Source organism: Tabrizicola sp. TH137, assembly GCF_002855575.1.
In the GTDB taxonomy this organism is placed as follows: Bacteria; Pseudomonadota; Alphaproteobacteria; order Rhodobacterales; family Rhodobacteraceae; genus Paragemmobacter.
Map to the genome: position 1 here is coordinate 220,439 of NZ_PKRQ01000001.1, position 54,307 is coordinate 274,745.

The 54,307-nt window shown below is 66.8% G+C and carries 59 protein-coding genes (1 of these 59 only partly in view); 29 read left to right on the top strand and 30 right to left on the bottom strand.

Annotated features, from left to right (window positions below; translation table 11 throughout):
- Positions 1–126: the 5' end (the start) of an Hsp20 family protein gene (locus C0V75_RS01105; protein WP_101919055.1), read on the bottom strand. Its footprint begins 297 nt before the window's first position; only the first 126 of its 423 coding nucleotides appear in the window; its start codon is at positions 124–126; the stop codon falls past the left edge of the window.
- A gap of 218 nt (positions 127–344) precedes the next feature.
- On the opposite strand from C0V75_RS01105, the gene C0V75_RS01110 reads away from it, so the two are divergent.
- The 3 genes from C0V75_RS01110 (at position 345) to C0V75_RS01120 (ending at position 2,248) form a co-directional block, all read left to right on the top strand.
- Positions 345–563 (top strand): YdcH family protein, encoded by a 219-nt coding sequence (locus C0V75_RS01110; RefSeq protein ID WP_101919056.1) that lies wholly within the window; start codon positions 345–347, stop codon positions 561–563.
- A gap of 139 nt (positions 564–702) precedes the next feature.
- On the top strand, positions 703–1,188 hold the full coding sequence (gene purE, locus C0V75_RS01115) for a 5-(carboxyamino)imidazole ribonucleotide mutase (protein WP_101919057.1): 486 nt from the start codon (positions 703–705) through the stop codon (positions 1,186–1,188).
- Positions 1,181–2,248 carry a 5-(carboxyamino)imidazole ribonucleotide synthase gene (locus tag C0V75_RS01120; RefSeq protein ID WP_101919058.1) on the top strand — a complete coding sequence of 356 codons (1,068 nt, stop codon included), beginning with the start codon at positions 1,181–1,183 and terminating at the stop codon, positions 2,246–2,248. Before purE ends, C0V75_RS01120 begins: the two co-directional genes overlap by 8 nt.
- 24 nt (positions 2,249–2,272) lie before the next feature.
- Here the strand turns inward: C0V75_RS01120 and C0V75_RS01125 are convergent, their stop codons facing one another.
- Entirely contained in the window at positions 2,273–2,680 is a 408-nt protein-coding gene (locus C0V75_RS01125) for a low affinity iron permease family protein (protein ID WP_101919059.1), read from the bottom strand.
- Positions 2,677–3,396 carry an acetyltransferase gene (locus C0V75_RS01130; protein ID WP_101919060.1) on the bottom strand — a complete coding sequence of 240 codons (720 nt, stop codon included), beginning with the start codon at positions 3,394–3,396 and terminating at the stop codon, positions 2,677–2,679. The genes C0V75_RS01125 and C0V75_RS01130 overlap by 4 nt, the downstream gene beginning before the upstream one ends.
- A 195-nt stretch (positions 3,397–3,591) precedes the next feature.
- On the opposite strand from C0V75_RS01130, the gene C0V75_RS01135 reads away from it, so the two are divergent.
- Genes C0V75_RS01135 through C0V75_RS01145 form a run of 3 tightly spaced genes read left to right on the top strand, consistent with a single transcriptional unit; the run spans position 3,592 to position 5,005 of the window.
- Complete coding sequence (locus C0V75_RS01135; protein ID WP_101919061.1) at positions 3,592–4,044, top strand: NUDIX domain-containing protein; 453 nt, start codon at positions 3,592–3,594, stop codon at positions 4,042–4,044.
- Positions 4,041–4,532 (top strand): GreA/GreB family elongation factor, encoded by a 492-nt coding sequence (locus tag C0V75_RS01140; RefSeq protein ID WP_101919062.1) that lies wholly within the window; start codon positions 4,041–4,043, stop codon positions 4,530–4,532. The genes C0V75_RS01135 and C0V75_RS01140 overlap by 4 nt, the downstream gene beginning before the upstream one ends.
- Entirely contained in the window at positions 4,529–5,005 is a 477-nt protein-coding gene (locus C0V75_RS01145) for a GNAT family N-acetyltransferase (RefSeq protein ID WP_101919063.1), read from the top strand. The genes C0V75_RS01140 and C0V75_RS01145 overlap by 4 nt, the downstream gene beginning before the upstream one ends.
- Here C0V75_RS01145 and C0V75_RS01150 read toward each other — a convergent pair.
- The 4 genes from C0V75_RS01150 to C0V75_RS01165 all read right to left on the bottom strand — a co-directional run bounded on the left by C0V75_RS01150 (position 4,977) and on the right by C0V75_RS01165 (position 8,923).
- Complete coding sequence (locus C0V75_RS01150; protein ID WP_101919064.1) at positions 4,977–5,816, bottom strand: DMT family transporter; 840 nt, start codon at positions 5,814–5,816, stop codon at positions 4,977–4,979. The two genes, C0V75_RS01145 and C0V75_RS01150, sit on opposite strands and share 29 nt — an antisense overlap.
- On the bottom strand, positions 5,813–6,718 hold the full coding sequence (locus C0V75_RS01155; RefSeq protein WP_101919065.1) for a DMT family transporter: 906 nt from the start codon (positions 6,716–6,718) through the stop codon (positions 5,813–5,815). The genes C0V75_RS01150 and C0V75_RS01155 overlap by 4 nt, the downstream gene beginning before the upstream one ends.
- A gap of 199 nt (positions 6,719–6,917) precedes the next feature.
- Entirely contained in the window at positions 6,918–8,552 is a 1,635-nt protein-coding gene (gene groL, locus C0V75_RS01160) for a chaperonin GroEL (protein ID WP_101919066.1), read from the bottom strand.
- An 83-nt stretch (positions 8,553–8,635) separates the two neighbouring features.
- On the bottom strand, positions 8,636–8,923 hold the full coding sequence (locus C0V75_RS01165) for a co-chaperone GroES (RefSeq protein ID WP_101919067.1): 288 nt from the start codon (positions 8,921–8,923) through the stop codon (positions 8,636–8,638).
- Between the two features lie 215 nt (positions 8,924–9,138).
- On the opposite strand from C0V75_RS01165, the gene C0V75_RS01170 reads away from it, so the two are divergent.
- A complete protein-coding gene (locus C0V75_RS01170; RefSeq protein WP_101919068.1) occupies positions 9,139–10,155 on the top strand; it encodes a TraB/GumN family protein in 1,017 nt (338 codons plus the stop codon).
- Between the two features lie 11 nt (positions 10,156–10,166).
- Here C0V75_RS01170 and C0V75_RS01175 read toward each other — a convergent pair whose 3' ends face one another.
- On the bottom strand, positions 10,167–10,967 hold the full coding sequence (locus C0V75_RS01175; RefSeq protein WP_101919069.1) for a sulfotransferase family 2 domain-containing protein: 801 nt from the start codon (positions 10,965–10,967) through the stop codon (positions 10,167–10,169).
- 337 nt (positions 10,968–11,304) lie between these two features.
- Here C0V75_RS01175 and C0V75_RS01185 point away from each other — a divergent pair, with 337 nt between their 5' ends.
- From C0V75_RS01185 to C0V75_RS01215, 7 genes are all read left to right on the top strand, one after another.
- Complete coding sequence (locus C0V75_RS01185) at positions 11,305–11,496, top strand: hypothetical protein (RefSeq protein WP_101919071.1); 192 nt, start codon at positions 11,305–11,307, stop codon at positions 11,494–11,496.
- A 146-nt stretch (positions 11,497–11,642) separates the two neighbouring features.
- Positions 11,643–12,563, top strand: a complete 921-nt coding sequence (locus C0V75_RS01190) for a manganese-dependent inorganic pyrophosphatase (RefSeq protein ID WP_101919072.1) — start codon at positions 11,643–11,645, stop codon at positions 12,561–12,563.
- Positions 12,564–12,655: 92 nt separating this feature from the next.
- Complete coding sequence (locus C0V75_RS01195) at positions 12,656–13,531, top strand: TIGR01459 family HAD-type hydrolase (RefSeq protein WP_101919073.1); 876 nt, start codon at positions 12,656–12,658, stop codon at positions 13,529–13,531.
- A gap of 126 nt (positions 13,532–13,657) precedes the next feature.
- A complete protein-coding gene (locus C0V75_RS01200) occupies positions 13,658–14,113 on the top strand; it encodes a MaoC family dehydratase (RefSeq protein ID WP_101919074.1) in 456 nt (151 codons plus the stop codon).
- A gap of 35 nt (positions 14,114–14,148) precedes the next feature.
- Complete coding sequence (locus tag C0V75_RS01205) at positions 14,149–15,075, top strand: bifunctional riboflavin kinase/FAD synthetase (RefSeq protein WP_101919075.1); 927 nt, start codon at positions 14,149–14,151, stop codon at positions 15,073–15,075.
- 92 nt (positions 15,076–15,167) lie between these two features.
- On the top strand, positions 15,168–15,623 hold the full coding sequence (locus C0V75_RS01210; protein WP_101919076.1) for a YcgN family cysteine cluster protein: 456 nt from the start codon (positions 15,168–15,170) through the stop codon (positions 15,621–15,623).
- Complete coding sequence (locus C0V75_RS01215; RefSeq protein ID WP_101919077.1) at positions 15,623–16,654, top strand: low specificity L-threonine aldolase; 1,032 nt, start codon at positions 15,623–15,625, stop codon at positions 16,652–16,654. The genes C0V75_RS01210 and C0V75_RS01215 overlap by 1 nt, the downstream gene beginning before the upstream one ends.
- Before the next feature lie 218 nt (positions 16,655–16,872).
- Here the strand turns inward: C0V75_RS01215 and C0V75_RS01220 are convergent, their stop codons facing one another.
- Complete coding sequence (locus C0V75_RS01220; protein ID WP_101919078.1) at positions 16,873–17,466, bottom strand: 2-hydroxychromene-2-carboxylate isomerase; 594 nt, start codon at positions 17,464–17,466, stop codon at positions 16,873–16,875.
- A 91-nt stretch (positions 17,467–17,557) separates the two neighbouring features.
- Between C0V75_RS01220 and C0V75_RS01225 the strand changes: the two genes are divergently transcribed.
- Entirely contained in the window at positions 17,558–18,577 is a 1,020-nt protein-coding gene (locus C0V75_RS01225; RefSeq protein WP_101919079.1) for a ribose-phosphate pyrophosphokinase, read from the top strand.
- 41 nt (positions 18,578–18,618) lie between these two features.
- Here the strand turns inward: C0V75_RS01225 and C0V75_RS01230 are convergent, their stop codons facing one another.
- The 5 genes from C0V75_RS01230 to C0V75_RS01250 all read right to left on the bottom strand — a co-directional run bounded on the left by C0V75_RS01230 (position 18,619) and on the right by C0V75_RS01250 (position 22,164).
- Positions 18,619–19,608, bottom strand: a complete 990-nt coding sequence (locus C0V75_RS01230) for a LacI family DNA-binding transcriptional regulator (protein ID WP_216821385.1) — start codon at positions 19,606–19,608, stop codon at positions 18,619–18,621.
- A 90-nt stretch (positions 19,609–19,698) separates the two neighbouring features.
- Positions 19,699–20,034: a hypothetical protein gene (locus C0V75_RS01235; protein ID WP_101919081.1), complete on the bottom strand. Its 336-nt coding sequence runs from the start codon at positions 20,032–20,034 to the stop codon at positions 19,699–19,701.
- Positions 20,031–20,918, bottom strand: a complete 888-nt coding sequence (locus C0V75_RS01240; protein ID WP_101919082.1) for an NAD(P)-dependent oxidoreductase — start codon at positions 20,916–20,918, stop codon at positions 20,031–20,033. The genes C0V75_RS01235 and C0V75_RS01240 overlap by 4 nt, the downstream gene beginning before the upstream one ends.
- Positions 20,915–21,412, bottom strand: a complete 498-nt coding sequence (locus C0V75_RS01245) for a gluconokinase (protein ID WP_101919083.1) — start codon at positions 21,410–21,412, stop codon at positions 20,915–20,917. The genes C0V75_RS01240 and C0V75_RS01245 overlap by 4 nt, the downstream gene beginning before the upstream one ends.
- Positions 21,409–22,164 carry an SDR family oxidoreductase gene (locus C0V75_RS01250; protein WP_101919084.1) on the bottom strand — a complete coding sequence of 252 codons (756 nt, stop codon included), beginning with the start codon at positions 22,162–22,164 and terminating at the stop codon, positions 21,409–21,411. The genes C0V75_RS01245 and C0V75_RS01250 overlap by 4 nt, the downstream gene beginning before the upstream one ends.
- Before the next feature lie 93 nt (positions 22,165–22,257).
- Between C0V75_RS01250 and C0V75_RS01255 the strand changes: the two genes are divergently transcribed.
- From C0V75_RS01255 to gndA, 4 genes are read left to right on the top strand one after another with little or no spacing between them, the layout of a single operon-like run.
- On the top strand, positions 22,258–23,205 hold the full coding sequence (locus C0V75_RS01255; RefSeq protein ID WP_101919085.1) for a 2-hydroxyacid dehydrogenase: 948 nt from the start codon (positions 22,258–22,260) through the stop codon (positions 23,203–23,205).
- Positions 23,205–24,239, top strand: a complete 1,035-nt coding sequence (locus tag C0V75_RS01260; protein ID WP_101919086.1) for an L-idonate 5-dehydrogenase — start codon at positions 23,205–23,207, stop codon at positions 24,237–24,239. The genes C0V75_RS01255 and C0V75_RS01260 overlap by 1 nt, the downstream gene beginning before the upstream one ends.
- Positions 24,240–24,297: 58 nt before the next feature.
- Positions 24,298–25,188 carry an SMP-30/gluconolactonase/LRE family protein gene (locus C0V75_RS01265; RefSeq protein ID WP_101919087.1) on the top strand — a complete coding sequence of 297 codons (891 nt, stop codon included), beginning with the start codon at positions 24,298–24,300 and terminating at the stop codon, positions 25,186–25,188.
- On the top strand, positions 25,185–26,582 hold the full coding sequence (gene gndA / locus C0V75_RS01270; RefSeq protein ID WP_101919088.1) for an NADP-dependent phosphogluconate dehydrogenase: 1,398 nt from the start codon (positions 25,185–25,187) through the stop codon (positions 26,580–26,582). The genes C0V75_RS01265 and gndA overlap by 4 nt, the downstream gene beginning before the upstream one ends.
- A gap of 3 nt (positions 26,583–26,585) precedes the next feature.
- On the opposite strand, the gene C0V75_RS01275 is transcribed toward gndA, so the two are convergent.
- Positions 26,586–27,581, bottom strand: coding sequence for a LacI family DNA-binding transcriptional regulator (locus C0V75_RS01275; protein ID WP_101919089.1), 996 nt, complete (start codon positions 27,579–27,581; stop codon positions 26,586–26,588).
- A 160-nt stretch (positions 27,582–27,741) separates the two neighbouring features.
- Between C0V75_RS01275 and C0V75_RS01280 the strand changes: the two genes are divergently transcribed.
- The 3 genes from C0V75_RS01280 to C0V75_RS01290 are packed head-to-tail and all read left to right on the top strand — an operon-like array spanning position 27,742 to position 31,338.
- Positions 27,742–29,235, top strand: a complete 1,494-nt coding sequence (locus C0V75_RS01280; protein ID WP_101919090.1) for a sugar ABC transporter ATP-binding protein — start codon at positions 27,742–27,744, stop codon at positions 29,233–29,235.
- Between the two features lie 7 nt (positions 29,236–29,242).
- Complete coding sequence (locus tag C0V75_RS01285; protein WP_101919091.1) at positions 29,243–30,265, top strand: ABC transporter permease; 1,023 nt, start codon at positions 29,243–29,245, stop codon at positions 30,263–30,265.
- Positions 30,266–30,291: 26 nt separating this feature from the next.
- Positions 30,292–31,338 carry a substrate-binding domain-containing protein gene (locus tag C0V75_RS01290; protein ID WP_101919092.1) on the top strand — a complete coding sequence of 349 codons (1,047 nt, stop codon included), beginning with the start codon at positions 30,292–30,294 and terminating at the stop codon, positions 31,336–31,338.
- Between the two features lie 93 nt (positions 31,339–31,431).
- Here the strand turns inward: C0V75_RS01290 and C0V75_RS01295 are convergent, their stop codons facing one another.
- The gene (locus tag C0V75_RS01295; protein WP_158241756.1) at positions 31,432–32,406 is read right to left on the bottom strand and encodes a LacI family DNA-binding transcriptional regulator; all 975 of its coding nucleotides are present in this window, start codon (positions 32,404–32,406) and stop codon (positions 31,432–31,434) included.
- A gap of 132 nt (positions 32,407–32,538) precedes the next feature.
- Here C0V75_RS01295 and C0V75_RS01300 point away from each other — a divergent pair, with 132 nt between their 5' ends.
- Genes C0V75_RS01300 through C0V75_RS01310 form a run of 3 tightly spaced genes read left to right on the top strand, consistent with a single transcriptional unit; the run spans position 32,539 to position 35,296 of the window.
- Positions 32,539–33,024, top strand: a complete 486-nt coding sequence (locus C0V75_RS01300) for a TRAP transporter small permease (protein WP_101919094.1) — start codon at positions 32,539–32,541, stop codon at positions 33,022–33,024.
- Positions 33,021–34,310 carry a TRAP transporter large permease subunit gene (locus C0V75_RS01305; protein WP_101919095.1) on the top strand — a complete coding sequence of 430 codons (1,290 nt, stop codon included), beginning with the start codon at positions 33,021–33,023 and terminating at the stop codon, positions 34,308–34,310. Before C0V75_RS01300 ends, C0V75_RS01305 begins: the two co-directional genes overlap by 4 nt.
- Positions 34,311–34,324: 14 nt before the next feature.
- Positions 34,325–35,296, top strand: coding sequence for a DctP family TRAP transporter solute-binding subunit (locus C0V75_RS01310; protein ID WP_101919096.1), 972 nt, complete (start codon positions 34,325–34,327; stop codon positions 35,294–35,296).
- Between the two features lie 66 nt (positions 35,297–35,362).
- On the opposite strand, the gene C0V75_RS01315 is transcribed toward C0V75_RS01310, so the two are convergent.
- The 7 genes from C0V75_RS01315 to C0V75_RS01345 all read right to left on the bottom strand — a co-directional run bounded on the left by C0V75_RS01315 (position 35,363) and on the right by C0V75_RS01345 (position 41,706).
- Positions 35,363–35,713 (bottom strand): H-type lectin domain-containing protein, encoded by a 351-nt coding sequence (locus C0V75_RS01315; RefSeq protein WP_101919097.1) that lies wholly within the window; start codon positions 35,711–35,713, stop codon positions 35,363–35,365.
- A gap of 118 nt (positions 35,714–35,831) precedes the next feature.
- Entirely contained in the window at positions 35,832–36,224 is a 393-nt protein-coding gene (locus tag C0V75_RS01320; RefSeq protein WP_101919098.1) for a F0F1 ATP synthase subunit epsilon, read from the bottom strand.
- 12 nt (positions 36,225–36,236) lie between these two features.
- On the bottom strand, positions 36,237–37,655 hold the full coding sequence (atpD, locus tag C0V75_RS01325; RefSeq protein ID WP_101919099.1) for a F0F1 ATP synthase subunit beta: 1,419 nt from the start codon (positions 37,653–37,655) through the stop codon (positions 36,237–36,239).
- Positions 37,656–37,672: 17 nt separating this feature from the next.
- Complete coding sequence (locus tag C0V75_RS01330; protein WP_101919100.1) at positions 37,673–38,542, bottom strand: F0F1 ATP synthase subunit gamma; 870 nt, start codon at positions 38,540–38,542, stop codon at positions 37,673–37,675.
- Positions 38,543–38,564: 22 nt separating this feature from the next.
- Positions 38,565–40,103, bottom strand: a complete 1,539-nt coding sequence (gene atpA / locus C0V75_RS01335) for a F0F1 ATP synthase subunit alpha (RefSeq protein WP_101919101.1) — start codon at positions 40,101–40,103, stop codon at positions 38,565–38,567.
- Positions 40,103–40,663 (bottom strand): F0F1 ATP synthase subunit delta, encoded by a 561-nt coding sequence (locus tag C0V75_RS01340; RefSeq protein WP_101919102.1) that lies wholly within the window; start codon positions 40,661–40,663, stop codon positions 40,103–40,105. The genes atpA and C0V75_RS01340 overlap by 1 nt, the downstream gene beginning before the upstream one ends.
- A 275-nt stretch (positions 40,664–40,938) precedes the next feature.
- The gene (locus tag C0V75_RS01345; RefSeq protein WP_101919103.1) at positions 40,939–41,706 is read right to left on the bottom strand and encodes a class I SAM-dependent methyltransferase; all 768 of its coding nucleotides are present in this window, start codon (positions 41,704–41,706) and stop codon (positions 40,939–40,941) included.
- Positions 41,707–41,810: 104 nt separating this feature from the next.
- Here C0V75_RS01345 and gloB point away from each other — a divergent pair, with 104 nt between their 5' ends.
- From gloB to C0V75_RS01360, 3 genes are all read left to right on the top strand, one after another.
- Complete coding sequence (gene gloB / locus C0V75_RS01350) at positions 41,811–42,578, top strand: hydroxyacylglutathione hydrolase (RefSeq protein ID WP_101919104.1); 768 nt, start codon at positions 41,811–41,813, stop codon at positions 42,576–42,578.
- 166 nt (positions 42,579–42,744) lie between these two features.
- Positions 42,745–45,066, top strand: a complete 2,322-nt coding sequence (clpA, locus tag C0V75_RS01355; protein ID WP_101919105.1) for an ATP-dependent Clp protease ATP-binding subunit ClpA — start codon at positions 42,745–42,747, stop codon at positions 45,064–45,066.
- Positions 45,063–46,025: a M23 family metallopeptidase gene (locus C0V75_RS01360; RefSeq protein ID WP_101919106.1), complete on the top strand. Its 963-nt coding sequence runs from the start codon at positions 45,063–45,065 to the stop codon at positions 46,023–46,025. Before clpA ends, C0V75_RS01360 begins: the two co-directional genes overlap by 4 nt.
- Before the next feature lie 215 nt (positions 46,026–46,240).
- Here C0V75_RS01360 and C0V75_RS01365 read toward each other — a convergent pair whose 3' ends face one another.
- From C0V75_RS01365 to C0V75_RS01375, 3 genes are all read right to left on the bottom strand, one after another.
- The gene (locus C0V75_RS01365; protein ID WP_101919107.1) at positions 46,241–47,791 is read right to left on the bottom strand and encodes a peptidoglycan -binding protein; all 1,551 of its coding nucleotides are present in this window, start codon (positions 47,789–47,791) and stop codon (positions 46,241–46,243) included.
- Between the two features lie 2 nt (positions 47,792–47,793).
- Positions 47,794–48,984 (bottom strand): biopolymer transporter ExbB, encoded by a 1,191-nt coding sequence (locus C0V75_RS01370; protein WP_101919108.1) that lies wholly within the window; start codon positions 48,982–48,984, stop codon positions 47,794–47,796.
- A gap of 73 nt (positions 48,985–49,057) precedes the next feature.
- Entirely contained in the window at positions 49,058–49,606 is a 549-nt protein-coding gene (locus C0V75_RS01375) for a gamma-glutamylcyclotransferase (protein WP_101919109.1), read from the bottom strand.
- Between the two features lie 63 nt (positions 49,607–49,669).
- On the opposite strand from C0V75_RS01375, the gene C0V75_RS01380 reads away from it, so the two are divergent.
- Positions 49,670–50,662: a DUF2125 domain-containing protein gene (locus C0V75_RS01380; protein ID WP_101919110.1), complete on the top strand. Its 993-nt coding sequence runs from the start codon at positions 49,670–49,672 to the stop codon at positions 50,660–50,662.
- Here C0V75_RS01380 and C0V75_RS01385 read toward each other — a convergent pair.
- The 4 genes from C0V75_RS01385 to C0V75_RS01400 all read right to left on the bottom strand — a co-directional run bounded on the left by C0V75_RS01385 (position 50,659) and on the right by C0V75_RS01400 (position 54,239).
- Positions 50,659–51,585 (bottom strand): extensin family protein, encoded by a 927-nt coding sequence (locus C0V75_RS01385; RefSeq protein ID WP_101919111.1) that lies wholly within the window; start codon positions 51,583–51,585, stop codon positions 50,659–50,661. The two genes, C0V75_RS01380 and C0V75_RS01385, sit on opposite strands and share 4 nt — an antisense overlap.
- Positions 51,586–52,515, bottom strand: coding sequence for a prephenate/arogenate dehydrogenase family protein (locus C0V75_RS01390; RefSeq protein WP_101919112.1), 930 nt, complete (start codon positions 52,513–52,515; stop codon positions 51,586–51,588).
- A gap of 16 nt (positions 52,516–52,531) precedes the next feature.
- Entirely contained in the window at positions 52,532–53,617 is a 1,086-nt protein-coding gene (gene hisC, locus C0V75_RS01395) for a histidinol-phosphate transaminase (protein ID WP_101919113.1), read from the bottom strand.
- 91 nt (positions 53,618–53,708) lie between these two features.
- Positions 53,709–54,239 carry a TIGR00645 family protein gene (locus tag C0V75_RS01400; protein ID WP_101919114.1) on the bottom strand — a complete coding sequence of 177 codons (531 nt, stop codon included), beginning with the start codon at positions 54,237–54,239 and terminating at the stop codon, positions 53,709–53,711.
- Between the last annotated feature and the right edge of the window lie 68 nt (positions 54,240–54,307).

Consider the following 54,307-nt stretch of genomic DNA (forward strand, 5'->3'; position numbering starts at 1 on the left):
TTCGGCCACGGCCTCGATGTTGAAGGGCGGATAGCCTTCCGAGGATTTGGCGGTCCGTTCCACCAGCCGTTCCAGCTGCTCAAAGCCCAGCAGGAAGGGATGGGTGCCAAAGGTCAGTTTCGTCATCGGTCATGTCCTTCACAAGCGACATTCCCGGCGGCCCCGGTCACGGCAACCGCCAGTAGCTGAAATATGGGGCGCGTCCGGCAGGGCTGCAAGTCCCCCCCTTTCGGCAGGTCGATTGCGGATTTCCGCGTTTTTCCGACAGATTCCTTCCCGCAAGGACAGAGAATCACTATATTGGTGAAAGGGAAGAAGAAGCCACTCACGCCAAAGGCAAGGCCATGAACGCGCCCAGCGAAATGAACTTCGAAGACATGCTCCGCGTCCGTCTGGAAGTGCTCAAGCGCGAGCATCGCGATCTGGACGAGGCGATCCATGCGCTCGAAACCGCAGGTCGCCCCGACCAGCTCACCCTGCGCCGGCTCAAGAAGCAGAAGCTCGCGCTGAAGGACCAGATCGTGAAGCTGGAAGACCAGCTCATCCCCGATATCATCGCCTGACCCGTAGGATGGGCAGTCTTGCCCATCCTGCCCGGCGCCGCCCCCGGCGCCCCCAGGGCGAAGCCCCGCTTGCTCCCGCCCCCCAATCCACTATACCCGCCGCATCGGCGCAAAGCGGGCGCATAATCCGGGGGCAGGCATGGCCATCGACGTTGGAATCATCATGGGGTCGCAATCCGACTGGACCACGATGAAGGAGGCGGCCGCCATCCTCGATGACCTTGGCATCACCTACGAGGCAAAGATCGTCTCGGCCCATCGCACGCCCGACAGGCTCTGGACCTATGGGAAAACCGCCACCGAACGCGGGCTGAAGGTCATCATCGCGGGCGCGGGCGGGGCGGCGCATCTGCCCGGCATGATGGCCTCGAAAACCCGCCTTCCGGTGATCGGCGTCCCGGTGCAGACCAAGGCCCTGTCGGGGGTGGACAGCCTTTATTCCATCGTCCAGATGCCCAAGGGCTTTCCTGTCGCCACCATGGCCATCGGCGCGGCCGGGGCGGCGAATGCCGGGCTGATGGCGGCGGGCATTCTCGCGCTTGCCGACCCGGCCCTTGCCGCCCGGTTGCAGGCCTGGCGCGACGCCCTCTCCGCCTCCATCCCCGAGGAGCCTTCGGATGACTGACCCCCTGCCCATGGGCGCGACCATCGGCATCCTGGGCGGCGGGCAGCTTGGCCGGATGCTTTCGGTCGCCGCCTCCCGCCTTGGCTTCCGCACACATATCTTCGAACCCAGCCCGAACCCGCCCGCCGCCCATGTGGCAGACAGGGTGACGACCGCCGCCTATGACGATCTTGCCGCGCTGGCGGCCTTTGCCGCCTCGGTCGATGTCGTCACCTATGAATTCGAGAACATCCCCACCGCCGCGCTGGATGTGCTGGAGGCGACGCATCCCATCCGCCCGGGCCGCCGCGCGCTGGCCGTCAGCCAGGACCGGATCGCCGAGAAGGATTTCCTCACCGGCCTCGGCCTGACCACCGCCCCCTATGCCGCGGTGCAGGACATGGACGATCTCCACCGCGCCATCGCCCGGATCGGCACGCCCGCCATCCTCAAGACCACGCGCCTCGGCTATGACGGCAAGGGTCAGGCGCGGCTGAAGACGGTCGCCGATGCCCCGGCGGCGCTGGCCGCGATGCAGGGCGCGCCCGCCGTCCTTGAAGGCTTCATCGACTTCTCCCACGAGGTCAGCGTCATCGCTGCCCGCGGCGCCGACGGATCGGTCGCCTGCTATGACCCCGGCGAGAATGTCCACAAGGACGGCATCCTTTCGACCACCACCATCCCCGCCCGCCTGTCGCCCGCCCAGCGCACCGATGCGATCCTTCTCGCCGCCCGCATCCTCAACGCGCTCGACTATATCGGCGTCATGGGGGTGGAGCTTTTCGTCACCCCCGCCGGCCTGATCGTGAACGAGATCGCGCCCCGCGTGCACAATTCCGGCCACTGGACGCAGAACGGCTGCGCGGTGGACCAGTTCGAACAGCATATCCGCGCCGTGGCGGGCTGGCCGCTCGGCGATGGTTCGCGCCATTCCGATGTGGTGATGGAAAACCTGATCGGCGACGACATTCTGCGCGTGCCCGCCATCGCGAAGGAACGCAACGCCGCCCTCCATCTCTATGGCAAGGCCGAGGCGCGGCCGGGCCGCAAGATGGGCCATGTGAACCGCATCAAGGGCTGACCGCGCCTGCCGCGAAGGCACGGCTCAGGCCTCGGGCGTATCCGTATCCGCCTCGCCCCGCTCCAGCCGCGCCCGCGCCTCCGAGGCCAGCCGCTCATAGCGGCCACGGAAGGCCTCGATCTGCCGCTCTTCCAGCTCCTCCAGATCCATCAGCGCATTATGCGCCCCCTGCGTCGCCCGGATCAGTTCGTCCAGCTTCAACTGGATCGCCGCCGTGTCGCGGTTCTGGGTGTTCTGGATCAGAAAGACCATGAGGAAGGTCACGATCGTCGTGCCTGTGTTGATCACCAACTGCCAGGTGTCGGAAAAGCCGAAAAGGGGGCCCGTGATGATCCAGGCGGCGATCACGCCCAGCGCGAGCAGAAAGGTCGAGGGTCGCCCCGTCCAGCGCGACACCCGCTTGGAAATGCCGCCATAGACCCCTGCGCTCATGGCCCGCCCAACCTTTCCACCGCCGTCCCATATCCGATATCGGGATCGAACCTGCCGTGACGCAGGAACTCCACCACCTCGGCGATGACCACGGGGTTCATCATCATGAAGGTATGCGTCACCGGCAGGACGATGTGATCCGTCATCCCCGCAAGCCGCGTGCTTTCGACCGATACCTTGCCATCATCCGCCCCCGGAATGACGCTTGAATAGACCGGGTTCAGCGACCGGTCCCCCGCGATCACCCCCAATTCGTAATCCGGCAGGGGCAGCGCCTTCGGCACCGATCCCGCGCCGGTGCCAAGCTCCATCCCCGCCGGGCCGTTCACCCATTCGAAGGCCCCGATATCGCCGAACGCATCCACCAGTTCCGACCCGCCATTGGGCGGGGCCAGCATCACCACCCGCCCCATCACCTCGGGCCGATGCCCCGCCAGCCAGCCGCGCGCAAGGATGCCGCCCATGGAATGGGTCACGAAATGCACCCGCTCCGCCCCGCATTGCGCCACCGCCGCGCCGACGCGGGGAACCAGCTCCTCGATCGGGAATTTCGTCGAAGGGTAACCCTCGTTCACCACATGATAGCCCTGCGCCTCCAGCGCCGCCGCCATCGGAACCAGCGAGGTAGAGGTCCGCGCCAGCCCATGCAGCAGCACCACGCATTCCGCCTGCGCGGGGGCGGCAAGAAGAAACAGGACCAAAGCCAGACGGTTCATCGCCCAACTCTATCGCGCCCGCGGCGAAAGGCCAAATGGCATCACCGCGATCGGGCCACCCTGCGCAGCCTTTTCACCTTGGCCCAAATACTCACTCTTCCGCATGTCACCCGCGCCGCGCCCCGCCGGGAACAGAGCCCCTCACTTTCCCCGTCCCCATTTACAAACCCGCCGCCCGACGCCACGGTGCCACCCATGCCCTATCGTCCGCATCGCATCGCCGCCCGCGCCCTGATCCTGCACGAGGACCGCCTCCTCCTCGTCAATGCCTATCCGTCGGGCAAGTCCGATCTCTGGTGCGCGCCCGGTGGCGGCCTTAACCCCGGCCAGTCGATCCCCGACAACCTCGCCCGCGAGGTGATGGAGGAGACGGGCCTTGCCATCGCCGTCCATGCCCCGGCCATGGTGAACGAATTCCACGATCCGCAGACCGGGTTCCACCAGATCGACCTTTTCTTCCGCGCCTCGATCACGGGCGGCGCCCTCGATCCGCGCTGGAAAGACCCGGAGGGGATCGTCACCGACCGGCATTTCTTCTCGCGTTCCGACCTGACGCTGGGCCGCATCCGGTTCAAACCCGACAGCCTGCCCGCCGCCGCCTGGGGCGATGCGCCGCTCTACGATCCGCTGGAAAGGATCGTGTCATGAGCCGCGCCTTCGTCAAGGAAGGGGACGGATCGCTCGACCCGCTGCCCGATCTGCCGCTTTCGCCCCACCCGAACCATGTCACGCCCGCAGGCCTCGCCGCGCTGCAATCGCGGCTGCGCGACAGGCAAAGCGCCCTGGCCGCGCTGAAGGCCCGCCCCGACCGGCTGGACAAGCTGCCCGAGGCCGCCGCCGAACGCGACATCCGCTATCTGGAGGCGCGGCTGCGCACCGCCATCCTGATCGACCCCGCCACCCTGCCGCTGACCGAGGTCGCCTTCGGCCTGATTGTCACCGTCCTTGATGAGGACGGGACAGAACTCCGTTTCCAGATCACGGGCGAGGATGAGGCCGATGCCGCGCAGGGCCGCATCACGCCGCATTCCCCCCTCGCCCGCGCCCTGATGGGCGCGCGCCCGGGCGATGTGGTCCGTTGGGCCAAACCCTCCGGCCCGCGCGACCTTGAAATCCTCAGGATCGACCGCCCATGATCCGCGCGCTGCAACCGCAGGCCGACCACGCCGCCGTCGCGGATTTTCTGGATGAGGCCGCCGATTACTGGCATCTCGCCGATGGCGCGGCGCCGGGTCCGCAGGCGGCCGCGGACTTCTTCACAGATTGCCCGCCCGGCTGCGACCCCGCCGCCTCGCACCGCCTCGGCCTCTTCCACGAAGGGCGGCTGTCGGGTCTTGCCGAACTCAGCTTCGGCTTTCCCGAACCCGGCGACGCCTATCTCGGCCTGATGATCCTCGCCCCCCGCCTGCGCGGGCAGGGGCTTGGCGCGGGCTTCCTCGCCCATGTCGAAACACTGGCCCGCGCCGCCAATGCGCCCACCCTCTACCTCGGCGTGATCGAGGCCAATCCCCGCGGCCGCGCCTTCTGGGAACGCCACGGTTTCCGCCCCACCGGCATCACCCAGCAGGACGACCGCAACCTCACCCATCGCCTCGCGAAACCGCTCTAGGCCAGCTCGCCCAGGCCACGCCGCCCAGCACCAGCAGCGCCGCCAGCGCGAACCGCCAGCCCACCGACTCGCCGATCAGCACGGCCCCGCCCGCCGCCGCAATCAGCGGCACGGTCAGTTGCGCCACCCCGGCCCGCCCCGCCCCCAGCGCGGGCAGCACCGCATACCACAGCGCATAGCCAAGGCCCGAGGTGACGGCCCCCGACAGCACCGCCAGCATTACGCCCCGCGCCGTGACCGCGCCGAACTCCACCCCCGCGACCAGCGCCACCCCCGCCGCCGGAAACAGGGCCAGCGCGAAATTCCCCGCCGTCGCGGCAAGTGCATCCGTCGCCCCCCGCCCGGCCAGCGAATAGATGCCCCAGCCCAGCCCCGCCGCCGCCATCGCGGCAAACCCGGCCCAGCCCCCGCCCGCAGGCGCCACCAGCACCGCCAGCCCCGCCAGCGCCAGCCCCGCCCCGGCCCAGCGGCGCGCGGGCACCGCCTCGCCCGCCCACAGGGCACCGGCGAACATCGTCACCTGCACCACCCCGAACAGGACCAGCGCCCCGGTCCCCGCATCCAGCTGCCCATAGGCCAGCGAAAAGCCGAACAGATAGACCGCCAGCCCGACCACACCCCCGACCGTCGCCCCGCGCCAGCCCCGCCCGCGCAGGGCCACCAGCGCCAGCAGGACCACAGCCCCCGCCGCCAACCGGATCAGCGCAAACTCCACCGCCCCGATCTCGCCCGCCCCCACCGCCATGCGGTTCAGCACCGAATTGGCCGCGAAGGCCACCATCACCAGCGCCGTCAGCAGGAACAGCCTCATCCCCGCGCCACCGCAGGCGGCGACGAGGTGGCAAAGAGCACGCCGCCCAAGGCGATGGGGAACCCGATCAGGTGGAACGCTTCCAGCCGCTCGCCCAGGAAGACCACGGCCAGCCCCGCCCCGAAAACGGGCATCAGATGCAGGAAGAACACCGACCGCGACGGCCCGATCCGCGCCACTGCCGCGTTGTAGGACAACAGCGCCACCACCGACGCGAAGATGCCGGTGTAAAGCACCGACCCGATCCCCGCCGCCGTCAGAGGCACGGTGAGGCCCCGAGCCACCTCCCACAGATGCAAGGGCAGGATGAACCCCGCCCCCATCACCGCGATGAAGAAGGTCAGCCCCACCGCCGACAGCCCCGCCGGCTTGAATTTCAGCAGCACGGAGTAAAGCCCCCAGACCACCAGCGCCGCCAGAATCCACGCATCCCCCACGTTGAAATGCAGATCCAGCAGCCGCCCGGGATCGCCCCGCGCGATGATGAAGGCCACGCCGCAGAAACTCACCCCGATCCCCACCGCCTGCCGCGCCGTCACCCGTTCGCGCAGCACGACAAAGGCGATGATGACGATGAAGACAGGCATGGTCGCGCTCACCAGCAGCGCATTGATGGCTTCGGTCGAATGCAGGCCGATATAGGTCATCGACTGGAACATCGCCGCCGACAGAAGCGCCATCCCCGCCACCAGCGGCAGATGCGCCCGCACCACCGCCCAATCCGCCCGCAGCCGCGACCAGCCGAACGGCAAAAGGATCACCGCCGCCAGCGCCCAGCGCCAGAAGGTCAGGCCGAAGGGCGGCACATCGGCCCGGATCGCCCGCCCCAGCACCCAGTTCCCCGCCCAGCACAGCGAGGCGGTGGCAGCCAGCGCCGCCGCGATCATGAAGTTCCTGTTCATGCGCGCCAGCCTAACGCCCGAAAGGGAAAGGCAAAACCCCCCTTCATCTTGGCCCAAATACTCAAAAGAACGGCCGGCCCCGCACGCAACGCCGCGGGGCGCAGACCCCCCGTAGGATGGGCCATCCGGCCCATGCCACCCGCAAACGAAAAGGGGCGGCCCTGCGGCCGCCCCTTCCCCATCCGATCCTGTGAAAGGATCAGAAATCCATGCCGCCCGGCATGCCGCCGCCCGCGGGGGCCGAGGCCTTGTCGGCCGGCTTGTCCGCGATCATCGCTTCCGTGGTGATCAGCAGCGAGGCGACCGACGCCGCATCTTCCAGGGCGGTGCGGGTCACCTTGGCCGGGTCGATCACGCCGAACTTGAACATGTCGCCATATTCTTCGGTCTGCGCGTTGAAGCCGAAGGTCACGTCGTTGCTTTCGCGGATCTTGCCCGCGACAACGGCCCCGTCCACGCCCGCGTTTTCCGCGATCTGGCGCAGCGGCGCTTCCAGCGCGCGCTTCACGATGGCGATCCCGGCATCCTGGTCGCTGTTCGCGCCCTTCAGGCCGTTCAGCACCTTGCCCGCCTGCACCAGCGCCACGCCGCCGCCGACGATCACGCCTTCCTGCACCGCGGCACGGGTCGCGTTCAGCGCGTCATCGACGCGGTCCTTGCGCTCTTTCACTTCGACTTCGGTCATGCCGCCGACGCGGATCACCGCAACGCCGCCCGCCAGTTTCGCCACACGCTCTTGCAGCTTCTCGCGGTCGTAATCCGAGGTGGTTTCCTCGATCTGGTTGCGGATCTGGCCGACGCGGGCTTCGATCTCTTTCTTGTCGCCAGCACCATCGACGATCGTGGTGTTGTCCTTGTTGATCGAGATCTTCTTGGCGCGGCCCAGCATGTCGATCGTGACCGACTCGAGCTTCATGCCCAGATCGTCCGAGATGACCTGACCGCCGGTCAGGATCGCGATGTCCTGGAGCATCGCCTTGCGACGGTCACCGAAGCCCGGCGCCTTGACGGCGGCGATCTTCAGGCCACCGCGCAGCTTGTTGACCACGAGGGTCGCCAGCGCTTCGCCTTCCACGTCTTCCGCGATGATCAGCAGCGGGCGCTGCGACTGGATCACGGCTTCCAGCAGCGGGACCATCGGCTGAAGCGAGGACAGCTTCTTTTCGTGCAGCAGGATGAAGGCGTCTTCCAGTTCCGCGATCATCTTGTCGGCATTGGTCACGAAATAGGGCGACAGGTAGCCGCGGTCGAACTGCATGCCTTCGACGACTTCGACTTCCGTCTCCATCCCCTTGTTCTCTTCGACGGTGATCACACCCTCGTTGCCGACCTTCTGCATCGCATCGGCGATGAAACGGCCGATCTGGGCCTCGCCATTGGCCGAGATGGTGCCGACCTGCGCCACTTCGTCCGAGTCCTTCACCGGGCGCGAGGCGGCCTTGATGGCCTCCACGACCTTCGAGGTCGCCATGTCGATGCCGCGCTTCAGGTCCATCGGGTTCATGCCGGCGGCAACCGCCTTCATGCCTTCCTTGACGATGGCCTGGGCCAGAACAGTGGCGGTTGTGGTGCCGTCGCCGGCCTCGTCATTGGTGCGGGAAGCGACTTCCTTCACCATCTGCGCGCCCATGTTCTCGAACTTGTCGGAGAGTTCGATCTCCTTGGCGACGGAAACGCCGTCCTTGGTGATGCGGGGCGAGCCAAAGCTCTTTTCGATCACCACATTGCGGCCTTTCGGGCCGAGCGTCACCTTGACGGCGTCCGCGAGGATGTTGACGCCGCGCAGCATGCGGTCGCGGGCATCGGTATCAAAACGTACGTCCTTGGCACCCATGGTGCTTACTCCTCTGAATTCTTGTTGCCTTGATCATGCCGGGCCATGCGGCCCGTAGGGCGGGGTTCACCCCGCCATGCGCATCACGAGATGATCCCGAGGATGTCGCTTTCCTTCATGATCAGCAGTTCTTCGCCATTCACCGTCACTTCGGTGCCCGACCACTTGCCGAAGAGCACGCGGTCACCCGATTTCACGGCCGGCGCGATGAGTTCGCCCGAATCCTTCCGTGCACCGTCGCCCACGGCGACGATCTCGCCCTCGGCGGGCTTTTCCTTCGCGGTATCGGGGATGATCAGACCGCCCTTGGTCTTTTCGTCGCTCTGGACGCGGCGGACCAGCACACGGTCATGCAGCGGTTTGAATGCCATCTGAGAACACTCCCTAAGGTTCCAGGTTCATGTGAGTTTTAGCACTCGCCATAGCTGAGTGCTAACGATGCACCAGTTAGGCAATGCCCCGGCACGAGTCAACACCCCCGGGCCGTCGCCTTTGGTGAAAATTCGATGACAGGCGCCTCCCCCCCTTTTCTCGCCCCGCCCCCGATGCCACCTTTCCGGAAAGACCTTCCGCAACGGATGCGATCATGTTCCCCGCCCGCCTGCCCATCCTCCTGCTGGCCCCGGCCATCGCGCTCTTCCTTCTCGCCGCCGCGCCCCCCGCCCGCGCCGAATGCCTGGGCGAGAACCTGATCGACGCAATGCCCGAGTCCGACCGCCGCGCCCTGTTCGATGCCGCCGACAAGGTGCCCTATCCGCGCGGCAATCTCTGGCGGGCGACTCGGGGCGACCAGACCATCCACCTCGTCGGCACCTATCACCTCGACGATCCGCGCCATGCCGCCACCATGGACCGCATTGCCCCGCTGATCGACGCGGCCGCAACCGTGCTGGTCGAGGCAGGACCCGAGGAAGAGGCCGCGCTGATGGCCGATCTCGCCCGCGACCCGTCGCTGATGGTGCAGACCGACGGGCCAACCCTGCGCGAGGCGCTGACCGATCCCGAATGGGCGCTGCTCGCCGATGCGATGCGCGAACGCGGGATGCCGCCCTTCATGGTGTCGAAGTTCCGCCCGTGGTACGTCTCCATGCTCCTTGCCCTGCCCGCCTGCGGGATCGAGGGGATGGAGGCCGGCAAGGGCGGGCTGGACGGCCTCGTCATCGCCCGGACCCAGGAACAGGGCATCCCGCTGCGTGCGCTGGAAGGGCATGACACCGTCTTCCGCCTCTTCGAGGCCATGTCGATGGAGGATCAGCTTGCGATGATCCGCTCCTCCCTGGCGCTGGAACCCATTTCCGACGATTACTCCGTCACCCTGGCGGATGCCTATTTCCAGGGGGAATCGCGGGTGATCTGGGAATTGACGCGCCTGCTGTCGCAGCGCATCCCGGGCCAGGACCCGACCCGGATCGAGGCTGATTTCGCGCGGATGGAACAGGTCCTGATGACCGACCGCAACCGCGCCTGGATTCCGGTGATCGAGGCCGCCGCCGCCGAAGGGCCGGTCTTTGCCGCCTTCGGAGCGCTGCACCTGCCCGGCGAAACCGGCATCCTGCGCCTTTTGGAAGAGGCGGGGTTCACGCTGGAACCCCTGCCGCTCTGATCGCCGCCGCCTCAGCCCCCGGCATGAAGCCGCATCAGCAGGCGATGCAGCTTCGCGTCGTTATGGCTCTTCTCCGCAACCAGTTCCGCCACGCCGGGCGGCAGCTCTGCCTCGGGCCGGATCTTGCCCACATTGACCCGCTGCTCCTTCATCCGGGGCAGCCCATGGGTCCGCGCCAGATGGTCAAGCGAGGCAGCAAGATGCTCCGTCACCCCCAGAAAGCTGTAATGCAGGATGAACTTGCGCAAGGCGGTATCGAAACTGTCCACCATCCCGATCGCCTGCGTCATCTGCACATCCATCGGCAGATGACGGGCATAGCTCATCATGTCGGGAAAGCGGTCACGGAACGTGGCATGGTCGGGATGCGCCTCCGACCGGTTGTAATTGTAGTTCGACACCATCCGCGCCAGCGGATCGCGCAGCAGCGTCCCGCATTTCAGCGGCAGGTCATGGCTGCGCCATTGCTGCAATTCGGGCCAGCCGAAATGGCCGATCATCACCTGCCGCACCTCCTGCCGCGTCTGGAGATACAGCGCATGGCGCATGTGAAAGCGGAAACTGCCGGGAATGTCGGACCATTGCACCGCCCGGAACTTGCCGAAGGCGCGTGACAGGCTGGCCCCTAGCGACATGCCCGCCGTCTTGGGGATATGGACGAAAAGCATCACATCCGATGCGGCGCGGAACTGGTCCGCTTGGGTATGCCGCGGGGCAAAGCGGCGCAGGAAGGCCGCCATTGTCTCGACCGTGGTGCCGAACTCCCCGGCCAGGGCACGCGCCTCGCGCGTCACGTCATCCAAGTCACTCATCACCCGCGATCACCCGGTCACCGCTGCACTCACCCCGCCACCTGAGCGTGACCGCCGACGAAGGTCAAGCCGTCCGGGGATCCCGGTTGAGACCGGGCCGCCTCTATGCTAGGCTTGCGCCACATGCAAAGGAGTGCCCTGCCGATGATCCTGTCCGCCTGACCCCTGAACGGGACAGCACCGCCGCGCCGCGACGGCGTGGCCGACATGCGCATCCAGCAGAGGAGTGCCCTGCCGATGATCCATCCGCTTTGATCGCGCCCTGACAGGGGCGCGCGGACCCGCCGCAGGCCCCGGCCTGCGGCACCCTTCCCCTTTCAACGAAAGGCATCGGATCATGCCGAAGAAAACCCATCCCCCCGTTCCGACGGGAACCCCCGTCATGCCGCCCGTAGGCCGGACGCCGCGATCCTTCGATCCGGCGCTGGCCAAGGGCGGCAAGCTCGGCCAGTCGCCGCGGCCAGGCCTCCTGCCACGGGGCAAATCGGCCAACCAGTTGATCCACGCGCAGAAACCGCGCGGACGCTAGGCCTGGCCCCCTCCGGGGCCCATGGGCGCGGCGGCACCACCGCCGCGCCCTCCTGCCGCGGCGCAGCATTTCCCTGCCGCAAAGCGTGACAAGCCTGCGCGCCTTGCCTATAAGCGCGCCGAAATCACCCATCCAAGGCGCATGTCATGACCACCCTCGTCTTCGGCCACAAATCCCCCGACACCGATTCCACCGGCTCGCCCATCATCTGGGCCTGGTACCTGTCCGAGGTGAAGGGCGCCCCGGCCAAGCCCGTTCTGCTGGGCGAACCCAATACCGAAGCCGCCTTCGTGCTGAGGCATTGGGGTCTGGAGCAGCCCGCCATCATCGCCGACGTGACGGCAGAGGACAGCGTCGTCATCGTGGACACCAACAACCCCGCCGAACTGCCCCCCTCGATCAATGAAGCGAAAATTCAGGGCATCATCGACCACCACCTTCTGGTGGGCGGGATCAAGACCAAGACGCCCATCGACATCACCATCCGCCCGCTCGCCTGCACCGCCACCATCATGCACGATCTGATGGGCGATGCCCTGGCCAAGGCGCCCAAGGCCATCAAGGGCGCGATGCTCTCCTGCATCCTGTCCGACACGCTGGAATTCCGCTCGCCCACCACCACGCCGCATGACCGCGCGGTGGCCGAAAAGCTCGCCGCCGATCTGGGGGTGAACATTACCGACCTCGCCACGAAGATGTTCGAGGCGAAATCCGACGTCTCCGCCTTCTCGGACGCGGCACTCCTGCGGATGGACAGCAAGGAATACACGGTCGCGGGCAAGGAGCTGCGCGTCTCGGTCCTTGAGACCACCGCGCCGAAAGTGGTGCTCGACCGCAAGGACAGCCTAATGGCGTCGATGGTCGACGTGGCCAGGGAAGACGGCGCCGATCAGGTGCTGCTCTTCGTCGTGGACATCATCAAGGAAGAGGCGACGCTTCTGGTCCCGAACGACCTGGTGAAGCAGATCGCCGAGGCCTCCTTCGGCTGCACCGTCACGGGCGATACCGTCGTCCTGCCGGGGATCATGTCGCGCAAGAAGCAGATCATCCCCGCGCTGAAGCTGTAAGGTAGGATGGGCACTGTTGCCCATCCTGCACGGGGCCGGGGCGCAAGCTCCGGCCCCTTTTCATCCTGCCACCCGCGCGGAAAGGCCTGCCCATGACCGACCTCATCCCCAGCCTCGCCAGCGTCGCCGACGACTATGACGCCGTCTTCTGCGATCTCTGGGGATGCCTGCACAATGGCCAGACCCCCTTCCCCGCCGCCGTCGCCGCCCTGCGCGCCTTCCGCGCGCAAGGCAAGACCGTGCTGCTCCTGACCAATTCCCCCCGCCCGAAAGGCAGCGTGATCGCCCAACTGGCCCGTATCGGCGTGCCGACCGATGCCTGGGATGAAATCGTCTCCTCGGGCGATGCCACGCAATACGCCCTGCTGTCGGGCCTCGTGGGAAACCGCGTCCACCATATCGGCGCGGCGAAGGATGAAACCTTCTTCACCGACCTGCCCGCCGATGCGCCCGCCTTCCCCATCATCCGCGTTCCCCTCACCGAGGCCGAAGGCGTGGTCTGCACCGGCCTGAAGGACGATCTGACCGAAACGGTCGAGGATTACCGCGCCACGCTTCTGATGATGAAGACGATGGGCCTGACGATGCTCTGCGCCAATCCCGACCTGATCGTCGATCTGGGCGAAAGGCGGCTCTACTGCGCCGGCGCGCTGGCCCAGGAATATGAGTCGATGGGGGGCGCCGCGCTGTACTACGGCAAGCCGCATCCACCGATCTACGACCTCGCCCGCCGCCGCCTTGCCGCACTCACCGGGCAGGACGAGGCGCGCATCCTCGCCATCGGCGATGGCATCGGCACCGATATCCAGGGCGGCATCGGCGAGGGGATCGACACGCTCTTCGTCACCGCAGGCATCGCCGCAGGGGAATTCGGCCCCGATCCCGCGCGCCCCGACCCGGCCCGCCTGCGCGCATGGCTGGAGGCGCAGCAGCTTTCGCCGACCTACGCGATCCCCTTCCTCGCCTGACCCGGTCACATCGCCCCGCAACATTCTTGCGCCAAAAGTCGCACTCAAGATAAAAAGTTACCCAAGCGAATTGCGCCGCAGCGCGGCATCGGCTAGTGTCCCCCCAGCACAGTCAAGGATTCGGCCATGTTCGCACGCGCCATCGACAATCAGCCCCGCGGCACGATCTGCATCGAGGATCTCGAAATCGGGATGACCCGCTCGCTGCTGAAAACCGTGACCGACCGCGATATCGAGATGTTCGCAGAGGTATCCACCGACCGGAACCCCGTGCATCTGGACGATTCCTATGCGCAGGACACCATTTTCCAGGGCCGCATCGCCCATGGGATGCTGACCGCGGGCCTGATCTCCGCCGTCATCGGGGAACAGCTTCCGGGCCATGGCACCGTCTATCTGGGCCAAAGCCTGAAGTTCATGGCCCCCGTCCGCCCCGGCGATACCGTCCGGGCCGAGGTGAAGGTGACCGCGATCGACCATGCCAAGCGCCGCGTCACCCTTGAAACCCACTGCGCCGTGGGTAATACCGTCGTCCTGAAGGGCGAGGCGCTGGTTCTGGCACCCTCGCGCAAGTTCGACTGACACTGACGGGGCGGACACCCCGCCCCCGGGGAAAGATGCGCGTTCACCACCACTGGCAAGGTCTGGGCAAGGATGCCCGTGGCGCCTCTGTCGCCATGGGCAATTTCGATGGCGTGCATCTGGGCCACCGCTCGGTGATCGACCTCGCACGGCGTACCGGAGTGCCGCTCGGCATCGTGACCTTCGAACCCCATCCAAGGCAGGTCTTCGCCCCCGACGCCGCCCCCTTCCGCCTGATGAACGCCGAGGCCCGCGCCAACCGCCTGGCCAAGCTTGGCGTGCAGCAGCTCTACCAGCTTCCCTTCGACAGGACGCTCGCCTCGCTCTCGCCACAGGCCTTCGCCCGCGACGTGCTGGCCGACGGTCTTGGCGTCTCCCATGTCGTCGTCGGCGCGGATTTCTGCTTCGGCAAGGGCCGCGCGGGCACCGCCGCCGACCTGACGGCACTGGGCAAGGAACACGGCTTTGACGTGACGATTGCCCCCCTTCTCTCCGTCGGCGGGCGCGAGGTTTCCTCCACCGCCATCCGTCAGGCGCTGACCGAAGGCCGCCCCCGCGATGCCGCCGCCATGCTCGGCCATTGGCACCGGATCGAGGGTGAGGTCATCCATGGCGAAAAACGCGGGCGGGAACTGGGCTATCCCACCGCCAACATGTCGGTCGATGGCCTGCACCTGCCCCGCCACGGCGTCTATGCGGTGAAGGTGGATATCCTGACCGGCCCGCAGGCCGGCCCCTATATGGGCGCGGCCTCCCTCGGCGTGCGGCCGATGTTCGGCGAGAACCGCCCCAACCTTGAAACCTTCCTCTTCGATTTCGCGGGCGACCTTTACGGCCAACACCTTTCCATCGCCTTCGTCGATTTCCTGCGCCCCGAATTGAAGTTCGACGGCCTCGACGCCCTCATCACCCAGATGGAGGCGGATTGCGCACAGGCCCGCGCGATCCTCTCCGCCCTCTGACCCACCAGATTTCTTCGAAGAAATCTGCAAATTCGCTCGAACGAATTTGGCCACCCCTTCCCTTTTCCCCCGCCCCGGCGCACCTTCCGCCGATGACCGACAAACTCCGCCCCCGCTTCTGGGAAACCGTCCCCCTTACCAAGATGACCCCCCCGGAATGGGAGGCGCTCTGCGATGGCTGCGGCAAATGCTGCCTGAACAAGATCGAATACGAGGATACGGGCGAGGTCGATTACACCCGCATCGCCTGCCGCCTGCTGGACGGGCAGACCTGCCGCTGCTCGCAATACGAAATCCGCCACCAATTCGTGCCCGATTGCGTGCGCCTCACCCCCAAGACCCTGCCCAAGATCGCCTATTGGATGCCGCGCAGCTGCGCCTACCGGCTGCTTCATGAAGGCAAGCCCCTGCCCGACTGGCACCCCCTGAACACCGGCGATCCCGAAAGCACCCACACATCCGGCAATTCCGTCCGCGGCCTCACCATCCCCGAATTCGAGGTGGATGAAGAGGATTGGGACGACTACATCATCGACGAGAAACCCTGATGTTCTTCGCCTCCGACAACACCTCCGGCGTGCCCGCCGAAATCATGGCCGCGCTCGCCCGCGCCAATGAAGGCTACGCCCGCAGCTATGGCGCGGATGACATCATGGCCCGCGTCACCGCCCGCCTGCGCGCGCTCTTCGACGCGCCCGAGGCGCAGGTCCATCTGGTGGCCACCGGCACCGCCGCCAATGCCCTTGCGCTGGCCACCCTCACCCCGCCCTGGGGCGCGGTCTTCTGCCATCGCCACGCCCATATCGCCGAGGATGAATGCGGCGCGCCGGAATTCTTCACGAACGGCGCAAAGCTCGCCCTGATCGACGGCGCACATGGCAAGATCACCCCCGCCGCGCTGACCGAGGCGCTGGCCACCACCGGCGCCTCCGGCGTGCATGGCGTGCAGCGCGGCGCGCTCTCGCTGACCAATGTCACCGAGGCGGGCACCACCTACACCCCCGCCGAAATCGCCGCCCTCGCCGCCATCGCCAAATCCCACGGCCTGCCCTGCCACCTCGACGGCGCGCGCTTTGCCAATGCCCTTGTCGCCACCGGTGCCACGCCCGCGGAAATGACATGGCAGGCGGGCATCGACGCGCTCTCCTTCGGCGGCACCAAGAACGGGCTTCTGGGGGTGGAGGCGGTCATCCTCTTCGACCCCGCCAAGTCATGGGAGCTGGAGCTTCGCCGCAAGCGGGGCGGGCATCTTTTCTCGAAACACCGCTTCCTCTCGGCGCAGATGGAGGCCTATCTGCAAGATGACCTCTGGCTCCGCCTCGCCAGCCATGCGAACGACATGGGCCAGCGCCTCGCCACAGGCATCGCCGCCCTGAACAGCGCTGCCCTCACGCACCCTTGCGATGCCAATATGGTCTTCGCCAATTGGGAACAGGGCGGCCATGCCCGACTTCAGGGCGCGGGCGCGGTCTATTACGACCTCCGCCCGAAAGATGGCCGCGAAACCGCGCGCATGGTCGCCTCATGGAACACGACCGACGATCACGTCGATCGCTTCCTCGCCCTCCTCAAAGGCTGACCCGCCCCTTCATCTTGGCCCAAATACTCACCCGCAACGCTAAACCAAGGCGCAACGCGACGCCTTTTCCCCGCCACCCGTCGCGTCAAGACGCCCGAAAGTCCCGATTACCCTCCCTGCCCGACCATCATTCTCCCGCCCACCCCTTCATCTTGGCCCAAATACTCTGGGGGTCCGGGGGCAAAGCCCCCGGCGGCCTGTCATCCCGCGCAGCGGCCTCACCGCCCCGCCAGATGATCCTCCAGCATCTCCAGCCGGTCCTGCCCCCAGAACTTCTCTTCCCCCACGATATAGAAGGGCAGCCCGAACACGCCCCGCGCCACCGCCTCGTCAAGGTTCTTCACATAGACATCCGCCGCCATGAACATCCCCCGATCCGCCACGGCGGGATCGAATCCGTTCTCTGCCAGAATCGCCTTCACCACCTCATCCTCGGCGATGTTGCGCCCCTCGGCCCAGACGGCGCGCGGAAAGGCCTGCACCAGGGCCCCCAGATCGCCACCCCCCGCCGCCTGCGCCGCGATGATCGCATAGCTCGCGGGCGCCGGGTTCACCGGAAAGAAGAAGGGATGCAGGTCCAGCTTCATCCCCAGCCGCCGCGACCACCGCGCCAGTTCCTGCAACCGATAGGCCTTCCGGCTTTCATGCCGCTCGGCCAGCACCTGCCCCCCGGTCCGGGGAAACAGCGCAGGCCCGTCCAGCGCCACATAGCGGACCTGCGCGCCATGGCGCGCCGCGATCCGCTCCAGCCGGTCGCCCGCCAGATAGACCCAGGGCGAAATCGGGGTGAAGAAGTAGTCGATCTGCGCCATTTGCACGCCCCTGCTTGCCTTCGGTTCCCAAGACCGTAACGCGGTGGTAACAGACGGCCAACACCGAATCCGCCGCCCACCGGAGATCCCCATGCCCGCCATCACCGAGCCGAAACTGATTTCCGGCAACGCCAATCTGTCGCTTGCAAAATCCATCGCCCGCCGCATGTCGATGCATCGCGGCATGTCGGTGAACCTCGTCGATGCGCGGGTCGAACGCTTCAACGATCAGGAGATTTTCGTCGAGGTGTTCGAGAATGTCCGGGGCGAGGACATGTATATCATCCAGTCCACCTCGAACCCGGCGAATGACAACCTGATGGAACTGCTGATCATGACCGATGCGCTGCGCCGGTCATCGGCGGCGCGCATCACCGCCGTCATCCCCTATTTCGGCTATGCCCGGCAGGACCGCCGCGCCAAGGCCCGCACACCCATCAGCGCCAAGCTGGTGGCCAATCTCATCACCCGTGCGGGCGTGGACCGTGTCCTGACGCTCGACCTGCACGCGGCGCAGATTCAGGGCTTCTTCGACATTCCGGTGGACAACCTCTATGCCAGCCCCGTCTTCGCCCTCGACATCGAACATCATTTCCGGGGCCAGATGAACGACCTGATGATCGTCTCGCCCGATGTCGGCGGCGTGGCCCGCGCCCGCGAACTGGCCAAGCGGATCAATGCCCCGCTGTCCATCGTGGACAAGCGGCGCGAAAAGGCGGGCGAAGTGGCCGGCATGACCGTGATCGGAAATGTCGAAGGCAAGAAATGCATCATCGTCGATGACATCTGCGACACCGCCGGAACGCTCTGCAAGGCGGCCGAGGTCCTGCTCGAAAACGGCGCGACCGAGGTCCATTCCTACATCACACACGGCGTCCTCTCCGGCCCGGCGGTGGAACGGGTGCAGAATTCCGTGATGAAATCCCTCGTCATCACCGACAGCATCGAACCGACCGACCGGGTCAAGGCGGCCAGCAACATCCGCATCGTCCCCACCGCGCCGATCTTCGCCCAGGCCATCCTGAACATCTGGAACGGCACTTCCGTTTCGTCCCTGTTCGAGACGGATACCCTCGTTCCGATCTATGAAGGCATGTATCAGCGCGGCTGATCCCGGCCCCGCTTCATTGGCCCCACCCTACCGGCCTAACCCTACCGACTCGACTCCCGGATCAGAAGCCGCGGCGTGATCTCCACCCGCGCCGGGCTGTCCTGCCGCCCATCCATCACCTCCAGCAGCAGCGCCGCCGTCCGGGTGCCGATCTCGCGCGGGAAGGGGTTGATCGTGGTCAGCGACGGCACCGCCACCTCGGCAATCTCGTAATCCCCGAAACCGGCGATCCAGATGCGCCCCGGCACCGCGATGCCGCGCCGCTGGCATTCCGTCAGCGCGCCGAAGGCCGACAGGTCGGACACGCAGATCACCGCCTGCGTATCGGGCAGCGCCTCCAGCAGCCGCCCCATCGCCGCCGCCCCCTCGCGCATGGAAATCGGCGGCGCCCCCGCCGCGATCAGCCGCGACGCATCCAGCCCATGCCCCCGCATCGCCGCGATGAACCCCTCGCGCCGGTCCGATCCGCGGGTGTCGCGGTCGGCATCGCCACCGATGAAGGCGATCCGTGTCAATCCCTGCGCCACGAAATGATCCACCATCCCGCGCACCGCCTGTGCGTTGGAAAACCCGACGACATGGCCGATGGGCACCTCCGGCAGGTCCCAGGTCTCCACCACCGGGATGCCCGCATTCTGCAACATCCGGCGCGCCCGCGGCGTGTGCCGCCCGCCGGTCACGACAATGGCCTCGGGCCTGCGGCGGAGAAGCTGTTCGATCAGCCGCTCCTCTTCCTGGATATCGTAATCGGTATAGCCCAGCAGCGTCTGCAACCCGCGCGCCTTCAACCCTTCCGAAAGGCCGCGCAGGGTTTCGGCAAAGTTCGCGTTGTTGATCGACGGGATGGTGACCGCGACGAAATCGGTCTTCTGCGACCGCAGGTTGGATGCGGTCGCGTCAAAGACATAGCCGATCTCGTCGGCGGCCTTAAGGATGGTTTCCCGCGTCGACTCGCTCACCGAACTGTCGCGCTTGAAGGCCCGGCTCACCGTCATGGGCGAGACGCCCGCAAGGCGGGCGACATCGGCCATGGTCGGGGCTTTGCGCGGGCTGTTCATACCTCTTGGTATCGCTCCCAAAAGGCCGAATCCAGCCCCGCAACGGGCCCCGCGCCCCGCAGGTCAGGCAAGTTCGTGGTCATGCGCCGTGGTGACATGGTGATGGATGCGCCCGGTAAAGAACCGCGCCAGAACCGCATCCGTCGCGGCCTTGGCCGCCGTGCGGGCGGGGCTGACCAGCGCCGCCTCCACCGTGGCCAGATCGGGATAGCTGATCGCCAGGATCATCGGATATTCCGGCGCGCCGTCATCGCGGAACTCGGCAAAGCTGACGCGGACGGCCAGCGCGCCGGGAAAGGCCTTCCATTTCGGCAGCACCTCGGCCAGCACCGCCGCACGGAAGGCCTCGGCCTGCCCGTCATGAACGCGGCCTTCGAACAGGGCATATCGGGTGATCATTGGAACTGTTCCTTTCGCGGTCCCTTGAAGAATTCCATCAGCGCGGCCTGATCCTCGCCGCCCAGACCCGCCGCCGTCAGCATCCGGTGCACCTCGGCGCACAGCGCCGTCAGGGGCATGGCCGTATGCGTCAGCCGCGCCAGATCGGCGGCGCCGTTCAGGTCCTTCACCATGTTGTCGATGCGGCCCGTGCGGCGGTAATCGCGGCTGGCAAAGCGCGGCATGTATTCCTGAAGGATCGCGCTATCCGCCCGCCCGCCCTTCAACGCCTTGGGGATCATCGCCGCATCCACCCCCGCCGCCTCGGCCAGCGCGGTGGCCTCGGCCACGGCCAGAAAGCCCAGACCGCACAGCACCTGATTGATCAGCTTCGTTGTCTGCCCCGCGCCGGGGCCGCCCATCCGCGTCTGGTTCGACGCGACCTTGGCCAGCACCGCCTGCGCCTCGGCCACATCGGCCTCGGCCCCGCCCTGCATCAGCGTCAATTCGCCCGTCGCCGCCTTGGGAATGCCGCCCGACAGCGGGCTGTCCACCCAGCGCAGCCCGCGCGCCGCGGCCTCCTTCGCCAGGGCCTTGGTCGCCTCCGGGTCGATGGAGGACATGTCGATGATCAGCGTGCCGGGCGCCGCCCCCTCGGCCACGCCGCCCGTGCCGAAAACGGCGGCGCGCACGATATGCGGGGCGTTCAGCGACAGGATCACCGCCCGCGCGCCCGACGCGGCCTCTGCCCCCGTGGCGGCGGCGACGGCGCCCTGCGCCACCAGCGCGGCCACCTTCTCGTGGTCAAGGTCGAACACCACCAGAGGCGTGCCGGTGGCCACAAGCCGCGCCCCGATGGCACCGCCCATCGCGCCCGCCCCGATCAGGGCAACGGTGTCGGTCATGGCATCTCTCCTTGCAAGGCAGGTAGCAGGCTGTCGATCAGCCGGGGAAGGGGTTGGTCGATGCGCACAGTAAGCGCCTCCTCCGGCCCCGGTGGTTCCAGCGTGGCGAACTGGCTGTCCAGCAGCGCGACCGGCATGTAATGCCCCTTCCGCGCCGCCATCCGCGCCGCGATCACCTCGCGGCTGCCGGACAGGTGGATGAACCGCACCGCCCCCCCGGCCCCGTCCCGGATGCGGTCGCGATAGGCCCGCCGCAACGCCGAACAGCCCACGATCACCGGCGCCTCCTGCGCCAGCACCGCCGCCACCGCATCGAGCCACGGCCAGCGATCGGCATCGGTCAGCGGGATACCTGCCCGCATCTTGGCCACATTGGCCGCCGGATGCAGGTCATCCCCATCGCGATAGGGAATGCCCAGCCGCGCGGCAAGCCCCTCACCCACCGACGACTTGCCGCAGCCCGACACCCCCATGATGACGACGCGCAGGGTCATAGCGAGGCCGTGATCCCGCCATCGACATAAAGGATATGCCCGTTCACGAAAGACGCGGCGTCAGAGGCAAGAAAGATGCAGGCGCCCTGCAATTCCTCCACCTTGCCCCAGCGACCGGCGGGCGTGCGCTTTTCCAGCCAGGCGGAAAAGGCCGGATCAGCCACCAGCGCGGCATTCAGCGGCGTGTCGAAATAGCCCGGCGCGATGGCATTGCATTGCAGCCCATGCTTCGCCCAATCCGTGGCCATCCCCTTGGTCAGGTTGCCGACCGCGCCCTTCGTCGCCGTGTAGGGCGCGATGGAGGGGCGGGCCAGGGCCGTCTGCACGCTGGCGATATTGATGATCTTGCCGCGCCCGCGCCCGATCATGTGCCGCGCCACCGCCTGCCCCACATGGAAGACGCTGGCGATATTGGTCTGCAACAGCCGCTCAAAGGCGTCCGCCGGAAATTCCTCCAGCGGCGCGCGATGCTGCATCCCGGCATTGTTCACCAGAATGTCGATGGGCTTGCCCCCCGCCTCGAACCCGTCAACCGCCGCCCGCACCGCATCATGATCCGTCGCGTCGAAGGCCAGCATCTCCGCCCCCGGAATCCGCGCCGCCGCCTGCGCCAGTTTCGCCGCGTCCCGCCCGTTCAGCACCACCTGGGCCCCCGCCGCCGCCAGCCCTTCGGCCAGCGCGAAGCCGATCCCCTGCGACGATCCCGTGATCAGCGCCCGCCGTCCCGTCAGGTCGAATAGAGGATGTGCCACGTTCTGCGTCCTTTCACTTTGCTCTCGACAAGCGCTTTTCCCTGCGTTTATGTTATCGTTAACATTCGAAGTCAAGCCGGGATCGGAACGACCATGACAAAGCCCCACATCCTGCAAGTCGGCCCCTATCCCGAATGGGATCAGGTCCCGCTGGATGCCGCCTTCCACATGCACCGCTTTTTCGAAGCCGCCGACAAGGCCGCCTTCCTGGCCGAGGTCGGGCCGCAGATTCGCGGCATCGCCACCCGTGGCGAATTGGGGGCCAATGCCGCGATGATCGCCGCCTGCCCGCAGCTTGAGGTGATCAGCGTCTATGGCGTCGGCTTCGACGCCGTCGATCTGGAGGCCTGCCGGGCGCGCGGCATCCGCGTGACCAACACGCCCGACGTGCTGACCAATGACGTGGCCGATCTGGGCGTCGCGATGATGCTGGTGCAGTCGCGCGGCATGATCGGGGCCGAAACCTGGGTGCGTGACGGGTCCTGGGCGGCCAAGGGGCTCTACCCGCTCAAGCGCCGGGTCTGGGGCAAGCGGGCCGGGGTGCTGGGCCTTGGCCGGATCGGGTATGAGGTGGCCAAGCGTCTGGCAGGCTTCGACCTTCAGATCGCCTATTCCGATGTCGGCCCCAAGGACTATGCCCGCGACTGGGAGTTCATCGCCGATCCCGTCGCGCTGGCCGAACGGTCGGATTTCCTCTTCGTCACGCTGGCCGCCTCCGCCGCCACCCGCCACATCGTCGGCGCCAAGGTGATCGAGGCGCTGGGTCCCGAAGGCATGCTCATCAACATCAGCCGCGCCTCCAACATCGACGAAGAGGCCCTGCTCGACGCGCTGGAATCCGGGCGGCTCGGCTCGGCAGCGCTGGACGTGTTCGAAGGCGAACCAAAGCTCAACCCGCGTTTCCTGTCGCTGCCCAACGTGCTGCTCCAGCCCCACCACGCCAGCGGCACCTATGAGACGCGGCAGGCGATGGGCAAACTGGTGCGCGACAACCTGACCGCCCATTTCGCGGGCCAGCCCCTGCCGACCCCGGTGCTGTGATGCGGGCCATCGTCATCCACGCCGCCCGCGACCTGCGGATCGAGGACCGCCCCGAAGAAAGCCCCGGCCCCGGCCAGTTGCGCCTGCGGCTGGCGACGGGCGGCGTCTGCGGATCGGACCTGCATTACTACAACCACGGCGGCTTTGGCGCCGTGCGCCTGCGCGAACCCATGATCCTCGGCCACGAGGTTTCCGCCTTTGTCGAAGAGATCGGCCCCGGCACCACCGGCTTCACCCCCGGCCAGTTGGTTGCCGTGTCACCCTCGCGCCCCTGCGGCACCTGCCGCTTCTGCCTCGAAGGCCTGCCGAACCAGTGCCTCAACATGCGCTTCTACGGTTCGGCCATGCCCTTCCCGCATATCCAGGGTGCCTTCCGCGAAAGCCTTGTCGCCGATGCCGCGCAATGCGCCGATGCCACCGGTCTGACCCCGGGCGAGGCGGCGATGGCCGAGCCGCTGGCCGTCACGCTGCACGCCACAAGACGGGCGGGCGAGATGCTGGGCAAGCGCGTCCTCGTCACCGGCTGCGGCCCCATCGGCGTGCTGTCCATCCTCGCCGCGCGCCGCGCCGGCGCGGCCGAGATCGTGGCGACCGACCTCTCCGATTTCACCTTGTCGCTGGCCCTGCGCGCCGGGGCGGACCGTGTCATCAACACCGGAACCGAACCCGATGCCCTTGCCGCCTATGGGGCGGACAAGGGCCATTTCGACGTGCTTTACGAATGCACCGGGGTTGCGGCGGCGCTGGCCGGCGGCATCGCCGCCCTGCGCCCGCGCGGCGTGATCCTGCAACTCGGCCTCGGCGGCGACATGAGCCTGCCGATGATGGCCATCACCGCCAAGGAGCTTGACCTGCGCGGCAGCTTCCGCTTCCATCACGAATTCGCCACCGGGGTTGCGCTGATGCGCAAGGGTCTGATCGACGTCAAGCCGCTGATCACCCATACTGTCGCGCTGGACGAGGCGGAAACCGCTTTCCGCCTTGCATCGGATCGCAGTCAGGCGATGAAAGCACAGATCGTGTTTTCCGGCTAAGCTTCGGGCGGCGCAGCACCGATGCCTGCGCCCATCCGGGCGACCAAGGGGGTTTGTCATGTCATTCTTCGAAATCCACGACCCGGCCTTTGCCGGCTATGTGATGGGCAATGCCCCGGTCAAACGCCTTGGCACCGGGTTCGACTGGGTCGAAGGCCCGGTCTGGTTCGGCGACATGGGCTGTCTCCTCTTCTCCGACATCCCCAACAACCGCATCCTGCGCTGGACGGAAGAGGGCATCACCCCCTTCCGCGCCCCGTCGAACTATGCCAACGGCCATACCCGCGACCGGCAGGGTCGGCTGATCAGTTGCGAACACGGCACCCGCCGGGTGACGCGCACCGAATGGGATGGCAGCCTCACCGTGCTGGCCGATGGCTTTCAGGGCAAGCCGCTCAACAGCCCCAATGACGTGATCGTCGCGCAGGATGGCGGCATCTGGTTCAGCGATCCGCATTACGGGATCATGACCGATTACGAAGGGTTCAAGTCGCCGCAAGACCTGCCCTGCGCCGTCTATCGCATCGCCCCCGATGGCAGGATCGAGGCGATGATCACCGACATGGCCTGTCCCAACGGCCTCACCTTCAGCCCCGATGAAAGCCGCCTCTACGTCGCCGATACCGGGCGGATGTTCACCGACGACCCGCAGCATATCCGCGTCTATGACATGGTCGATGGCCACCCGGTCAACGGGCGCCTCTTCCACAAGGTGGATCACGGCTGCGCCGACGGGATGCGGGTGGACAGTGACGGCAACCTCTGGTCCTCCGCTGGCGACGGGGTGCATTGCATCGCCCCCGACGGGCGGCTTCTGGGCAAGATCCTGGTGCCGGAAACCGTGTCGAATATCTGCTTCGGCGGGCGGGCCAAGCACCGGCTTTTCATCACCGCGACAACCAGCCTCTATTCCGTCATCCTGAACCGCAAGGGACTTCAGACACCATGACCGCACCGCAGACCGGCCTGATCGGGCTGGGCACCATGGGGGCCGCGCTGGCCCTGAACATCGCCGAAAAGGGCTTTCCCATCGCCGTCTGGAACCGCACCGGATCGGTCACGCAGGCTTTCCACGCCAATGCGGGCGATCTTGCGCCCCGCATCACGCCCACCGCCACGCTGGCCGAACTGGTGCAGGCCATCGCCCCGCCGCGGGCGATCATCCTCATGGTCCCCGCAGGCCAGCCCGTCGATGACCAGCTTGCCGCGCTGGCCCCGCTCCTCGGGCCCGAGGATCTGGTGATCGACGCGGGCAATGCCAATTTCCGCGACACCAACCGCCGCGATGCCGCGGGCCTGCCCTTCCATTTCATGGGCATCGGCGTCTCGGGCGGCGAAGAGGGCGCGCGCCACGGCCCCTCGATCATGGCGGGCGGCCCGCCCGCCGCCTGGGCGCGGATGCAGCCGCTCCTTCAGGCCATCGCCGCGCGGGCCGAAGACGGCACCCCCTGCGCCGATCACATGGGCCCCTCCGGCGCCGGGCATTTCGTCAAGGCGGTGCATAACGGCATCGAATATGCCGACATGCAGATGATCGCCGAAACCTACGGCGTGATGCGCGACGGGCTCGGCATGGCGGCCCCCGCCATCGCCCCCGTCTTCGACGCCTGGAACAAGGGCATCCTGCAATCCTACCTGATCGAGATTTCGGGCCAGGTCGCCGCCACGGCCGATCCGGTGACCGGCACCCCCCTGCTCGACATGATCGTCGATTCGGCCGGGCAGAAAGGCACCGGCCGCTGGACGGCGGTCGAGGCGCAGCACCTCGCCGCCCCCGTCCCGGTGATCGAGGCGGCGGTGATGGCGCGCAATGTCTCGGCCCGCCGGGCGGAACGGGCGGCGGGCGAGGCCCGCTTCGGCCGCGCAACACCGGAACTCGACCTCACCGTCGATGATCTGGAACAGGCGCTGATCGCGGGCAAGATCCTGTGCTACGCGCAGGGCTTCGCCATGATGACCGCCGCCGCCGCCGAATTCGGCTGGGCGCTGGACATGCCCGCCATCGCCCGCGTCTGGCGGGCGGGCTGCATCATCCGCTCCGCCATGCTGAACGACATGGCGGCGGCCCTGGCCGAGGACCCGGCGCGCAACCTGATCCTCGCCCCGTTCTTCGCCGCGCAGCTTGACCGCAGCCTGCCCGCCCTGCGCCGCGTCGTGGCCGCCGGGGCCTTGCAGGGCATGGGCCTTCCCGCCCTCTCGGCCGGGCTCGCCTGGTTCGATCTGATGCGTCAGGCGCGCGGCACGGCGAACATGATCCAGGGCCAGCGCGATTTCTTCGGCCTGCACGGGTTCACCCGACTGGATGGGCTGGACCATCCCCACGGCCCCTGGGCGCAGGGCTGAGGCTCAGCCCGTCTCACCCGGCACCAGCCGGGTGGGAACCACCGTCACATCCTGCCCCGGCTCGCCCTTCAACCGCGCCACCAGCGCCTCGGCGGCGGCCTTGCCGATGGCCGTCGTCGGCACCACCGTCGTCGTCAGGCGGCGCGGCAGGATCGACGCCGCCTCCATCCCGCCCCACCCCGCGATGCCCAGATCCTCGGGCACCCGGATGCCCCGCGACTGGGCATGGGCCAGCCCGCCGATGGCCATCTCGTCATTGTGGAAATAGACCACGTCCAGATCGCGCGTCCGGCTCAGCAGCGTCTCCAGCCCGTAAAGCCCCGCATAGAACCCCGGCATGTCCAGCAAGAGTTCGCTCGCCACCAGCGGATGCCCCGCCTCTGCCAGCGCCGCGCGAAACCCGTCCAGCCGCGCCTGCCCCATCACATCGGCCCGCGCCAGCGCCCCCACATAGCCCGCCCGCCGCCGCCCGCGCCGAAGCAGATGCTGTCCCATCTCCGCCCCGCAGTCGAAATGCGAAAACCCCACCGACATGTCGATCGGGCTTGTCGTCAGGTCCCAGATTTCCACCACCGGCATCGCCGCCTGCCGCAGCAGGTCCACCGTCCCCGGCTGATGCGTGCGCCCCGACAGAATCAGCCCCGCCGGACGCCAGCTCACGATCTGGCGCACCCAGGCCTCTTCTTCTTCGGTCGAATGGTTGTTGGCTCCGATGATCAGCTGATATCCCAACCGGCTCAGCGCGCGGTCCACCCCGTCCAGCACATGCCCGAACAGGCCCGAGGTGAGGCGCGGCACGCACATCCCGACCAGCGTCGAGGCCTGATCCGCCCCGAAGGCGGCGGCCAGCTTGTTGGGCACATATCCCAAGGATTCCGCCACCTTGCGCACCCGGTCACGGGTTTCGTCGGAAAAGCCGGTGCCGCCGCGCAGCACCCTGCTGACCGTCATCTTCGACACTCCGGCCGCCTTGGCGATGTCTTCCAGATTGGCCTTCATCGGCGCTCCCGGCTGGTCAGAACAAGGGAAGGCAGGCGCGTCATGTTATCGATAACTTTATTCTTGACTCAGTCTGCGGATCGGATCACCCTGACTACGTTACCGGTAAACCTGGCAGAAGTCCGGGACACCGGCAACCCTTTGGGAGGAGGAAACGCCAGTGCCACCGTCAGCCGACGGCCTGTTCTTTGACCGCGTCGTGAAGTCTTTCGGCGGCACGCGGGCGTTGAAAGGCGTATCCCTCAAGGTCTCGCGCGGCGAAATCGTCGCCCTCTTGGGCGAGAATGGCGCCGGCAAATCCACGCTGATCAAGACGCTGGGCGGCATCCATCGCCCGGATGAAGGCGATGTGCTGATCGACGGCGTCCCCTATGCCCATGAGGCGGGCAAGGCGGGCGGCCAGAAGGTGGCCTTCATCCATCAGGACCTCGGCCTGATCGAATGGATGAGCGTGGCCGAAAACATCGCCCTCGCCCTCGGCTATGCCCGCAAGGGCCGCCGCATCGACTGGGCCGCGACCGAGGCCCGCGCCGATGCGGCGCTGGCGCTGGTCGAGGCGGATTTCTCCGCCACCGCCCGCGTGGACCGTCTGACCCGCACGCAGAAATCGCTGGTCGCCATCGCCCGCGCCCTCGCCGCCGATTGCGATTTCCTTGTCCTCGACGAACCCACGGCCAGCCTTCCGGCGGATGAGGTGGAACGCCTCTTCACCGCCCTGCGCCCGCTCAAATCGCGCGGCGTCGGCATGATCTATGTCAGCCACCGCCTGGACGAGATTTTCCGCATCGCGGACCGCGTCGCCGTGCTGCGCGATGGCCAGATGGTGGGCATGCGCGCCATCGAACACACCACGCCCGAGGAACTGGTCACCCTGATCGTGGGCCGCAAGGCGCGCGAAATCGACCGCCCCGCCGTGCAGGACGGCCCCGCCATCCTCACGGTCGAAGGGCTGCGCGCCGCCGCCGTCGGCCCGGTCAGCTTCCAGATCAAGCGCGGCGAGCTTCTTGGCCTCGCCGGTCTGCGCGGGGCGGGCCATGAAGACATCGGCCGCGCCCTCTTCGGCCTGATCCCGCATAGCGGGCAGATCCGGCTGGACGGCCAGTCGCCCGACCTCCACAGCGCCCAGACAGCCATGCGCTCCGGCATCGGCCTCGTCGCCCGCGACCGCATCGGCGAAAGCGTCGCCCCCGGCCTCTCGATCCGCGAGAATGCCTATCTCAACCCCTCCGCCACCGGGCGGGGCCTGCTCTCCTTCCTCACCCCCCGGCGCGAACAGGAGATGGCCCGCGTCATCGGCACCCGCGTCGGCCTGTCGCCCAACGATCCGGCGCTGACCATCGAATCCCTCTCGGGCGGCAATCAGCAGAAGGTCGTCGTGGGCCGCTGGCTCGACAGCGGGCGACGCCTCCTCGTGACCGAAGACCCGACCGCGGGCGTCGATGTCGGCGCCAAGGCCGAAATCTACCACCTGCTCTATCAGGCCCTGGCCAGCGGGATGGGCGTCCTCGTCGTCTCCACCGATTTCGAGGAAATCGCCAATATCTGCCACCGCGCCATCGTCTTCAGCCGCGGCTTGCCGGTCGCGGAACTGACCGGAGTCGAACTTTCCACCGAAACCCTGATCCAGGCCGCATCGGCCGGGGAAGCCGCCTGAGGAACCCATGCCCGGTATCGAATCCAACGCCGTCGAACCCACCAAGGACGAACTCCGCGGCCTGGGAGCAATGCAAAAGATGGCCCGGCTCGCCCCGACCTATGGTCTGGTCATCCTGATGTTCGGCCTCATCCTCGTCTTCTCCGTGCTGCTGCCGAACACCTTCCCCACCCTGCTCAACCTGCGCTCCATCCTGTCGGACAAGGCGATCATCGCGCTTCTCTCCCTTGCCGCGATGATCCCCATGGTCTCGGGCCGGATCGACCTGACCGTCGGCTATGGCATCGTGCTCTGGCACATCCTCGCCATCAGCCTGCAAACCGTCTTCGGCCTGCCCTGGCCCATGGCCGTGGCCATCGTCCTGATGCTGGGCGTCATCACCGGCGCGCTGAACGGCCTTCTGGTCGAAGTGGCGCGCATCGACAGCTTCATCGCCACGCTCGGCACCGGCACCATCCTCTATGCGCTGGCGCTCTGGCATACCGGCGGGCGGCAGATGGTCGGGCAATTGCCCGATGCCTTCTACGCCATCAACGGCACCTTCGTCCTCGGCCTGCCGATCACCGCCTTCTACGTGCTGGCGATCACCCTGATCCTCTGGATCGTGCTCGATTACACGCCCATCGGCCGCTACCTCTATGCCATCGGCGCCAACCAGCGCGCGGCGGAACTGAACGGCATCCCCACCCGCAAATTCGTCATCGGCGCCTTTGTCACCTCCGGCGCGCTCACCGCGCTGGCGGGCGTGCTGCTGGCGTCAAAGCTGCGCATCGGGCAGGCGAGCGTGGGGCTGGAATTCCTGCTCCCCGCGCTGGTGGGGGCCTTCCTCGGCTCCACCACGATCAAGCCGGGGCGCGTCAATGTCTGGGGCACCATCGTCGGCGTGATGATCCTCGCCGTCGGCATCTCGGGCATCCAGCAATTCGGCGGCTCCTTCTGGGTGGAACCGCTGTTCAACGGCACGACGCTGCTTATCGCCATCGGCATCGCGGGTTACGCGCAGCGCAAGAAAGGCGCGAAGACGAAGTAAGACAGCAATAAGTGGAGGAGAACACCATGCTGAGACGCACCCTTTTCAACGGCCTTCTCGCCGGAACGATCATGGCCACCATGGGCCTGCCCGCCCTGTCGCAAGAGGCCTTCGACGGCCCGACCTCCGGCCCCAAGGCGGCTGAGGGCAAGACCATCGTCGTCCTCGCGGGCGATCTGAAGAATGGCGGCATCCTCGGCGTCACCACCGGGATCGAGGAAGCGGCGGCCAAGATCGGCTGGACGGTCAAGGTGCTGGATGGCGCCGGTTCGGTCCAGAACCGCTCTGCCGCCGTGGGCCAGGCGCTGGCGCTGAACCCCGATGGCATCGTCATCAACGGCTTTGACGCCGCCGAACAGCAGACCGCGCTCGAAGGCGTGACGGCGGCAGGCATTCCGATGGTGTCCTGGCATTCCGGCCCCAAGATCGGCTGCGACGCGCCGGGCGGCATCTTCGCCAACGTGTCCACCGATGCGATGACGGTGTCCGACGTGGCGGCAAAATGGGCGCTCGACGATGCGGGTGGTAAGCCGGGCGTGGTGATCTTCACCGATTCGACCTATCAGATCGCCATCGACAAGGCCGACCGGATGAAGGCCGCCATCGAAGCCGGCGGCGGCACCGTGCTGGAATATGTCGATACGCCCATCGCCGAGACCTCCACCCGCATGGGGCCGCTGACGACCACGCTCCTGCAAAAGCACGGCGCGGCATGGACCCACTCGCTCGCCATCAACGACCTCTATTTCGACTTCATGGGTCCCTCGCTCGCCGCCGCCGGGATCGACGGCAAGGGCGCGCCCAAGGCCGGCTCGGCAGGTGACGGCTCCGAGGCCGCCTTCCAGCGCATCCGCACCGGCCAGTATCAGGCCGTCACCGTTGCCGAACCGCTGAACCTTCAGGGCTGGCAGCTTGTCGATGAACTCAACCGCGCGATCCAGGGCGAGGCCTGCTCGGGCTACATCACCGCCCCGGCCCTCGTGACGGAAGAGGGGCTCGCCGGAACCGAAGGCAATGCCTTCGATCCGAACAATGGCTACCGCGAGGCCTATGCCGCCATCTGGGGCAAGTGATCCGGACCTGACCACCCGCTCCGGCTCTCGGGCCGGGGCGACCACAGGAAAGGCGACCCCGGCCCCAAGGCCGGGGTCGCTTCCGTTCCGGCCTCAGGGCCGCACCGTCGTCCCCGCCACGATCTGGAAATCGACCAGATCCGTCCGCGCCTCCCCCGGTTGCAGCAAGGCCTGCGCCGCACGGGCGCCGATCTCGTGCAATGGCACTTCCAGCGTGGTCAGCCGCGTCTGGATCGCATGGCGCAGCGACGTGCCGTTGAACCCGATGACGGATGTCCGCCCCGGCACCTCCACCCCGGCCGCCAGCAGCGCGCGCAGGCCGCCAATCGCCATCGCATCGTTCAGGTAATGGATCGCCTCGGGCGGCGGCCCCTCGGCCAGCAGCGCGGCCGTCAGCGCCTCGCCCGTCACCACATCGCGCGGCAGCGCATCATCGGCCAGCACCCGGCAGCGTCCCCCGGCCTCTTCCAGCCGCTGGCGGAACCCTTCCAGCCGCCGCGCGGCGCACAGATCGCGGTCCAGTTGCGCCCCGACATAGCAGGCATCCCGCAACCCGCGCGACAGGAAGATATCCGCCGCCGCCCGCCCCGCCGCCCGATGCGACAGGCCCACCGTGGCATCCAGATCAGGCCGGTCGCCATCCCAAAGCTGCACGCAGCGCACCCCGCTTTGCCGCAGCACATGCATGGTGGCCCCGGTCCGCTCCAGCCCCCCGGTCAGGATCAGCCCCGACGGTTTCAGCGACAGCACCGTCCGCACCAGCCGCGCCTCGTTCTCCGGATCGAAAAAGGTCTCGCCGATGAAACTGGAAAACCCCTTCGGGACAAGCACCGCATTGATCCCGGCCAGAACGCCCGAATAGACCATGTCGCCGATCGACGGGATCAGGATGCCCACGATCTGGCTGCTCTGCGACGACAGCGCCCCTGCCAGACCATTCGGCACATAGCCCAGGTCATCGGCCACCTGCATCACCCGCTGCCGCGTCGCCAGGCTGATCCGCCCGGTGCCGCGCAGCACCTTGGACACGGTCATCGGGCTGACGCCAGCCGCCGCAGCCACCGTCACGATTGTTGGCGCCTTGGGTCCGGCGGGGGGTTGACTCGATTTCATGTTATCGTTACCACTTTGGGTTAACGATAACCCACCGGAGGTTTTCCCCGCAAGGGAAAAGAGGGTTTCGCCGCAGAGGAGGAAGGAATGCCAACTGTCGTCAGACGGTTCTGGTCGGTTATCGACCTTGTTCTGGTGGCCCTGCTGGGCGCCATGATCGCCATCGTCTTCGCCAATGTCGTGCTGCGCTACGGCTTTTCCTCCGGCATCCGCCAATCGGTCGAACTGGCCCGCCTGGCCTTTGTCTGGATCGCCCTTCTCGGCGCGGCGGTCACCCTGCGCCGCGACGAACACCTCGCGCTGACCGAGTTTTCCGAACGCCATTTCCCCCGCGCCGTCCCCCTGCTGCGGCGCATCTGCTGGCTGGTCGTGATCCTGACCATGGTCATGTTCTTCATCGGCGCCTGGCATCAGATGATGGCGAACTGGTCCAATATCTCGTCCCTGACCGGCCTGCCCTCGGCGCTCTTCTATCTGGCGGGCGTGGTCTCGGCCCTGCTGATGGGCGCGGTCGCCGTGGTGCGGCTGATCGACCCTACCCCCTTCGCCAAGGCGGAGGGTCACAGCGAATGACCCTCGTCCTCTTCCTCGGCGTCCTCTTCCTCGGCATCCTGATCGGCCTGCCCATCGCCTTCGCGCTGCTGCTCGCCTCGGTCGCGCTGATGCTGCATCTCGACAGCTTCAACTCCGACATCCTCGCCCAGGGGCTGGTCAACGGCGTGGACAGCTTCCCCCTGCTCGCCATCCCCTTCTTCCTCGTCGCGGGCGAGGTGATGTCGCGCGGCGGCCTCTCCACCCGCATCGTCAAGCTGGCCATGACGCTGGTCGGCCACCGGCGCGGCGGCCTCGGCTATGTGGCGATCATCACCTCCATCGTGCTGGCGGGCCTCTCCGGCTCGGCCGTGGCCGATGCGGCGGCGCTGGTGTCGATCCTGTACCCGATGATGCGCAACGCCGGCTATCCCGAAGGCCGCAGCCTTGGCCTTCTCGGTTCAGGCGGGATCATCGCCCCGATCATCCCGCCCTCGCTCCCGCTCATCCTGATGGGCGTGGCAGGCAATATCTCCATCGGCAAGCTCTTCATGGCGGGCATCGCCCCCGGCCTGATGATGGGCCTGACCCTGATGCTGGTCTGGCGCTACCTGATGCGCAACGAAGACATCGCCACCCTGCCCCGCGCCAGCCGCGCCGAACGCCTTGCCGCGCTGAAGGATGGCTTCTGGGCGCTGCTCCTGCCCGTCATCATCATCGGCGGCATCCGCTCGGGTGCCTTCACCCCGACCGAGGCCGCCGTCGTCGCCGCCGTCTATGCCATCCTCGTCTCGCTCCTCGTCTATCGCTCTGTCACCTGGACGATGCTTTACGAGGTGCTGCTCTCCGCCGCCCGCTCCACCGCTATGGTGATGTTCCTTGTCGGCGCCGCGATGGTGGCCTCCTGGCTCATCACCGTCGCGCAACTGCCGCAGCAACTGGGCGTCTTTCTCGCCCCGCTGATCGACAATCCGCGCCTCCTGATGCTGGTCATCATGCTGATCGTCTTCGCCGTCGGCATGGTGATGGACCTCGCGCCCACGATCCTGATCCTCGTGCCGCTCTTCATGCCGCTGGTGAACATGGCCGGGATCGACCCCGTCTATTTCGGGCTGATGTTCGTGCTGAACTGCTCCATCGGCCTGCTCACCCCGCCCGTCGGCACGGTGCTGAACGTCATCTGCGGCGTCGCCAAGGTGAACATGAGTACCGCCGTCCGTGGCGTGACGCCCTTCGTCGCCGCCTACACGGTGCTGCTCGGCCTTTTCATCCTGTTTCCTGAACTCATCACCATTCCCGCCGAAATCCTCGGCGGATCGACCAGATAAAGGGAGGACTGACCATGAACATTCTCAAGACGCTCGGCCTTGCTTCGGCCTTCGCCCTGTCCGCCTTCGCGGCGCAGGCGCAGACCGAACTGAAGCTCGCCCATGCCGCGCCGGAAACCGACCTGCAACAGACCCTGTCGCTCTTCTTCAAGGAACAGGTCGAGGCGCGCACCAACGGCTCCGTCACCGTGGCGATCTTCCCGCAGGGCCAGCTCGGCAATGACGCGGCCATGATCGACGGCGCCCGTTCGGGCATCATCGACATCGCCATGTCGGGCCTGAACAACTTCACCGGGCTGGTTCCCGCCGCCGGGGCCTTCGAACTGCCCTTCCTCTTCCCCGACCGCGCCACCGCCTATGCGGTGCTGGATGGTGAGATCGGCCAGGGCATCGCTGGCGAATTCACCCAGCACGGGCTCAAGGTCCTGGGCTTCCCGGAAAACGGCTACCGCAACATGACCAACAACCGCGGCCCGATCCGCACCCCGGCCGATGTGTCGGGCCTCAACATGCGGGTCAACAATTCCAAGGCGCTGAACGAGATGTTCGCCCTTCTGGGCGCCAACCCGACACAGCTTCCCGTGGCGGAACTCTACACCGCGCTGGAAACCGGCGTCGTGGACGCGCAGGATCACCCCGTGGGCATCGTGCTGTCCTTCAAGTTCAACGAAGTGCAGCAATATCTCAGCCAGACCCAGCACGCCTATTCCGCGCTGGCGCTGGTGATGAACGACGCCAAGTTCAACAGCCTGACGCCCGAGGAACAGAAGGTCATCGCCGAGGTCGCCGCCGAAGCCGTCGCCATGCAGCGCAAGGCCGCGCAGGACAAGGAAGCCGGCATGATCGAGGAGCTGAAGGCCGCCGGGATGGAAGTGAACACCGATGTTGACGTTGCCGCCTTCCAGGCCGCGGTCAAGCCGGTCTGGGACAGCTTCATCGCCGAACAGGGCGATGCCGTGGTCAGCGCCATCCTCGCCGCGCAATAAGCCCGGCATCACCGGAACGCAGGTCAGGGGCGGGCAACCGCCCCTTTCCTTTTGCGCAGCACAGGCTCAGTCGATCTCCCAATCCTCGTCATCCTGCACCGGGCCGATCGCCGTCCAGTCGGCGCGGATGCGGGCGATGCGCGTATCGCCCCAGGTGCGGAACACCAGATGAAACCCCGTCTCGGTCACATTCTCGGCGGTCAGGTCCGCGCGCATGTTGGTGCGGTGATCCATGTCCCACAGCGAGATGCCCACCATCACCGCAGGCGGCGCGCGGAACGGGTCTGAAAATACCACGGCAAAGCGGCTTTCGCGGTCGCCATGCCCCGTCCACATAACCCCATCCGTGGCAAAATCCGAAAACAGCACGCGGCTGCCCTGAAGGACCCCGATGGTGTTGGAAGACAGACGCTTCATCCTCGGCTTTCTCATCGCGAACCCGCAAACCCCTTACCCGGCACACCGTCCCGCCACCATAGCAGAAGGCCCCGCCTTGGCGACGGGGCCTTGCAATTTTCCTGCCAGCGATGCGCCGTTACTGACCGACCGCCGCGCGCAGCGCCAGCATGTCATTGACCAGCTTGTCAGCGCTGTCCTTGTCCTCGGCGCGGGTCGCGGCCTCGCGGGCCTCCGCCAGCAGCGCATCGAACAGCGTGGCATTCGCCTCTTCCACCGGCACCGCACGCTCGGCCAGAACCGACACGGCACCGGCCGTGATCTCGGCAAAGCCGCCCGTCACGACATAGGCCTTGGCCCCGCCTGCGGCGACCGCCTTCAGGATGCCGGGGCGCAGCGTGGTGATGGTGGGGGCATGCCCCTCCATCGCCGTCAGGTCGCCATCGGCCCCCGGAATCTGCACCTCGGTCGCCGCGACGGAGGCAAGCCTCCGCTCCGGCGAAACAAGGTCGAATTGCACCGTGCCTGCCATCGGCCAGCCCCCTTACGCGGCTTGCGCGGCGAGACGCTGCGCCTTGGCGATCACCTCGTCGATGTCGCCGACCATGTAGAAGGCGGCCTCGGGCAGGTGGTCATATTCACCGGCAACCACCGCCTTGAAGGACGCAATGGTCTTTTCCAGCGGAACCTGCACGCCATCCGACCCGGTGAAGACCTTCGCCACGTCGAAAGGCTGCGACAGGAAACGCTGGATCTTCCGGGCGCGGGCCACGGTCAGCTTGTCCTCTTCCGACAGTTCGTCCATGCCAAGGATGGCGATGATATCCTGCAACGACTTGTAGCGCTGAAGGATGCCCTGCACCGAACGGGCGACGTTGTAATGCTCTTCGCCCAGGATCTGCGGGTCCATCAGGCGCGAGGTGGAGTCGAGAGGGTCCACCGCCGGATAGATGCCAAGTTCCGAAATGGCGCGCGAAAGCACGGTCGTCGCGTCAAGGTGCGCGAAGGACGTCGCAGGCGCCGGGTCGGTCAGGTCGTCGGCCGGAACGTAGATCGCCTGAACCGAGGTGATGGACCCCGCCTTGGTCGAGGTGATGCGTTCCTGAAGCGCGCCCATGTCGGTCGCCAGCGTCGGCTGATAGCCCACGGCGCTCGGGATACGGCCCAGCAGAGCCGACACTTCCGAACCGGCCTGGGTAAAGCGGAAGATGTTGTCCACGAAGAACAGAACGTCCGTCCCCGACTGGTCGCGGAACTGTTCGGCCAGCGTCAGGCCGGTCAGCGCCACGCGGGCACGCGCGCCCGGCGGTTCGTTCATCTGGCCATAGACCAGCGCCACCTTGGACGAGGCAAGGTCGTCGATCTTGATGACGCCCGATTCCATCATCTCGTGATAGAGGTCGTTCCCTTCCCGGGTCCGTTCCCCCACGCCCGCGAACACGGAATAGCCGGAGTGCACCTTGGCGATGTTGTTGATCAGTTCCATGATCAGAACCGTCTTGCCCACGCCCGCACCACCGAAGAGGCCGATCTTCCCGCCCTTGGCGTAAGGCGCCAGCAGGTCGATCACCTTGATGCCGGTCACCAGGATCTGGCTTTCGGTCGCCTGCGCCGCGAAGTCCGGGGCGGGCTGGTGGATCGCGCGGGTCTCGGTCGCCGCGATCGGGCCCTTTTCGTCGATCGGCTCGCCGATCACGTTCAGGATGCGGCCCAGCGTGGCATCGCCCACCGGAACCGAAATCGGCGCGCCAAGGTCCTTCACCGGTGCGCCACGCACCAGACCTTCGGTCGCGTCCATGGCGATGGTGCGCACGGTGCTTTCGCCCAGATGCTGCGCGACCTCGAGGATCAGCTTCTTGCCGTTGTTGTCCGTCTCGAGCGCGTTCAGGATCGCCGGAAGCGCCCCGTCGAACTGCACGTCAACGACGGCGCCGATCACCTGCGTGACTTTGCCTTGTGCCATCTTGTCTCTCCGGTTCCTCAGAGCGCCTCAGCGCCCGAAATGATTTCGATAAGCTCTTTGGTGATCGCGGCCTGACGCGAACGGTTGTACTGGATCGTCAGCTTGTTGATCATGTCGCCCGCGTTCCGCGTGGCGTTGTCCATCGCCGACATCCGCGCGCCCTGCTCGGACGCACCATTCTCCAAGAGCGCCGCGAAGACCTGCGTCGCCACCCCGCGCGGCAGCAGATCCGCAAGGATCGCCTCTTCGCCGGGCTCATAGTGATAGAGCGCGCTGGTCGCCGCCCCGCCCTCGAACTGCGCCGGGATCACCTGCTGCGCGGTCGGGATCTGGCTGATCACCGACTGGAAGCGGTTGTAGAACAGCGTCGCCACGTCGAACTCGCCCGCTTCGAACCGCGCGATCACATCCTTCGCGATGCCCTGCGCATTGGCATAACCGATGCGCTTCACCTCGCTCAGATCGACGTGACCCACGAAATGGGCCGACAGGTCGCGCTTCAACTGCTCGCGCCCCTTCTTGCCGACGGTCAGGATCTTCACCGTCTTGCCCTGCGCCAGCAGTTCATTCGCCCGCGCCCGCGCCAGACGCGCGATGGACGAGTTGAAGCCGCCGCAGAGGCCCCGCTCCGCCGTCATCACGACAAGCAGATGCACCTTGTCCGCCCCCGTCCCCGCCAGAAGGCGCGGCGCGGTGCTGGACTGTCCGACCGACGCCGCCAGTCCGGCCATCACGGCATTCATCCGCTCGGCATAGGGGCGGGCCGCTTCCGCAGCCTCCTGGGCGCGGCGAAGCTTCGCCGCCGCGACCATCTGCATCGCCTTCGTGATCTTCCGCGTGTTCTTAACGCTTCCGATACGGTTCTTTAGGTCCTTCAGGCTGGGCATCTGCCTACTCCCTCAGGGCCAATCAGGCGAAGTCTTTGGCGAATGCATCAAGCTCCGCACGGATCGCCTTTTCCAGATCGCCCGCCACCTTGCGGTCGTTCTTGGTGATGTCCTCCAGCAGCGCCGCGCCCTTGCCGCGCAGATGCTTCAGAAGACCGGCTTCGAAACGGCCCACATCCTTCACCGGGATCTTGTCCAGATAGCCGTTGGTGCCCGCATAGATCACGCAGACGATCTCGGCATTGGTCAGCGGCGAATACTGCGGCTGCTTCATCAGCTCCGTCAGGCGCGCACCCCGGTTCAGCAACTGCTGGGTCGCGGCATCAAGGTCCGACCCGAACTGCGCAAAGGCCGCCATTTCGCGATACTGCGCCAGTTCCAGCTTCACCTTGCCGGCCACCGACTTCATCGCGCTCGTTTGCGCCGAAGACCCCACGCGCGACACCGACAGACCGGTGTTCACCGCCGGACGGATGCCCTGATAGAACAGTTCCGTCTCAAGGAAGATCTGCCCGTCGGTGATCGAGATCACGTTGGTCGGGATGAAGGCCGACACGTCGCCGCCCTGCGTCTCGATGATCGGCAGCGCGGTCAGCGACCCGGCCCCGAAATCCTCGTTCAGCTTGGCCGAACGCTCCAGAAGGCGCGAGTGCAGATAGAACACGTCGCCCGGATAGGCTTCACGCCCCGGCGGGCGGCGCAGCAGCAGTGACATCTGGCGGTAAGCCACGGCCTGCTTGGACAGGTCATCATAGATGATCAGCGCATGGCGGCCGTTGTCGCGGAAATACTCCGCCATTGCGGTCGCGGCATAGGGCGCCAGGAACTGCATCGGCGCGGGGTCCGACGCGGTGGCGGCCACGACGATCGTGTAGGCAATCGCGCCGGTCTCTTCCAGCTTCTTCACAAGCTGCGCCACGGTCGAACGCTTCTGCCCGACGGCGACATAGATGCAGTAGAGTTTCTTCGACTCGTCCGAACCGGCGGCTTCGTTATAGACCTTCTGGTTCAGGATCGTGTCCAGCGCGACGGCGGTCTTGCCGGTCTGGCGGTCGCCGATGATCAGTTCGCGCTGGCCACGGCCAACGGGGATCATCGCGTCCACGGCCTTCAGGCCGGTCGCCATCGGCTCATGCACCGATTTCCGCGGGATGATGCCGGGGGCCTTCACATCGGCCACGCGACGCTCGGTCGCCGCGATCGGGCCCTTGCCGTCGATCGGGTTGCCAAGGCCATCCACGACCCGGCCCAGCAGCGCGTCACCCGCAGGCACGTCCACGATGGATTTGGTCCGCTTGACGACATCGCCTTCCTTGATGTCCTGGTCAGACCCGAAGATCACGACGCCGACATTGTCGACTTCCAGGTTCAGCGCCATGCCGCGGATGCCGCCGGGGAATTCCACCATCTCGCCGGCCTGGACATTGTCCAGACCATGCACGCGGGCAATCCCGTCGCCAACACTCAGCACGCGCCCCACTTCGGCCACTTCGGCATCCTTGCCGAAGTTCTTGATCTGCTCCTTGAGGATCGCAGAGATCTCAGCAGCCTGGATTCCCATCACCCAACCTCTTTCATTGCATTCTGGAGAGCCGCGAGCTTCGACTTGACCGAGGTGTCGATCATGGTCGAGCCCAGCTTGACGACAAGACCGCCGATGAGGCTTTCATCGACGGCAACTTTCAGTTTCACGTCCTTGCCGACACGCGCCTTCAGCGTCGCGGCCAGTTTCTTCGCCTGATCGGCCGACAGGGCAGCAGCCGAGGTCACCTCGGCCGTCACTTCGCCCTTCTCCGCCGCGATCCGCGCCAGCAGGTCGGTCACCAGATGCGGCAGCACGAAGAGGCGGCGGTTCGCCGCCATCAGGGCCAGGGTATTCGCCGTCAGGGCCGACAGCTTCATCTTCTTGGCGATGGCCGCCATGGCCGCCGCCTGATCCTCGCGCGTGATCACCGGCGAGGCGATCATGGCGCGCAGATCGGCGCTGGCCTCCAGCGCCGCGCCCAGCGCCTCGGCATCCGCCTCAAGCGATTTCAGGGCCTTGTCGTCCTTCGCCAGCTCGAACAGAGCCGTGGCATATCTGGCGGCGATGCCGGAGGAGATCGAAGCAGGTTCGGACACGTCAACCCTTCCGCTGTCTGGACCCGCACCCCCGCGAAAAGCAGAGGCACAAGAGGTCAATGGGCGCGGGCATGACCCGCGTCTCGTGATGTCGCGGCGTCATTAGCAGAGGTCCAACAACCCCGCAACCGGGAAGGTCGCGCCTTCGTGACCCTTCCGCATCGCTTTTCCAATCCGTTAGCGCCGCCAGTCCGGCCCTGTGACGTTTTGCACCCCGTCAAGGCACCTGTGGCCCTGCGCCGCAGCGCAGAATCACCTTTTCCCGGATCGCCCGGTTACCCGTCCGCTTCGCGGTTCATCGCCGGTTCCGGCACGCCCTTGCCCACGCCTTCCAGCACCTTCAGGGGCCGCCGCGCCAGCGCGCCCAATCCCCCCCGCGTCGGCGCATAGACCTGCTTCGAAGCCTCCACCATCAACACACCCCCGGCCAGCCAGGGGCCAAAGCGTCGCCCGAACCCTTCCCAGAAATCCGCCGTCCTCAGCCAGAACCGCGCCGAAGACGGCGGCGCGAACAGCGCGGCGCAGGTCCGCTCCGGCGTGAAACCATGCCGCTTCAACTGCGTCTCAAGCTGCGTCATCGAATAAGGCCGCCCGAAACCGAAAGGCGTCCCGTCCCGCCGCGACCACAGGCCCGACCGGTTCGGCACCACGATCAGCGCCTTCCCCCCCGGCCCCAGCACGCGATGCGCCTCGTCCAGCACCGCCGTCGGATGTTCCGATGTCTCCAGCCCGTGCAGCATCACCAGCCGATCCACCAGCCCGGTGGGCAGCGGCCAATGCGTCTCTTCGCAAAGGACGCTCACATTCTCCATGCCCGCAGGCCAGGGCATCACGCCCTGCGGCCCCGGCATCAGCCCGATTACCCGCCGGCTGTCGGCCAGATAGGGGCGCAGCAGGGGGACAGCGAAGCCGAACCCCGCCACCGTCTGCCCACTCTGCACCGGCCAAAGGTCCACCACCCGATCCCGGATCGCCCGCTGCGCCACGCGGCCAAGCTGCGTGCGATAGTAGAAGTTCCGCAGATCCAGCACATCAAGATGCATTGCGCCCGACTTCTCCCCCGGTCCAGACTGCCCCTGCCCGACATGGCCCGGAACATGCAAGACCCATCTCGCGGGCCAGTCTATACAGGATCGGATCAAAGACCATGCCGCTTGAACTCGTCACCGTCCCCTGCCTTGCGGACAATTACGCCTATCTCGTCCATGACGCGGCCAGCGGCGCGACCGCCGTGGTGGATGTGCCCGAGGCCGCGCCGATCCTTGCAGCCCTCGCCGCGCGCGGCTGGCGGTTGACCGACATCTGGCTCACCCATCACCACAGCGACCATATCGACGGCGTCCCCGCCTTGCGCGCGGAAACCGGCGCGCGGGTGACGGGGGCCGCGCAGGATGCCCACCGCCTGCCCCCCCTCGACCACGCCCTGCCCGAGGAAGGCAGCTTCCCCTTCGCAGGCGAGAGGGTGGAAACCCTCCCCGTCCCCGGCCACACCATCGGCCATATCGCCTTCCATATCCCCGCCGCAAAGCTCGCCTTCACCGGTGACAGCCTGATGGCCGCCGGCTGCGGCCGCCTCTTCGAAGGCACGCCCGCCCAGATGTGGGCCTCCCTCTCCCGCCTCGCCGCGCTGCCCCCCGACACGCTGATCTGTTCCGGCCACGAATACACCACCGGCAACCTGCGTTTCGCCCAGACCCTTGAACCCGCCAACCCCGCGCTTATCTCTCGTATCGACCGGGTCGCCGCGCTACGCCGTGATGGCCGCCCCTCCGTCCCGGTCCCGCTCTCCGAGGAACGCGACACCAACCCCTTCCTTCGCGCCCACCTGCCCGGCCTGAAATCCGCCATAGGCCGCCCCGATGCCTCCGACGCCGAAACCTTCGCCGAAATCCGCGCGCGAAAGGACAGGTTCTGAACACTCCCTGCCGCATCATGATCACATTTTGCGTCCACGATGCAGGAAACCACGAAACCGGCCAGAAAACCCTTGAAGTGGGCCGAAATTAGCCGAACTCTAACCCAATGAGGCCACGGTTCGGAGGACCCTCCTCCGCGCCCTGAGAGACAGGAGCACCACCAACGTGCCATCGTTTTCCACCACCCTTGAACAGGCCATCCACGGCGCCCTGGCCCTCGCCAATGCCCGCCGCCACGAACTGGCGACGCTGGAACATCTGCTGCTCGCGCTGATCGACGAACCCGATGCCGCGCGGGTGATGAAGGCCTGCTCGGTCAATCTCGATGAACTCCGCAAGACGCTGGTGGATTTCATCGACGACGACCTCTCCACCCTCGTCACCGATGTCGAAGGGTCCGAGGCCGTGCCGACCGCCGCCTTCCAGCGCGTCATCCAGCGCGCCGCGATCCATGTGCAATCGTCGGGCCGGAACGAGGTGACGGGGGCCAATGTCCTCGTCGCCATCTTCGCCGAACGGGAATCGAACGCCGCCTATTTCCTGCAAGAACAGGACATGACGCGCTACGATGCCGTCAACTTCATCGCCCATGGCGTCGCCAAGGACCCGTCCTATGGCGAAAGCCGCCCGGTCTCCGGCGCCGATGAGGAACGCCAGGAAACCCCCAAGGCCGAGGCGGGGGAGGCGAAGGAATCCGCCCTCTCCAAATACTGCGTCGATCTGAACGTGAAGGCGATCAAGGGCGACGTCGATCCCCTCATCGGCCGCGAGGCCGAGGTGGAACGCGCGATCCAGGTCCTCTGCCGCCGCCGCAAGAACAACCCGCTTCTCGTGGGCGATCCCGGCGTGGGCAAGACGGCCATCGCCGAAGGCCTCGCCTGGAAGATCGTCAAGAAAGAGGTGCCGGAGGTTCTCTCGCGCGCCACGATCTATTCGCTCGACATGGGCGCGCTCCTCGCCGGCACCCGCTACCGGGGTGACTTCGAGGAACGCCTCAAGGCCGTGGTCAAGGAGATGGAGGATCACCCCGACGGCATCCTCTTCATCGACGAGATTCACACCGTCATCGGCGCCGGTGCCACCTCCGGCGGTGCGATGGATGCCTCCAACCTGCTGAAGCCCGCGCTTCAGGGCGGCAAGCTGCGCACCATGGGCTCCACCACCTACAAGGAATTCCGTCAGCACTTCGAAAAGGACCGCGCCCTGTCGCGGCGCTTCCAGAAGATCGACGTGAACGAACCCACGGTGCCGGACGCGATCAAGATCCTCATGGGCCTGAAACCCCATTTCGAGGAACATCACGACCTGCGCTACACCGCCGATGCCATCAAGGCGGCGGTGGAACTGGCGCATCGCTACATCAATGACCGCAAACTCCCCGACAGCGCCATCGACGTGATCGACGAGGCCGGGGCAGCCCAGCACCTCCTTCCCGAAGGCAAGCGCCGCAAGACGCTCGGCACCAAGGAGATCGAGGCGGTGGTGGCGAAAATCGCCCGCATCCCCCCGAAGAACGTCTCCAAGGACGATGCGGAAACCCTGCGCGATCTGGAAAAGACGCTCAAGCGCGTGGTCTTCGGTCAGGACAAGGCCGTGGAGGCGCTCTGCTCCTCCATCAAGCTGGCCCGTGCCGGCCTGCGCGAACCGGAAAAGCCCATCGGCAACTACCTCTTCGCCGGCCCCACGGGCGTCGGCAAGACCGAGGTCGCCAAGCAATTGGCAAGCTCGCTCGGCGTGGAACTGCTGCGCTTCGACATGTCGGAGTACATGGAGAAACACGCCGTCTCCCGCCTGATCGGCGCGCCTCCGGGCTATGTCGGCTTCGATCAGGGCGGCATGCTCACCGATGGCGTGGACCAGCATCCGCATTGCGTGCTGCTGCTCGATGAAATGGAAAAGGCCCATCCGGATGTCTACAACATCCTGCTTCAGGTGATGGACCACGGCAAGCTGACCGATCACAACGGGCGGCAGGTCGATTTCCGCAACGTCATCCTCATCATGACCTCGAACGCGGGCGCCGCCGAACAGGCCAAATCGGCCATCGGCTTCGGCCGCGACCGGCGCACGGGCGAGGATACGGCAGCCATCGAACGCACCTTCACGCCGGAATTCCGCAACCGTCTGGATGCGGTCATCTCCTTCGCCCCGCTCGGCAAGGAGATCATCCTCCAGGTGGTCGAGAAGTTCGTCCTCCAGCTCGAGGCGCAGCTCATGGATCGGGGCGTTCATATCGAACTCACCCCCGAAGCCGCGCAATGGCTGGGCGACAAGGGCTATGATGACAAGATGGGGGCGCGCCCGCTTGGCCGCGTGATCCAGGAACACATCAAGAAGCCGCTGGCCGAGGAACTGCTCTTCGGCAAGCTCACCAAGGGCGGCGTGGTCCGCGTGGCGGTCAAGGACGATGCGATCGACCTGCAAGTGCAGGAACCGCAAAAGCCCCGCCTCACCGGCCAGAAACCGCCGCTGCTCACGGCGGAATGATCCGCCAGACGGCAGCCCTGACATTGGCCCTCGCCACATCGGCGGGGGCCTTTGAATTGGCGCAACCCATCGCCTGCACCCTTGGCAGCGATTGCCACATCCAGAACCATTTCGACCGCGATCCCGGCCCCGGCATGGCCGATATCGCCTGCGGCCATCTCACCTATGACGGCCATGACGGCACCGATTTCGCCCTGCCCGACCTTGCCGCCATGGCACGCGGCGTCGCCGTTCTGGCCGCCGCCCCCGGCCGGGTGACCGGCATCCGCGACGGGATGCCCGATATCGCCATCTCCGATCCCACGGCCCCAGCGCTGGACGGGCGCGATTGCGGCAATGGCGTGGTCATCGACCATGGCGCAGGCTGGCAGACCCAGTATTGCCACCTGAAACGCGGCTCTGTCTCCGTCCGCAGCGGCGATACGGTGGAGACCGGCACGCCGCTCGGCCTTGTCGGCCTGTCCGGCAACACCGAATTCCCCCATGTCCATATCGCCGTGCGCAAGGATGGCATCGCGCTTGATCCTTTCGCCCCCGCAGCCCCCGCCCCCGCCTGCGGCGCCCCCCTCGATGGCCAGCTTTGGGCCACCCCCATCGCCTATGATCCCTTCGGCTTCACCGGCGCGGGCTTCTTCACCGATGTCCCGGCATGGCAGGTGATCAAGGCCGGTCTCGCCAGCCCCGAAACCCTGCCCACCGACGCCCCCGCGCTGGTCTTCTGGGCCGCCTATTTCGGCCCGAAACAGGGCGACAGCCTCACCCTCGCCATCACCGGCCCCATGGGAGAGGTGTTCCGCCAGACCATCACCCTCGACCGCACACAGGCCGTGGCCTTCCGCGCGGGCGGCAAACGCGCCCCTCCGGGCGGCTGGCCTGCGGGCGACTATACCGGCGAAGCCGTGCTCCTGCGCGACGGCGTGGAACTCGGCAGGCAATCGGCGGCCATCAGCCTGCAATAGCCAAGCCCGCCCGCCGCCTGATCCGGGGCCTCGCGGGTTTCAAGAGCCCCAGGGCCAAGGCGGGGCCACCTGCGCAAATGCGCACGGTTAACCATAATCCGCAGCCGATCTCTGCCCGAATTTGTATGTACACTTTGCTGCACAGTTTGCGGCACGGAACACGGCACAGCCGTTTTCCGCCATCCCCCTGAATTCCCGTCAGAAAACAGGCGACCTTAACGCTCGGTCAGCTTCAACTCGATCCGCCGGTTCTGCGCCCGGCTCACCTCGTCATCGCCCTCCGCGACCGGCCGGTATTCCCCGAACCCCGTCGCCGCCAGCCGGTCAGGCGGAAAGCCAAGCTCATCCTGCATGAAGCGCACGACCGACAGCGCCCGCGCCTGCGACAATTCCCAGTTATCGGCAAACTCGCCAAGGCCCGACAAGGGCAGGTTGTCCGTATGCCCGTCCACCCGGATGATCCAGTCGATCTCGGGCGGGATTTCCCCCCTGATTTCATTCAGGATTTCCACCACGCTGGCGATCTGCGCCCGCCCCTCCGGCGCAAGTTCCGCCGCCGCAGGCTGGAACAGCACTTCCGAGGAAAAGACGAACCGATCCCCCACCACCCGCACGCCCTCGCGCCCTGCCAGAAGCTGCGACAGCTTGCCAAAGAACTCCGACCGATACCGCGCCAGATCGGCATTCTCCACCGCCAGCCGCGCCGCCTCTGCCGCCTCCAGTTCCGCCCGCCGCCGCTGTTCGGCGGCCACCTGCGCCAGCGCGGCGTTCAACTGCGTGCCCAGCGATTCAAGCTGCACCTGCGCCGCCTCATCCCGCGCGGCGCTTTCATCCAGCACCGCCTGCAACTGCGCCAGTTGCGACCGCAGCGCCCCGATCTGTTCATTCAGCAGCGCCACTTTCCGCTGCGCTTCCAAAGACTTGGCCTGTTCCTCGCTCAACGCCCGTTCCGCCGCCACCAGGGCCGCATCGCGCGTCGATTGCCCCACCAGACGCTGCGCCGCCTCGGTCTGCGCTGCCGCCAGCAGGGTCAGCGTCTCTTCCGCCTTCTTGCGCTGTTCCTCCAGCGCAAGGGTCATCGCCGCCAATTCGTCATCCGCCCCTTTCAGCCGCTCCCGCAATTCCTCCAGCGCCGCCGCATCCACCAGCCGCGATGCCTCCGCCTCCGACAGTTCCGCCTCGGCGCTCTCGGCCCGCGCCCGCAGGCTGGCCATCATCGCCTCCATCGCCTCGCGCCGCGCCGCCAGCATCCGCGCCGCCTCGGCATTGGCATCCACCTCTTCCCGCGCCTTGGCCAAGGCAAGCTGCATCGCCTCCTGCTCCGACAGAAGCTCCGCCACCTGCCCCTGCGCCGCATCCCGCTCCGCCAGCAGCGACGCCACCTGCGCCTCGAAAGACGCGATCCGCCCCTGCGCCGCCTCCAGCGCCCCCTGCGCCGTGGCAAGCTGCCCGGTCAGCGAGGTGATCATCGCCGCCTGCCGCTCCCCCTCCGCCTGCGCCGCGCTCAACGAGGCGCTCAGTTCTCCCACCTGCGCCTCAAGCCCCGCCGCCCGCTCGCGTTCAAGGCCCAGCGCATCAGCCAGTTGCGCGATCTGGTCCGTCAGGCTGTCCAACTCATTGGTCTGGGTCGTGATCGTGTCGCGCAGCACGGCCTGCATCACGGTGAAGATGGTCAGTACGAACATCATCACCATCAGCAGGGTCGTCACCGCATCGACAAACCCGGGCCAGATCAGATTGGAATCCCGCCTCGACCGCAGCGCCATGATCAGCCCCGCCCCGCCGGTGCGCTGCGCGACAATTGCCGTATCGCCGCCGTCAACGCCGCGATGTCGCCCCGCAGATCGGCCAGCGATTCCTGCCGCCCGGCCGACATTTCCTCAAGAATCTTCAAAAGCTGCACGTCGATCGACCGCAGCCGCATCCGGCTTTCGGCATCGCTGCCCATCGCGCCAGCCTCGCCGCCGCCCAGCACCGCCGCCGTCAGCCGCTCCTGCCCTTCCGCGATCCGCGTCAGGGCCGCCAGCAGCGCCGCATCGCCGGGCCCGTCATCCCGCCGCTCGGACAACCGCGCGATGGCGCGGGCCAGATCGTCGATCTTGTCCTCCACCATCACCCGCGTGATGTCGGACTGGGTATAAAGCGACTGCAACGCATCCATCTGCGCCTGCACCTGATCCAGCACCGCCGCCATCGCCCCGGTATCGCTGCCCTCGCCTTCGCCCGAAGACAGGCCGACCCGCGTGATCGAGGACAGCCATTCCTCCAGTTCCCGGTAGAACCGGTTCTGCCCATGGCCCGCGAACAGTTCCAGAAGCCCGATCACCAGCGATCCGGCCAGCCCCAGAAGCGACGAGGAGAACGCCGTCCCCATCCCACCGAGCTGGCTTTCCAGCCCGCCCAGCAGCTTTTCAAAGATCTGCAACCCCGTCTCGCCTTCCTGCGGGGCAAGGGATCGGATCGTTTCCACCACCGCGGGGACCGTGGTCGCCAGCCCGTAGAAGGTCCCAAGCAACCCCAGAAAGACAAGCAGATTGGCCAGATAGCGCGTTATGTCCCGCGCCTCGTCGATCCGCGTCGCCACCGATTCAAGGATGGACCGCGAGGAAGACGCCGAGATCTGCATCTTCGCCCCCCGCGACCGCAGAAGCGAGGCCAGCGGCGCCAGCAGACGCGGCGGCTTGGTCGCGTCATGGCCCGGAACGTGACGGACGAAATCCTCGATCCAGCTTACCGATTGCACCAGGATGAAGACCTGCCAGAAGCAGGTGATCACCCCAAGCAGGAACACCCCGGCGATGAACCCGTTGACCAGCGGGTTGGACTGGAAGATGCCCGCCACCTGCGTATGGATCAGCCATGCCCCGCTGCCCACCATGCCCGCCACCAGCAGCATCATCACGATCTGCCGGATCGGCTGGCTGAAGGTCGGAGAGGCCTCGCCGCGCTGTTTGTCCATCCACTCTGCCCGTTCTTTGTTGCGCCGTGCCGCCAGAATAGCAGGCCCGATTCCAGTGCCAAGCCGTCGGTAATCAGTGTTGCGTCGGTGTCACGATCTGACGCACCCGCCGCGACAGCCAATCCAGATCTTCATCGCCGATGCCCAGTTCCGCCAGATGCGCGGCGGTGGACCACAGATAATCCCGGTTCGGCCCGCGCCCGCCCGTCGCATCCGCGATGATCCGCGCCTGTTCTTCCAGCGACAGCCCACCGCAATATTGCACATGATCGGGGTCGATGACATAGGCCAGCGCCTCCAGCGCCCGCCCGTCGCTCAGCCGGACGGGCAGGGTCATCTCCAGATAGGCCGATGACACCAGTTCCCGCTCGCGCAGCGCGGCCAGCGTCGCCCCTTCTGCCCCCGGCTCCACCCGGAAGGCCACACCGTCGCAGAAGGCCCCCGCCGCCCGGTCCAGCGCCAGCACCAGCCCCGGCGCTTCCAGGCTGCCGCGATGGTGGATCGACCGCATGCAGAAGGACCGATGCCACCCTTCCAGCCGCGCCACCACCCGTTCCGCCACCGGAAAACCGGGGTCCCAGATCAGCGATCCATAGCCGAAGACCCAAAGCGCATCCGCCATCCGACTGGCCCTCCTGTCCGCCCCCCTGTAAACACAGCCCGCAAGTGAAGGAAAGGGTTGAAGATGCGGGCACTTCTCGTCGTTGTCCTTGTCGCCTCGGGGCTCTGGTCCGGATACTGGGTCCTCGGGTCGCAGGCGATGGAACGCGGCGTGACCGGCTGGTTCACCGCCCAGCAGGGCGCCCCGCTTCAGGCCGAACATCAGGGCATCGCCGTCGCAGGCTTTCCCAACCGCTTCGACCTGACCGTGACCGAACCGCGGCTTGCCGATGCGGCAGCAGGCCTGTCATGGCAGGCCCCCTTCGCCCAGGTCTTCATGATGACATGGAAACCCTGGCACATCATCGCCACGCTGCCCAATGACCAGACCCTCACCCTGCCGGGGCAGGAGGTGGCGCTGACCTCCGCCAGCTTTCAGGCCAGCGCCGTCCTCGTCCCCGGCACCGACCTGACGCTGGACCGCAGCGCGCTGGCCGTGGACACGCTGGCGCTCAGCTCCTCCGCCGGATGGGACATTGCCGCCGCCACCCTTCGCCTCGGCCTGCGCCGCGCGCCCGACCGTGCCGAGGCGCAGGAACTGGCGCTGGAACTCACCACCCTTTCGCCCCCCGCCGCGCTGGCGGCCAGCCTCGCCGATGCCGCCGACCTGCCCGAACAGATCGACCTGCTGCGCATCGACAGCGTCCTCGGCCTCTCCGCCCCGCTTGACCGCCATGTCGGCACGACCCGGCCCGCGCTTCAGGACATCACCCTGCGCGAAGGCCTGCTCCGCTGGGGCGACCTCGTCCTCTCGGCTTCAGGCAGCCTCACCCCTGCCGCCGATGGCACGCCCGAAGGCCGCATCGACCTGCGGGTGGAAAACTGGCGCAAGTTGGTGCCGCTGCTCGTCGCCTCGGGCACGATCAGCCCGCAGCAATCCGAAACCGTCACCCGCGCGCTTGGCCTTCTTGCCACGCAGGGCGGCAATCCCGATGTGCTGCCCCTGCCGCTCACATTCGCCCAGGGCTGGATGAGCCTCGGCCCCCTGCCCCTCGGTCCCGCGCCGCAGGTCTTCTAGCGGCAATAGGGCCCATTGCCGTGGCTGGCCGTGTCGAAATGCAGATGGTCTTCGTGATAGCCGTCCGATCCCGGCCCCAGCGTCGTGCCGAAGATGCCGCAAGCCGCGCGATGCGCCCGCCGCATCTGGCGGTTGTAATCGTCTGAGACCGACAGTTCCCGCCCGTTCGACAGGATGAAGCCGGAAATGTCGATCGCCTTGCCGCGCCCATGTTCGCTGATCTTCGCGCCCCGGATGTTGTTGCGCGGACGGCAGATGTAGCTGGCTGCGACACGTAGCTCCACCACCTCCTGCCGGCCGAAGGCGGGGCGCATCCCGTCCTCGATCCAGGTCTTCAGGGCGCGCGCCGTGGGGCAGTCGATGGTGGCCGGCGTGGTCAGGCGCACGCCATCGACCATGGTCACCCGCACCGGCTCCTCCACCCCGCAGCCGCGCACATTCGAGGTGATCCGCGCCAGTTCCTCGCCCCGGATCGCCCGGTCGCCGCAGACAAAGCCATCTCCCGGCTCGGCGCGTTCCGACCGGTCCTCCCGGTCGCGCCGCCCGAAAAGCCCGCCGAACAGGCCCCCGCGCCGCTCCCGCTCCACCACCGGGGGCGGGCTGGCGGCGGCCACCTCCACCGCCCCACGGCCAAGTCCCTCGGGCCGTGGCATCGGGCGGATCACCGGCACCTGCGCCATCAGGCCCCCGGGCTGCGGCGGCAGGGCCGCCGTCATCGCGGCAGGGACCATCCCGCCGGGCCGGGGACGCGGGCGCAGCGACGTGACCCCCGCAACCACGGCAGGGCTTGCAGCGGCAGGGGCCACTTCCGCCACGGCACCGGGGCGCGGCATGGGCCGGGGCGAGGTCGCCATCTCCTGCGCCAGCGCCCCCCCTGCCGTCAGGCAGGCCAGCAGCCCCAGCGCGGCGACGGCCCTGCGCATTCAGCCGCCCTTCGGCGCGGCCAGCGCCACGCGCCCGAAATCGGGCGCCGCCGTATCCTGCCCGGCCTCGATGATCCCGCGCCGGATGGCCCGCGTGCGGGTGAAATAGGCGTGCAGATGATCCCCGTCGCCCAGCCGGATCGCCCGTTGCAGCGCAAACAGCTCTTCGGTGAAGCGGCCAAGGATATCCAGCGTCGCCTCCTTGTTGGTCAGGAACACGTCCCGCCACATCGTCGGGTCCGAGGCCGCGATCCGCGTGAAATCCCGGAACCCGGCGGCGGAATAGTTGATCACCTCGCTGTCCGTCACCCGGCTCAGGTCATCGGCGACGCCCACCATCGTATAGGCAATCAGATGCGGGGTGTGAGAGGTGACCGCCAGCACAAGGTCGTGATGGGCGGCATCCATCTCATCCACCTTGGCCCCAAATCCCTCGAACAGCGCGCGCAGCCGCGCCACGGCCCCCGTATCCGCGCCTTCCGGCGTCAACAGCCACCAGCGGTTCTCGAACAGCGTGGCGAAACCCGAATGCGGCCCCGAATGCTCCGTCCCGGCAATGGGATGGCCCGCGATGAAATGCACGCCATCGGGCATATGCGGTGCCACGGCGGCAATCACCGCCTGCTTCACCGATCCCACATCCGTCACCGTCGCTCCGGGCGCCAGATGCGGCCCGATCTCGGCGGCAATCTCGCCCATCGCCCCCACCGGCACGGCCAGAACCACCAGATCGGCCCCTGCCACGGCCTTGGCCGCCGTAGCCTCCACCCGGTCGCAGAACCCGATCTCCAGAGCCGCCGCCCGCGTCTCGGCCGACCGGGCGTAACCCACGATCTCGCCCGCCAGTCCCTTGGCCTTCATCGCATGGGCCATGGACGACGCGATCAGCCCCAGCCCGATCAGCGCGACCCGTTCGTAAAGGACAGCCATCACTTCACGCCCCGCATCACTTGACGCCCTTGAACTGCGCCACGGCATGGGCGACCCGGCGGCACGACGCCTCATCCCCCACGGTGATCCGCAGGCAATGCGGCAGCTTGTATCCCGCCACCCGCCGCACGATCAGCCCCTGCTGCTGCAAGAAGGCATCGCAGGCAACCGCCTCTTCCTCGCTGGCAAAACGCGCCAGCACGAAATTCGCCATCGACGTGTCCGACGGCACGCCCAATTCCGCCAGCGCGACCGAAAGCCAATGCCGCATCCGTGCATTCTCGGCCCGGCAGCGATTGACGAAATCCTGATCCCGAACCGCCGCCTCCGCCGCCTCCAACTGGGTGGACGACAGGTTGAACGGCCCCCGGATGCGGTTCAGAACATCAATGATCGCACGCGGCCCATAGCCCCAGCCGATCCGCAACCCGCCCAGACCGTAAATCTTGGAAAAGGTCCGCGTCATGAAGACGTTGGACCGCGCCTCAAGGATCGACAGACCCCCGTCATAGCCTTCCACATATTCCGCATAGGCCCCGTCCAGCACGAGGATCGCCTGCCGCGGCAACCCATCCGCCAGCCGCGCGATCTCGGCATTCGAAATCATGGTGCCGGTCGGGTTGTTCGGATTGGCGATGAAGACGATCTTCGTGCGCCGGTTGCAGGCGGCAAGGATGGCATCCACATCCGTCGTCCGTTCCCGCTCGCGCACCTCGACCGGGGTCGCCCCCACGGCCAGCGCAGAAATGCGATACATCAGGAACCCGTGTTCGGTGAACACGACCTCATCCTTCGGCCCGGCATAGGCCTGGCACAAGAAGGTGATGATCTCATCCGACCCCACGCCACAGATCACGCGGCCTGCATCCAGCCCATGCACCTCGGCAATCGCCTCGCGCAAGCTGGCATGGTCGGTCGATGGATAGCGGTGCAGGGTGTGGACGCTCCTCTGAAACGCCTCTTTCGCGCGGTCCGACGGGCCGAAGGGATTCTCGTTCGACGACAGCTTGACCACATTGGTCATGCCCGCGACATGCGCCTTCCCACCCTCGTAAAGGGCGATGTCAAGGATACCGGGCTGCGGTCGGATGGCGTCGGTCATGTCGGCAAGATTCCCCCGTTCCTGCGGGGTTCTAGCTTTCGCCGGGGGCCAAGGCCAGACGGTTTATCGCCGCCCCCTGCACTTCGCGCCCTCACTTCGCAGACCGCGCCTGCAACCAGTCCATCAGCGCCATCAGAACCCCCGAAACCACGAAACTCATATGGATCACCGTCAGCCAGAACAGATGCCCCTCATCCGGCGGGGGGGTGGTGGGATCCCCGATCTCCATGAACCGCTTCAACAGATGGATGGCCGATATCGCCACGATCGAGGCGATCAACTTCATCTTCAGCCCGCCGAAATCCACCTTGCCCATCCAGCCGGGCCGATCGGTCCCCGGATCGAAGTCGAACTTAGACACGAAACTCTCATATCCCGAAAACATCACGATCAGCAGCAGGTTCGCCGCCAGCGTCAGGTCGATCAGCGTCAGCACCACCAGAATGGTCTTCTCCGGGCTGAGGCTCAGCATCTGCGGCACGTAATAGGCCAGCTCGCGGAAGAAGATCACCAGCAGCATCAAAAGCGCCACGATCAACCCCAGATACATCGGCGCCATCAGCCAGCGGCTGGCGAACAGCCCCCGCTCCAGCACCGATTCCGCCGTCTGCCGATCCGCCATCACCGCCTCCGTTTCCCGGCAAACTGTCACGCCCGCCCTGAAAAGCAAGAGGCCCGCCACGAAGGGCG

Excerpts from the sequence above, each read along its gene's own strand:
- C0V75_RS01110 (WP_101919056.1), top strand. The coding sequence starts at position 345 with ATGAACGCGCCCAGCGAAATGAACTTCGAAGACATGCTCCGCGTCCGT.
- purE (WP_101919057.1), top strand. The coding sequence starts at position 703 with ATGGCCATCGACGTTGGAATCATCATGGGGTCGCAATCCGACTGGACC.
- C0V75_RS01120 (WP_101919058.1), top strand. The coding sequence starts at position 1,181 with ATGACTGACCCCCTGCCCATGGGCGCGACCATCGGCATCCTGGGCGGC.
- C0V75_RS01125 (WP_101919059.1), bottom strand. The coding sequence starts at position 2,680 with ATGAGCGCAGGGGTCTATGGCGGCATTTCCAAGCGGGTGTCGCGCTGG.
- C0V75_RS01130 (WP_101919060.1), bottom strand. The coding sequence starts at position 3,396 with ATGAACCGTCTGGCTTTGGTCCTGTTTCTTCTTGCCGCCCCCGCGCAG.
- C0V75_RS01135 (WP_101919061.1), top strand. The coding sequence starts at position 3,592 with ATGCCCTATCGTCCGCATCGCATCGCCGCCCGCGCCCTGATCCTGCAC.
- C0V75_RS01140 (WP_101919062.1), top strand. The coding sequence starts at position 4,041 with ATGAGCCGCGCCTTCGTCAAGGAAGGGGACGGATCGCTCGACCCGCTG.
- C0V75_RS01145 (WP_101919063.1), top strand. The coding sequence starts at position 4,529 with ATGATCCGCGCGCTGCAACCGCAGGCCGACCACGCCGCCGTCGCGGAT.
- C0V75_RS01150 (WP_101919064.1), bottom strand. The coding sequence starts at position 5,816 with ATGAGGCTGTTCCTGCTGACGGCGCTGGTGATGGTGGCCTTCGCGGCC.
- C0V75_RS01155 (WP_101919065.1), bottom strand. The coding sequence starts at position 6,718 with ATGAACAGGAACTTCATGATCGCGGCGGCGCTGGCTGCCACCGCCTCG.
- groL (WP_101919066.1), bottom strand. The coding sequence starts at position 8,552 with ATGGGTGCCAAGGACGTACGTTTTGATACCGATGCCCGCGACCGCATG.
- C0V75_RS01165 (WP_101919067.1), bottom strand. The coding sequence starts at position 8,923 with ATGGCATTCAAACCGCTGCATGACCGTGTGCTGGTCCGCCGCGTCCAG.
- C0V75_RS01170 (WP_101919068.1), top strand. The coding sequence starts at position 9,139 with ATGTTCCCCGCCCGCCTGCCCATCCTCCTGCTGGCCCCGGCCATCGCG.
- C0V75_RS01175 (WP_101919069.1), bottom strand. The coding sequence starts at position 10,967 with ATGAGTGACTTGGATGACGTGACGCGCGAGGCGCGTGCCCTGGCCGGG.
- C0V75_RS01185 (WP_101919071.1), top strand. The coding sequence starts at position 11,305 with ATGCCGAAGAAAACCCATCCCCCCGTTCCGACGGGAACCCCCGTCATG.
- C0V75_RS01190 (WP_101919072.1), top strand. The coding sequence starts at position 11,643 with ATGACCACCCTCGTCTTCGGCCACAAATCCCCCGACACCGATTCCACC.
- C0V75_RS01195 (WP_101919073.1), top strand. The coding sequence starts at position 12,656 with ATGACCGACCTCATCCCCAGCCTCGCCAGCGTCGCCGACGACTATGAC.
- C0V75_RS01200 (WP_101919074.1), top strand. The coding sequence starts at position 13,658 with ATGTTCGCACGCGCCATCGACAATCAGCCCCGCGGCACGATCTGCATC.
- C0V75_RS01205 (WP_101919075.1), top strand. The coding sequence starts at position 14,149 with ATGCGCGTTCACCACCACTGGCAAGGTCTGGGCAAGGATGCCCGTGGC.
- C0V75_RS01210 (WP_101919076.1), top strand. The coding sequence starts at position 15,168 with ATGACCGACAAACTCCGCCCCCGCTTCTGGGAAACCGTCCCCCTTACC.
- C0V75_RS01215 (WP_101919077.1), top strand. The coding sequence starts at position 15,623 with ATGTTCTTCGCCTCCGACAACACCTCCGGCGTGCCCGCCGAAATCATG.
- C0V75_RS01220 (WP_101919078.1), bottom strand. The coding sequence starts at position 17,466 with ATGGCGCAGATCGACTACTTCTTCACCCCGATTTCGCCCTGGGTCTAT.
- C0V75_RS01225 (WP_101919079.1), top strand. The coding sequence starts at position 17,558 with ATGCCCGCCATCACCGAGCCGAAACTGATTTCCGGCAACGCCAATCTG.
- C0V75_RS01230 (WP_216821385.1), bottom strand. The coding sequence starts at position 19,608 with ATGGCCGATGTCGCCCGCCTTGCGGGCGTCTCGCCCATGACGGTGAGC.
- C0V75_RS01235 (WP_101919081.1), bottom strand. The coding sequence starts at position 20,034 with ATGATCACCCGATATGCCCTGTTCGAAGGCCGCGTTCATGACGGGCAG.
- C0V75_RS01240 (WP_101919082.1), bottom strand. The coding sequence starts at position 20,918 with ATGACCGACACCGTTGCCCTGATCGGGGCGGGCGCGATGGGCGGTGCC.
- C0V75_RS01245 (WP_101919083.1), bottom strand. The coding sequence starts at position 21,412 with ATGACCCTGCGCGTCGTCATCATGGGGGTGTCGGGCTGCGGCAAGTCG.
- C0V75_RS01255 (WP_101919085.1), top strand. The coding sequence starts at position 22,258 with ATGACAAAGCCCCACATCCTGCAAGTCGGCCCCTATCCCGAATGGGAT.
- C0V75_RS01260 (WP_101919086.1), top strand. The coding sequence starts at position 23,205 with ATGCGGGCCATCGTCATCCACGCCGCCCGCGACCTGCGGATCGAGGAC.
- C0V75_RS01265 (WP_101919087.1), top strand. The coding sequence starts at position 24,298 with ATGTCATTCTTCGAAATCCACGACCCGGCCTTTGCCGGCTATGTGATG.
- gndA (WP_101919088.1), top strand. The coding sequence starts at position 25,185 with ATGACCGCACCGCAGACCGGCCTGATCGGGCTGGGCACCATGGGGGCC.
- C0V75_RS01275 (WP_101919089.1), bottom strand. The coding sequence starts at position 27,581 with ATGAAGGCCAATCTGGAAGACATCGCCAAGGCGGCCGGAGTGTCGAAG.
- C0V75_RS01285 (WP_101919091.1), top strand. The coding sequence starts at position 29,243 with ATGCCCGGTATCGAATCCAACGCCGTCGAACCCACCAAGGACGAACTC.
- C0V75_RS01290 (WP_101919092.1), top strand. The coding sequence starts at position 30,292 with ATGCTGAGACGCACCCTTTTCAACGGCCTTCTCGCCGGAACGATCATG.
- C0V75_RS01300 (WP_101919094.1), top strand. The coding sequence starts at position 32,539 with ATGCCAACTGTCGTCAGACGGTTCTGGTCGGTTATCGACCTTGTTCTG.
- C0V75_RS01305 (WP_101919095.1), top strand. The coding sequence starts at position 33,021 with ATGACCCTCGTCCTCTTCCTCGGCGTCCTCTTCCTCGGCATCCTGATC.
- C0V75_RS01310 (WP_101919096.1), top strand. The coding sequence starts at position 34,325 with ATGAACATTCTCAAGACGCTCGGCCTTGCTTCGGCCTTCGCCCTGTCC.
- C0V75_RS01315 (WP_101919097.1), bottom strand. The coding sequence starts at position 35,713 with ATGAAGCGTCTGTCTTCCAACACCATCGGGGTCCTTCAGGGCAGCCGC.
- C0V75_RS01320 (WP_101919098.1), bottom strand. The coding sequence starts at position 36,224 with ATGGCAGGCACGGTGCAATTCGACCTTGTTTCGCCGGAGCGGAGGCTT.
- atpD (WP_101919099.1), bottom strand. The coding sequence starts at position 37,655 with ATGGCACAAGGCAAAGTCACGCAGGTGATCGGCGCCGTCGTTGACGTG.
- C0V75_RS01330 (WP_101919100.1), bottom strand. The coding sequence starts at position 38,542 with ATGCCCAGCCTGAAGGACCTAAAGAACCGTATCGGAAGCGTTAAGAAC.
- atpA (WP_101919101.1), bottom strand. The coding sequence starts at position 40,103 with ATGGGAATCCAGGCTGCTGAGATCTCTGCGATCCTCAAGGAGCAGATC.
- C0V75_RS01345 (WP_101919103.1), bottom strand. The coding sequence starts at position 41,706 with ATGCATCTTGATGTGCTGGATCTGCGGAACTTCTACTATCGCACGCAG.
- gloB (WP_101919104.1), top strand. The coding sequence starts at position 41,811 with ATGCCGCTTGAACTCGTCACCGTCCCCTGCCTTGCGGACAATTACGCC.
- C0V75_RS01360 (WP_101919106.1), top strand. The coding sequence starts at position 45,063 with ATGATCCGCCAGACGGCAGCCCTGACATTGGCCCTCGCCACATCGGCG.
- C0V75_RS01365 (WP_101919107.1), bottom strand. The coding sequence starts at position 47,791 with ATGGCGCTGCGGTCGAGGCGGGATTCCAATCTGATCTGGCCCGGGTTT.
- C0V75_RS01370 (WP_101919108.1), bottom strand. The coding sequence starts at position 48,984 with ATGGACAAACAGCGCGGCGAGGCCTCTCCGACCTTCAGCCAGCCGATC.
- C0V75_RS01375 (WP_101919109.1), bottom strand. The coding sequence starts at position 49,606 with ATGGCGGATGCGCTTTGGGTCTTCGGCTATGGATCGCTGATCTGGGAC.
- C0V75_RS01380 (WP_101919110.1), top strand. The coding sequence starts at position 49,670 with ATGCGGGCACTTCTCGTCGTTGTCCTTGTCGCCTCGGGGCTCTGGTCC.
- C0V75_RS01385 (WP_101919111.1), bottom strand. The coding sequence starts at position 51,585 with ATGCGCAGGGCCGTCGCCGCGCTGGGGCTGCTGGCCTGCCTGACGGCA.
- C0V75_RS01390 (WP_101919112.1), bottom strand. The coding sequence starts at position 52,515 with ATGGCTGTCCTTTACGAACGGGTCGCGCTGATCGGGCTGGGGCTGATC.
- hisC (WP_101919113.1), bottom strand. The coding sequence starts at position 53,617 with ATGACCGACGCCATCCGACCGCAGCCCGGTATCCTTGACATCGCCCTT.
- C0V75_RS01400 (WP_101919114.1), bottom strand. The coding sequence starts at position 54,239 with ATGGCGGATCGGCAGACGGCGGAATCGGTGCTGGAGCGGGGGCTGTTC.